This is a genomic window from Streptomyces sp. MBT65 (assembly GCF_016612545.1).
Classification (GTDB): domain Bacteria; phylum Actinomycetota; class Actinomycetes; order Streptomycetales; family Streptomycetaceae; genus Streptomyces.
This window is the reverse complement of the sequence record NZ_JAENRY010000023.1, coordinates 1-47,161: the sequence shown is the minus strand read 5'-3', so window position 1 is coordinate 47,161 and position 47,161 is coordinate 1. Positions and strand designations below refer to the sequence as shown.

General features: G+C 70.6%; 35 protein-coding genes. 21 read left to right on the top strand and 14 right to left on the bottom strand.

Annotated elements, in window-relative coordinates; all coding sequences use genetic code 11:
• Window positions 1–54: 54 nt before the first annotated feature.
• Window positions 55–1,371 carry a histidine kinase gene (locus JHN63_RS08035; RefSeq protein WP_307781845.1) on the top strand — a complete coding sequence of 439 codons (1,317 nt, stop codon included), beginning with the start codon at window positions 55–57 and terminating at the stop codon, window positions 1,369–1,371.
• Window positions 1,368–2,024, top strand: a complete 657-nt coding sequence (locus JHN63_RS08030; protein WP_200678333.1) for a response regulator transcription factor — start codon at window positions 1,368–1,370, stop codon at window positions 2,022–2,024. Before JHN63_RS08035 ends, JHN63_RS08030 begins: the two co-directional genes overlap by 4 nt.
• 10 nt (window positions 2,025–2,034) lie before the next feature.
• Here JHN63_RS08030 and JHN63_RS08025 read toward each other — a convergent pair whose 3' ends face one another.
• Both JHN63_RS08025 and JHN63_RS08020 read right to left on the bottom strand, forming a co-directional pair.
• Window positions 2,035–2,817, bottom strand: a complete 783-nt coding sequence (locus JHN63_RS08025) for an alpha/beta fold hydrolase (RefSeq protein ID WP_200678331.1) — start codon at window positions 2,815–2,817, stop codon at window positions 2,035–2,037.
• Between the two features lie 201 nt (window positions 2,818–3,018).
• Complete coding sequence (locus tag JHN63_RS08020; RefSeq protein WP_200678330.1) at window positions 3,019–4,308, bottom strand: multidrug effflux MFS transporter; 1,290 nt, start codon at window positions 4,306–4,308, stop codon at window positions 3,019–3,021.
• Window positions 4,309–4,432: 124 nt separating this feature from the next.
• Between JHN63_RS08020 and JHN63_RS08015 the strand changes: the two genes are divergently transcribed.
• The gene (locus tag JHN63_RS08015; protein ID WP_200678329.1) at window positions 4,433–4,927 is read left to right on the top strand and encodes a MarR family winged helix-turn-helix transcriptional regulator; all 495 of its coding nucleotides are present in this window, start codon (window positions 4,433–4,435) and stop codon (window positions 4,925–4,927) included.
• Window positions 4,928–4,963: 36 nt separating this feature from the next.
• On the opposite strand, the gene JHN63_RS08010 is transcribed toward JHN63_RS08015, so the two are convergent.
• A complete protein-coding gene (locus JHN63_RS08010; protein ID WP_200678328.1) occupies window positions 4,964–6,148 on the bottom strand; it encodes a cytochrome P450 in 1,185 nt (394 codons plus the stop codon).
• 418 nt (window positions 6,149–6,566) lie between these two features.
• Here JHN63_RS08010 and JHN63_RS08005 point away from each other — a divergent pair, with 418 nt between their 5' ends.
• The 3 genes from JHN63_RS08005 (at window position 6,567) to JHN63_RS07995 (ending at window position 12,382) form a co-directional block, all read left to right on the top strand.
• Window positions 6,567–6,749: a hypothetical protein gene (locus JHN63_RS08005; RefSeq protein ID WP_200678327.1), complete on the top strand. Its 183-nt coding sequence runs from the start codon at window positions 6,567–6,569 to the stop codon at window positions 6,747–6,749.
• A 292-nt stretch (window positions 6,750–7,041) separates the two neighbouring features.
• Window positions 7,042–9,585, top strand: a complete 2,544-nt coding sequence (locus JHN63_RS08000) for a SpoIIE family protein phosphatase (RefSeq protein WP_200678326.1) — start codon at window positions 7,042–7,044, stop codon at window positions 9,583–9,585.
• 76 nt (window positions 9,586–9,661) lie between these two features.
• Window positions 9,662–12,382: a SpoIIE family protein phosphatase/ATP-binding protein gene (locus JHN63_RS07995; RefSeq protein WP_200678325.1), complete on the top strand. Its 2,721-nt coding sequence runs from the start codon at window positions 9,662–9,664 to the stop codon at window positions 12,380–12,382.
• Between the two features lie 47 nt (window positions 12,383–12,429).
• Here the strand turns inward: JHN63_RS07995 and JHN63_RS07990 are convergent, their stop codons facing one another.
• Both JHN63_RS07990 and JHN63_RS07985 read right to left on the bottom strand, forming a co-directional pair.
• Window positions 12,430–13,917: an FG-GAP-like repeat-containing protein gene (locus JHN63_RS07990; protein WP_200678324.1), complete on the bottom strand. Its 1,488-nt coding sequence runs from the start codon at window positions 13,915–13,917 to the stop codon at window positions 12,430–12,432.
• Window positions 13,918–14,042: 125 nt separating this feature from the next.
• Entirely contained in the window at window positions 14,043–15,878 is a 1,836-nt protein-coding gene (locus tag JHN63_RS07985) for a glycoside hydrolase family 15 protein (RefSeq protein ID WP_200678323.1), read from the bottom strand.
• A gap of 153 nt (window positions 15,879–16,031) precedes the next feature.
• On the opposite strand from JHN63_RS07985, the gene JHN63_RS07980 reads away from it, so the two are divergent.
• The 4 genes from JHN63_RS07980 to JHN63_RS07965 all read left to right on the top strand — a co-directional run bounded on the left by JHN63_RS07980 (window position 16,032) and on the right by JHN63_RS07965 (window position 20,391).
• Window positions 16,032–16,220, top strand: coding sequence for a hypothetical protein (locus tag JHN63_RS07980; protein WP_200678320.1), 189 nt, complete (start codon window positions 16,032–16,034; stop codon window positions 16,218–16,220).
• A 99-nt stretch (window positions 16,221–16,319) separates the two neighbouring features.
• On the top strand, window positions 16,320–17,723 hold the full coding sequence (sthA, locus tag JHN63_RS07975) for a Si-specific NAD(P)(+) transhydrogenase (RefSeq protein ID WP_200678318.1): 1,404 nt from the start codon (window positions 16,320–16,322) through the stop codon (window positions 17,721–17,723).
• 224 nt (window positions 17,724–17,947) lie between these two features.
• Complete coding sequence (locus tag JHN63_RS07970) at window positions 17,948–19,420, top strand: APC family permease (RefSeq protein ID WP_200678316.1); 1,473 nt, start codon at window positions 17,948–17,950, stop codon at window positions 19,418–19,420.
• 11 nt (window positions 19,421–19,431) lie between these two features.
• Window positions 19,432–20,391 carry a hypothetical protein gene (locus JHN63_RS07965; RefSeq protein WP_200678314.1) on the top strand — a complete coding sequence of 320 codons (960 nt, stop codon included), beginning with the start codon at window positions 19,432–19,434 and terminating at the stop codon, window positions 20,389–20,391.
• Window positions 20,392–20,396: 5 nt separating this feature from the next.
• Here JHN63_RS07965 and JHN63_RS07960 read toward each other — a convergent pair whose 3' ends face one another.
• From JHN63_RS07960 to efeU, 3 genes are all read right to left on the bottom strand, one after another.
• Window positions 20,397–21,545, bottom strand: a complete 1,149-nt coding sequence (locus JHN63_RS07960; RefSeq protein WP_374222903.1) for a HoxN/HupN/NixA family nickel/cobalt transporter — start codon at window positions 21,543–21,545, stop codon at window positions 20,397–20,399.
• Between the two features lie 135 nt (window positions 21,546–21,680).
• Window positions 21,681–22,952: an iron uptake transporter deferrochelatase/peroxidase subunit gene (gene efeB / locus JHN63_RS07955; protein ID WP_200678312.1), complete on the bottom strand. Its 1,272-nt coding sequence runs from the start codon at window positions 22,950–22,952 to the stop codon at window positions 21,681–21,683.
• Window positions 22,953–23,002: 50 nt separating this feature from the next.
• Window positions 23,003–25,036, bottom strand: a complete 2,034-nt coding sequence (efeU, locus tag JHN63_RS07950; RefSeq protein WP_200678310.1) for an iron uptake transporter permease EfeU — start codon at window positions 25,034–25,036, stop codon at window positions 23,003–23,005.
• 223 nt (window positions 25,037–25,259) lie between these two features.
• Here efeU and JHN63_RS07945 point away from each other — a divergent pair, with 223 nt between their 5' ends.
• The 3 genes from JHN63_RS07945 to JHN63_RS07935 are packed head-to-tail and all read left to right on the top strand — an operon-like array spanning window position 25,260 to window position 27,231.
• Complete coding sequence (locus JHN63_RS07945) at window positions 25,260–25,937, top strand: DedA family protein (RefSeq protein WP_200678309.1); 678 nt, start codon at window positions 25,260–25,262, stop codon at window positions 25,935–25,937.
• Entirely contained in the window at window positions 25,934–26,539 is a 606-nt protein-coding gene (locus JHN63_RS07940; RefSeq protein WP_200678308.1) for a phosphatase PAP2 family protein, read from the top strand. Before JHN63_RS07945 ends, JHN63_RS07940 begins: the two co-directional genes overlap by 4 nt.
• A complete protein-coding gene (locus JHN63_RS07935; RefSeq protein WP_200678306.1) occupies window positions 26,536–27,231 on the top strand; it encodes a phosphatase PAP2 family protein in 696 nt (231 codons plus the stop codon). The genes JHN63_RS07940 and JHN63_RS07935 overlap by 4 nt, the downstream gene beginning before the upstream one ends.
• A gap of 6 nt (window positions 27,232–27,237) precedes the next feature.
• Here JHN63_RS07935 and JHN63_RS07930 read toward each other — a convergent pair whose 3' ends face one another.
• The 4 genes from JHN63_RS07930 to JHN63_RS07915 form a co-directional block, all read right to left on the bottom strand.
• On the bottom strand, window positions 27,238–27,918 hold the full coding sequence (locus JHN63_RS07930) for an ATP-binding protein (RefSeq protein ID WP_200678304.1): 681 nt from the start codon (window positions 27,916–27,918) through the stop codon (window positions 27,238–27,240).
• A 152-nt stretch (window positions 27,919–28,070) separates the two neighbouring features.
• A complete protein-coding gene (locus tag JHN63_RS07925) occupies window positions 28,071–29,057 on the bottom strand; it encodes an MEDS domain-containing protein (protein ID WP_200678302.1) in 987 nt (328 codons plus the stop codon).
• A 45-nt stretch (window positions 29,058–29,102) separates the two neighbouring features.
• Window positions 29,103–31,418 (bottom strand): LuxR C-terminal-related transcriptional regulator, encoded by a 2,316-nt coding sequence (locus tag JHN63_RS07920; protein ID WP_307781844.1) that lies wholly within the window; start codon window positions 31,416–31,418, stop codon window positions 29,103–29,105.
• A 185-nt stretch (window positions 31,419–31,603) separates the two neighbouring features.
• Window positions 31,604–33,706 (bottom strand): glycoside hydrolase family 36 protein, encoded by a 2,103-nt coding sequence (locus tag JHN63_RS07915; protein WP_200678298.1) that lies wholly within the window; start codon window positions 33,704–33,706, stop codon window positions 31,604–31,606.
• A gap of 169 nt (window positions 33,707–33,875) precedes the next feature.
• Between JHN63_RS07915 and JHN63_RS07910 the strand changes: the two genes are divergently transcribed.
• The 8 genes from JHN63_RS07910 (at window position 33,876) to araD (ending at window position 45,078) form a co-directional block, all read left to right on the top strand.
• On the top strand, window positions 33,876–34,946 hold the full coding sequence (locus tag JHN63_RS07910) for a LacI family DNA-binding transcriptional regulator (protein WP_234476281.1): 1,071 nt from the start codon (window positions 33,876–33,878) through the stop codon (window positions 34,944–34,946).
• Window positions 34,947–35,088: 142 nt separating this feature from the next.
• Window positions 35,089–36,399: an ABC transporter substrate-binding protein gene (locus JHN63_RS07905; RefSeq protein WP_200678294.1), complete on the top strand. Its 1,311-nt coding sequence runs from the start codon at window positions 35,089–35,091 to the stop codon at window positions 36,397–36,399.
• Window positions 36,400–36,473: 74 nt separating this feature from the next.
• Complete coding sequence (locus tag JHN63_RS07900; protein WP_200678292.1) at window positions 36,474–37,439, top strand: carbohydrate ABC transporter permease; 966 nt, start codon at window positions 36,474–36,476, stop codon at window positions 37,437–37,439.
• Window positions 37,436–38,290 (top strand): carbohydrate ABC transporter permease, encoded by an 855-nt coding sequence (locus JHN63_RS07895; protein WP_200678290.1) that lies wholly within the window; start codon window positions 37,436–37,438, stop codon window positions 38,288–38,290. Before JHN63_RS07900 ends, JHN63_RS07895 begins: the two co-directional genes overlap by 4 nt.
• Before the next feature lie 89 nt (window positions 38,291–38,379).
• Window positions 38,380–40,944: a CBM35 domain-containing protein gene (locus tag JHN63_RS07890; protein WP_234476280.1), complete on the top strand. Its 2,565-nt coding sequence runs from the start codon at window positions 38,380–38,382 to the stop codon at window positions 40,942–40,944.
• 133 nt (window positions 40,945–41,077) lie between these two features.
• On the top strand, window positions 41,078–42,757 hold the full coding sequence (gene araB / locus JHN63_RS07885) for a ribulokinase (RefSeq protein WP_200678288.1): 1,680 nt from the start codon (window positions 41,078–41,080) through the stop codon (window positions 42,755–42,757).
• A gap of 46 nt (window positions 42,758–42,803) precedes the next feature.
• The gene (araA, locus tag JHN63_RS07880) at window positions 42,804–44,321 is read left to right on the top strand and encodes an L-arabinose isomerase (RefSeq protein ID WP_200678286.1); all 1,518 of its coding nucleotides are present in this window, start codon (window positions 42,804–42,806) and stop codon (window positions 44,319–44,321) included.
• Window positions 44,322–44,358: 37 nt separating this feature from the next.
• Window positions 44,359–45,078 (top strand): L-ribulose-5-phosphate 4-epimerase AraD, encoded by a 720-nt coding sequence (araD, locus tag JHN63_RS07875; protein WP_200678284.1) that lies wholly within the window; start codon window positions 44,359–44,361, stop codon window positions 45,076–45,078.
• 33 nt (window positions 45,079–45,111) lie between these two features.
• Here araD and prcB read toward each other — a convergent pair whose 3' ends face one another.
• Together prcB and JHN63_RS07865 are read right to left on the bottom strand one after the other, a co-directional pair.
• Window positions 45,112–45,966, bottom strand: a complete 855-nt coding sequence (gene prcB / locus JHN63_RS07870) for a proteasome subunit beta (RefSeq protein WP_200678281.1) — start codon at window positions 45,964–45,966, stop codon at window positions 45,112–45,114.
• A 72-nt stretch (window positions 45,967–46,038) separates the two neighbouring features.
• Entirely contained in the window at window positions 46,039–46,992 is a 954-nt protein-coding gene (locus JHN63_RS07865; RefSeq protein ID WP_200678280.1) for a YbhN family protein, read from the bottom strand.
• Window positions 46,993–47,161 lie beyond the last annotated feature (169 nt).

The window sequence follows — 47,161 nt, the reverse complement described above, 5'->3', positions numbered from 1 at the left end:
ACACCCTCCATGGTGCAGGCGGGCCGCCCGCCTGCACCATGGAGGGTGTATCCCGTGACCGCAGCACCGACGACGTCCCGGTCGTTCATGCCCGAGAGCCTGATGGGAGGGGACCGGCTGGGCGACTCCGAGTACCGCGCGGTCGTCGGGCTGCTCACATGGCTGGGGCGGGTGCGGTCGGCCGACACGGCTCATCCGCGGGTCAGGCTGTGGGGGGTGCCCGCCTGTTATGCCCTGGCCGGGATTCCTGGCCTGGTCCGCGCGGCCCACGACTCCGTGCCGCGCTTCGTGCTGATGCTGGCGATCACGGCCGGGTACACCGTGCCGTTGCTGTGGCGCAGACAGCGGCCCGTGCTGGTCTTCACCGTCCTGGTCATCCTCTCCGAGGTGTGCCTGGCCCTGCGGGTGGACTCGGGTTCGAGTGCCACCCAGTTGGTGGCGCTGCTCAATCTGGGACGCTTCGGGGCCCCGAGTCAGTTGGCCGTCGGCGTGGTGTACACCCTCACCCAGACTTTCGTGTCGATCGTCTTCTTCAACGGCGCCAGCGGGTCCCGCGACGAGGCCAGCACCCCAGTGCTGGCGTTCCTGGCCGTGGTCGCCGTGCTGTCCATGGCCGCGCTGGGGCTGGCCGGGAAACTCGTGAACGCCTATATCGAGGCCCTCAAGGAGCACGCCGTACGTCTTGAGGTGGAGCGCGACCAGCGCGCCCGGCTGGCCGCGGCCGGCGAACGCGCCCGGGTGGCACGGGAGATGCACGACATCCTCGGCCACACCCTCGCCGTGATCGTCGGCCTCGCGGGCGGTGCCGCCGGGCTCGCCGAGACCAAGCCGAAGCGGGGCGCGGACACGCTGCGGATCATCGCCGAGAGCGGGCGCGGCGCGCTGGCGGAACTGCGCAGGCTGCTCGCCGTCATCCACGAGGACGAGCCCGACGACACTCCGCTCGCGCCCCAGCCGGGCCTGGCCGATCTCGGCGCCCTGATGGAGCGGGTCCGGTCCGCGGGCCCCGCCGCCACCCTGCGGTTGGAGGGCCGACTGACCGGTCTGCCCCAGGGACTTCAGCTCGCCGTCTACCGCATCGTGCAGGAAGCCCTCACCAACACGCTCAAGCACGCGGCACCGGACACGACCGTCGAGGTCACGGTCACGGCCGATGCGGAGGCCGTGACGGTGACCGCGGAGGACACCGGCCCGCATCAGGCGGCCGGCACCGACGAGTCGGGCAAGGGCCTGGTCGGCATGCGCGAGCGGGCCGCGCTCTACGGCGGGCAGGTCGCGGCGGGCCCCAACTCCCGTGATGGCTGGACCGTCCGCGCCCTCCTCCACCTCACCTCGACCGCCCCCGACCTCATGGAGAAGCACCCGGCATGACCACCGTCCTCATCGTCGACGACCAGGCCCTGCAACGCCTCGGCTTCAGCATGCTCATCGAGCAGTACCCGGACCTGAGCACCGTCGGCGAGGCCACGCACGGCGTCGAGGCGGTCCGGCTGGCGGCCGAACTGCGCCCGGATGTCGTCCTGATGGACGTCCGCATGCCCGGCATGGACGGCATCGAGGCCACCCGCCGGATCGTGCAGTCGGGCGGGCGCTCCCGCGTCCTGGTCCTGACCACCTTCGACCTCGACGAGTACGCGTACGCCGCGCTGCGCGCCGGGGCCAGCGGCTTCCTCCTCAAGGACGCGCTCCCCGAGGAACTCGTCGCGGGCATCCGCGCGGTGGCGGCGGGGGACGCCGTCATCTCCCCCGGCCTGACCCGCAAACTGATCGACGCCTTCGCCGACCGGATGCCCGGCCGCACTCCCGAACAGGACCGCCGCCTCGACGCCCTGACCGACCGCGAGCGCGAGGTGCTCACCGTCATGGCGGCCGGCTGGAGCAACACCGAGATCGCCGACCGCCTGTGCCTCGCCGAGTCCACCGTGAAGTCCCACGTCAGCCGCATCCTCGCCAAGGTCGGCGCGCGGGACCGGGTCCAGGCGGTGATCTTCGCGTACGACGCGGGGCTGGTGCGGCCGGCCTGAGTTCCGCTTCCTAGGCCGTCGGCGCGGTCACGAACCCGTCGATCAGCGCGGTGAGTTCGGCCGGTTTCTCCACGGGCAGTTCATGTCCGGCGTCGACGATCCGCACGACAGCATCCGGGTAGGCGTTGGCCGTCCGCAGCATCTGCGAGAGCGGCAACTGGATGTCGTGGTAACCGTGCGCGATGAGCGTCGGCGCGGTGATCTCGTGCACGCGGTCGAGGACGTCGAAGGCGCGCATCGCGCCGTAGCAGGTCATGACGACCTCGCGCGGTGTGGCGGCGGAGGCGTCGATGTACGCACGGATCTTCTCCTTGGGACAGCCGGGGGCGAAGGCGCGCTGGATGTTGATGGCGACGAACAGCTTGAACGGCAGCAGAGTGGACACCGCCAGCAGCAGACCGCGCGCCCGGCTGTACGTCATGCGGCTGATCGAGTCGACCAGCACCAGGCGTTCGACGCGCTCGGGGTGGGTGAGGGCGAGGGTCTGGGCGATCATCCCGCCCATGGAGTGCCCGACCGGCACGAACCGTTCGACCTCGAGATGGTCGAGCAACGCGACGACATCCGCTGCGAGTTCGTCGACGGTCCGCGCCCCCGCCCCGGTGCTCTCCCCGTGCCCGCGCAGATCGAGCCGTATCACCCGCCGCCCGACCGCGAAGTGCGCGAACTGGTCGTCCCAGCGATGCCGGTTCGCCGTCCAGCCATGGACGAACACGAGCGGCACGCCGTCCCCGTCGCGGGGGCCCTCGTCGTCGTACACGAGCAGTGCGCCGTTGACTTCGAGCTTCGGCATGGGTGACTCCTGTGGTGCGGCGTTGCGTTGACCGATGTCATGCCGATCTTGGCCTGGACCGCGCGGAGTTGGCCTTGCGTGCCGGTATCCGCAACGAGATCGAGATCGCCGATCGGCCTTAACGGGGCGCCGTGCAGGCGTAGTTGGGCGTTGCGGATCTCGTCGGTCGAGGCGACCGTGCGGCCGAGAACGGCTTCGTCGCTATGCCGACGCTGTCGGCTCTCCTCGCCCCTCCCAAGGCCTGGCCAGTCCCACCAGCGCAACTCCCGCCGCCGCCACGGCGATCAGCATGATCACGGCCATCGGGAGGGAGCTGTTCTCCCCGAACACCCCGACCAGCGGCGCCGCGAGCGCGCCGAACAGGAACTGGAGGCCGCCGAGGAGGGCGGAGGCCGCGCCCGGTGCGTTGCGGCCGAGGGCCTGGCCAATGCTCAGGGTCGACGGGAAGGCCATGCCGATGCCACCGGCCGTGACGAACAGCGTGATCCAGGTGCCGGCCAGGGTCTCCCCCACCGTCAGTACCAGCAGCACCTGGGCCAGCGCGCCGACCGCGGCGACGGCGACGGCCGCCACGAGGAGGCTGCTCAGCCGTACCCGTCCGGCGAGTTGGGAGAAGGCCGCGCCGGCGATCAGCATCGCGACGGCATTGCTCGCGAAGATGAGGGAGTACGTCGTGGCCGACACCCCGTGCAGGTTCTCGAAGACGAAACTGGAGCCGCTGATGTAGGCGAACAGCGCCGCCGAGATGAACGCGAGGACGAGGACGTACCCCATGAACGTACGGCGGCCGAGCAGCGCGCCCATCGCGCGGAAGGTGTTCGTGATCCCGCCGGCATGTCGGCGCTCCGGCGGCAGCGTCTCCGGGACCTTGCGGACCACGCCGAGCAGCAACAGGCCGCCCATCACGGTCAGTACGACGAACACCGCGCGCCAGGTGGACACGGCGAGGATCGCCCCGCCGAGCACCGGTGCAGCGACCGGCGCGACGCCCATGATCTGGGAGAGGACCGCGAAGTAGCGGGGCAGTTCGGCCCCTTGGAAGCGATCGGTCAGCACGGCGCGGGCCAGCACCATGCCGGCCGCACCCGCCAGGCCCTGGAGAAAGCGGGCGCCGGTGAGCAGGCCGACGGTGGGGGCGAACGCGCAGGCGACGGAGAAGGCCGTGAACGCGGCCGTTCCGGACATCAGCAGTCCGCGGCGGCCGAGGCTGTCACTGAGCGGGCCGATCACCAACTGGCCGACGACGAGTCCGGCCAGGAACGCGGTCATCGTCAGCTGTACGGCCGAGCTGCTCGCCCCGAGCGTGTCTCCCATCGCCGGGAACCCTGGGACATACATGTCGGTCGCGAGCGGGGCAACGGCGGTCAGCGCGGCGAGGACGGCGACCAGGGTTACGGCCGTACGCCGCGACGGGTCGGTGGAGTCGGTCGGTGCGGTGGTCTGCGTGGGGGCCTGTGCGTCGGCGGAACTGGAGGGGGACGGCGATACCATGACCATAACGGTAACTGATGGTTCACCGGTTAACAATGACGGATCCGGATCCACGGAATCCACGGATTCACGGGATTCACGGATCCGCCCAGGTCCGCTCCAGGAAAGCGAGAAGACGAGCCGCATGTCGCCCTCCCCCGCCGACGTCCGCGCACAGTGGACCCAGCACAACCCCGGCCTCGACACCTCCCCCATGGAGCTGATCGGCCTGCTCAAGCACGCCACCGGGCTCCTGAACCGGGCGGTCGAGCCCCTCTACGCGGGCGCCGCGCTCACCGCCCCCGAGGTCGACATGCTGATCCCCCTGCGGCATGCCACCGAGCCGGTGATCGCCCGCCGGCTCGCCGAATGGCTCGGGCTGTCCCGCGCGGGTGTCAGCAAGGCGCTGGGCAAGCTGGAGAAGCGCGGCTTCATCGCCCGCACCCCGAACCCGGCGGACCGACGTGCCGCCCTGGTGACCATCACGCCGGCCGGGGCCAAGGCCGTCGACGATCTGTTCCCCCGCCAACTCTCCGCCGAGGTAAAGCTGTTGGCGGGGCTGGGCGAGGACCGGGATCAGGTGCTGAGTGCGCTGGGGCGACTGGTGGAGGTCATGGAGCGCCAAGTGGGCCGTGACTGAAGGGGTCCTGACGGACCGTCATCACGACCCGTCGCGTCAGGTCGTCCCGGCGTCCCACAGCACGTGCAGCGTCGGCGGCTTGCGGAAGACCAGGCCCTGCGGGGCGGTCGGGTGATCCGGGTCCAGGCGAAGGGCCGGTAGACGGTCGAGGAGCTGCTGGAAGGCGATACGGGTCTCCAGGCGGGCGAGGTGTGCGGCGAGGCAGTAGTGCGGGCCGTGGGCGAAGGCGAGTTGGAGGCGGGCGTTCTCGCGGCGGACGTCGAAGCGGTCGGGGTCCGGGAAGACGGCCGGGTCGCGGTTGGCGCCGGTGAGGGAGACGGAGACCAGGTCGCCCTCGCGGATCGTGGCCGGGCCGAGGACGGTGTCCCTCGTGGCGTAGCGGTCCACGACGGCGGCACCGGGTTCGAGGCGCAGCGATTCCTCGATCGCACCGTCCACCAGGCCCATGTCGGCCTGCACCAGGGCGAGTTGGTCGGGGTGCCGGAGCAGGTGCAGCAGTGCGTTGGTGATCATCGCCTCGGTGGTCTCGATGCCGCCGAACATCAACACGGCGGCGTTGGAGGCCACTTCGGGCACGGTGAGTTGTCCGGCGGCGGAAACGAGGAGTGAGGCTCCGCCCCGGTCGGCGACGGTGGCCTCGACGGAGGCGCGGAGTTCCGCGTAGGCCCTGGTGCCGGCGGCTCCCGCCTCGTGGCCGGCCGTGATGTCCGAGACCGACCGTACGATCGCGTCGTACCAGGTGAGGACCGTGTCCGGGGTGGTGCCGGTCAGGCCGAGGGCCTCGGTCACGACGGCGACCGCGAGCGGGCCCGCGAAGGCGCGGCGCAGTTCGCCGGCGCCCGCCGGTCGGAGCGCGGTGACGAGCCGGTCGGTCTCGCGCTCGATGAACGAGGCGAAGCCGTCCCGTACTTCGCGCGGCCGGAAGGGTGCGGTGAAGGGCTCGCGGTGGCGGGCGTGCTGCTCCCCGTCGAGGGACAGCATGCTCGGGCCGACGACCTGGGCGGTGGAGAAGCGCGGGTCGTCCACGGTGAAGGTCGCCGCGTCCCGCATCACGCTCAGCGCGAGGTCCCGCCGGGTGACCAGCCAGCCGTCCAACTCCGGCAGCCAGGACACGGGTTCGCTCTCACGGAGCCGCGCCAGTCGTGCGTGCGGGTCGTGCGCGAGCTCGGCGAGCGTGGTCCCGGCACCGAGCGGGAAGGAGGCGGCGGCGACCGTACTCATCGCGCCTCGTGACGGAGCAGAGGGAAACTGGCCATGAGCGAGGCTAACAATCGCGCCGGGGGTGGTCCCGCCGAGGGGTCGATGGAGTCACCGCGGCTCCCGTGGTGGAGATGCCGCCGGGCGAGGCGAACCACCCTCGACCACAGGGTGGGCCGACGGCCGGTCCGACCATGCTGTTCGGTGCACCCGTGGTGACCGCGCTGCACCTGTGGGCGCTGGTCCGCGGTGTGCGGCCGGCGAATCGGCGGCCGGCCGGTCACTACCCGCGCGGGCAACAGATCGAATTCGCCCCGCGCGAGGCATAGTTTGCGCCATCCTGAACGTCATGGGTCGAGGACCGATCGCTGACGCGGGTCGGGCCTCAACTCCCTTGTCCTGTCCGCCTGCTGATCGCGTCGCTCCGAAAGGGCTCAGCCCCATGGCCACACCCCAGTCCGCCGGGACGACGCACGACCGCGCCCCGGCGACGACCGGCCATGGGCGCCCCGACCGCGTGGGGACCGCCGACCTCGACGTACCGCGCGCATCGCACGCTCTCCACGCGAACAGGACCCTCCCGCACCACATCGGCAGACTCGGCCTCCGCGCCCTCGTCGTCTGACCCACGACAAGCCCCTCGGCACCCGCCCCGCACCGAGGGGCCTTCGTCATAACCCGCCGACACAGCCGACGACAACCCCCGATGACACCGCACCGCACCCAGCGTCCGACTCCCGATACCGGACACCGACACCGACACTTGAGCCACTCTTGATCACTTCATCAGACACCGACGGACCGGCGATACCCGTGCCTCTCCAGCCCATCCCGTCCGCCCAGGTGACCCGGGCCGCGTCCTGGCGCATTCTTGCTGTGTCACCCACCCGGCGCCACAGGGACGAGGTAGAGCCCCAATGACTGGGAGTGCCGAGCGCGAGAAGGGGACGCCCGGACGGCTCGCCGAGCTGCTCATCGACGCCTCGACGGAGGCGATCGACGCGACCGGCGGCCACTCCGGGGGCGTCTACCTGCGGTCGAGCACGCCCGGACTGCTGCGGCTCGCCGTCCTCGCCGGGCTGCCCGGGCCGCTGTTCCGCCCCTGGGGCCGCCTCCACGCCGACAGCAAGTTCCCGGTCGCCGACGCCTACCGGCTCGGCGTCCACGTGGTCCTGCCCAACGCCACCGAGACCATGCGCCGCTACCCCCAGTTCGCGGCCAGCCTCCCCTTCCAGTTCGGGTCGATGTACGTCCCCGTCACCGGCGGAACGACGACGTACGGCGTGCTGACCGTGCTGCGGCCCTCCGCCGCGGACACCACCGAGGTGCTGTCCGGCCTGGACCGGATGACCCGGCTGGCCGAGGAGCTGGGCAGGGCGCTGGCGGAGCTGGAGGACGAGCACAAGGACGAGGACGGACCCTACGTCGCCTGGGACGGCGAGGCCGTGTGCGTCCAGGCGGCGGCCACGCACCGCCCCGAGCGCCGTATGGCACGGTTCTCCTGGGATCCGGGGACCGCCCTCCTGACCGGGGACACTGCGCTGCACGCCCTGCTGGGGGTGGCGCCCGCGGAGTTCGCCGGCAGCGCGCAGGCGCTCGCGGACGTCGTGGCGCCGGGCGACGCGTACCAGGTCATGGCGGCGCTGCGGGCCACGGCCGCCGGGAAACCGCCGCCGCTTCCCCTGCGGATGCGGGCGGCGGACGGCACGGTCCGGCTGCTGGACCTGTGGACGCCCGCCACCGGACCGCTCCCGCCGAACGGCGGGTACCGGGTCAGTGGTGTCGTCGTCGACCCGGGTCCCGCGTCGAACGGCGACAGCGCGGCCGATCTGCTCCCGGACGGTGTCTTCTGCCTCGACCGGCTGGGGCTCGTCACCTACGCCAATCCACGCGCCGCCCAGCTCCTGGGCCGGCCGCGCGAGGAGCTGCTGGGCCGCCCTCTGTGGGAGGGCGTGCCCTGGCTGAACCAGATCGGCTGCGAGGACCAGTTGCGCGGCGCCCTGCTGTCGCTGGGGCCGGTGCAGTTCCACGTCCGGCGGCCCGAGGGGCAGGAGCAGCCGCGGGAACCGTACGAGAACGAGTGGCTCGCGATGGCCGTGCATCCCGGTCAGGACGGCCTGACCTGCACGGTCGCCCCGTCGACCCGGGTGTCCGGTCCGCCGCTGCCGCTGGTGCCGGTGCATCCCGAAGGGGGGGGCGCCGCGAGCAACGGCGTCACCTCATTGGCCCCGCTGTACCGGCCGATCGTGCTCGCCATCGCGCTGACGGAGGCGGTCACCGCGCGGCAGGTGTCCGCGGTCGTCATGAAGGAGCTGCTGCCCGCGTTCGGCGGCCGTCGGCTCGCGATCTATCTGCTCCAGGACCGGCATCTGTACCTGGCCTGGGAGACCGGCTTCCCGCAGGGTTTCCTCGCCCCGTTCGACGGGGTCGGGCTCGACGCCCGGCTGCCCGGGGTGGAGACCCTCACCAGCGGACGCCCGCTCTTCTTCGACTCCATGCAGCAACTGGCGGACGCCTACCCGGGCATACCCCTGGACGCGGAGGTGGGCGCCCGCGCGTTCCTGCCGCTGATCGCGTCCGGCCGTCCGGTCGGCTCGGCCATCCTGGGCTTCGACCGGTCCCGCAGCTTCGGCTCCGAGGAGCGCGCGGTGCTCACCGCCCTCGCCGGACTGATCGCCCACGCGATGGAGAAGGCCCAGCGCTACGACTCCGAGGCCGCCCTCGCCCGCGGCCTCCAGCAGGCCCTCCTCCCGCGCCGGCTCTCCGCCCACCCGCAGGTGGAGACGGCCGGGCGCTATCTGCCGGGCACCCAGGGCATGGAGGTCGGCGGCGACTGGTACGACGTGGTGGAGGCCGGTGACGGTCTCGCGCTGGTCATCGGCGACGTCCAGGGGCACGGTGTCCAGGCCGCCGCCACCATGGGTCAACTCCGCAGCGCGGTAAGGGCGTTCGCGCTCGGGGACCGGCCGCCCGACGAGGTGATGAGCGGCACCAACCATCTCCTCATCGACCTCGACCCCGGCCAGTTCGCGAGCTGCTGCTACCTCCGGCTCGACCCGGCGAGCGGGCTGGTCCGGGTCGCCCGGGCCGGGCATCCACCGCCGCTGATCCGTACCCCGGACGGCCGCACCCGTGTCTGGGACATACCGGGAGGCGTCGTCCTCGGGGTGGACCCGCACGCCCAGTACCCGGTCGCGGAGCTCCACCTGGAGCCCGACTCGATCCTCGCCCTCTACACGGACGGTCTGGTGGAGCGGCCCGGTGTCGACATCGACGACGGCATCGCCGCCCTGCGCGTCGCCCTCGCCAAAGCGGGCGGGCCCGCCGCACGACCGGGCGGGCGTTCGCTCGCCGGTGTCGCCGACCGCCTCACCGCGACGGCCCGGCACGCGGCGGACCGTCCCGACGACATCGCGCTGCTGCTCGCGGCCCGGCGCGCCAAGCCCGGCAGGCACCCTTGATCCCGGTTCGGCCCCGGCCTGTCACCGGGCGTGACGCCCCTCGCCTCCTGAGGTCGGGCAGTGTAGACATGGGCCTATGGTCCGCCTGACGGGTCGGCCCGAAGCCCGGTCGACCCACCGCCACGACGGTCTGCGCGCGAAGCGCCCGTACGACCGTGCCCGTCGGGCGCGCGAACACCGGCGGGTTCCGCTGGGCGGCCGTAGCGTCGCCGGGCAGGTGTTCATGCTGCAGGTGGTGATCGTGCTGCTGCTGGTCGTGTCGGCCGTGGTGGCGCAGGTCCTCCAGGTGCGGCACGACAGCACTCAGGAGGCCCGGAACCGGTCGGTGGCCGTCGCCGAGACCTTCGCGAACGCGCCGGGCACGGTCGCGGCCCTGAACAGCGCGGACCCCACGGCGATCCTCCAGCCGAGCGCCGAGGCCGCCCGCAAGACGTCCAAGGTCGACTTCATCGTCGTCATGAACACCGAAGGGATCCGCTACACCCACCCCAAGCCGGACCGCATCGGCAAGAAGTTCGTCGGTGACATCGCTCCCGCGCTGGCCGGGCGCGTCGTCACCGAGGAGATCACCGGCACCATCGGACCGCTGGTGCAGGCGGTGGTCCCGATCAAGGGCCCCGGCGGCAAGGTCGTGGGCCTGGTGTCGGCGGGGGTGACGAAGGCGAACGTCGGCGGCACCGCCGACCAGCAGCTGCCGCTCCTCCTCATCGCCGCCGGAGTGGCCCTGATCCTCGCCACCGGCGGCACCGCCCTGGTCAGCAGACGGCTCCAGCACCAGACCCATGGCCTGGGCCCGCACGAGATGACCCGGATGTACGAGCACCACGACGCGGTGCTGCACGCCGTACGCGAAGGCGTGATCATCGTCGGCGGCGAGGGCCGGCTGCTGCTCGCCAACGACGAGGCCCGCCATCTGCTCGACCTGCCCGAGAACGCCGAGGGGCGCCTGGTCCTCGACCTCGGGCTGGACGCCGAGATGACGGCCCTGCTGGCCTCCGCGCGGGTCGCGACGGACGAGGTGCACCGCGTCGGCGGCCGACTGCTCGCCGTCAACCAGCGCCCCACCGACCTGGAGGGCGGCCCGCCCGGCAGCGTCACCACGCTCCGCGACTCCACCGAACTGCGCGCCCTCTCCGGCCGCGCCGAGGTGGCCCGCGAGCGCCTGAACATGCTCTACGACGCCGGAGTGGGCATCGGCACCAGCCTGGACGTCACCCGCACCGCCGAGGAACTCGCCGAACTGGCCGTCCCCCGCTTCGCGGACTTCGTCACGGTCGACCTCTACGACGCCGTCCTGAGCGGCGAGGAACCGCAGGCCGGGACCGAGTTGCGGCGTACGGCGTCCAGCGGGGTCCGGGACGACGCGCCGCTCTATCCGGTCGGCAAGCAGATCCAGTTCGTGGCGTCCTCCCCGCAGGCGCGCAGTCTCGACAGCGGCGAGGCCGTCGTCGAACCCTGGCTGAGCGACGCCCCCGGCTGGCTCACCCAGGATCCCGAGCGCACCGCGCAGGTCGTCGAGTACGGCATCCACTCGCTGATCACCGTGCCGCTGCGGGCCGGGGCCCTCATCCTCGGCGTGGTCAACTTCTGGCGCTCCGACAAGCCGGACCCCTTCGACGTGGAGGAGCTGGCCCTCGCCGAGGAACTGGTCGCCCGCGCGGCCGTGTCCATCGACAACTCCCGCCGCTACACCCGCGAGCACGGCATGGCGGTGACCCTCCAGCGCAGTTTGCTGCCCCGCCGGCTGCCCGCGCAGACCGCCCTCGACGTCGCCTACCGCTATCTCCCCGCGAAGTCCGGGGTCGGCGGCGACTGGTTCGACGTGCTGCCGTTGTCCGGTGCCCGGGTCGCGCTGGTCGTGGGCGATGTCGTGGGACACGGTCTGCACGCGGCGGCCACGATGGGGCGGCTGCGCACGGCGGTCCACAACTTCTCCGCGCTAGATCTGCCGCCGGACGAACTCCTCGGTCTGCTGGACGAGTTGGTCGGGCGGATCGACCAGGACGAGACGACCGAGGACAGCGTGGCCCCGGTGACCGGCGCGACCTGTCTCTACGCGATCTACGACCCGGTGACCCTGCGCTGCACCGTCGCCCGCGCCGGTCATCCGCCACCGGCGCTGATCCGCCCGGACGGCACCGTCGAGTTCCCCGAAGTGCCCGCAGGACCCCCACTCGGCCTCGGCGGACTCCCTTTCGAGACGGCCGAGTTGGAGCTGGAAGAGGGCAGCCGACTGGTCCTGTACACGGACGGGCTGGTCGAGGACAGGGAACGCGACATCGACGTCGGCCTGGAACTGCTGCGCACCGCGCTCACCGACTCCGGCGAGTCTCCCGAGGACACCTGCCGGGCCGTCCTCGACTCGGAGTTGTCGGTCCGGCCCAGCGACGACATCGCCCTGATCGTCGCCCGCACCCGCGCACTCGGCGCCGACCGCATCGCCGAGTGGCAGGTCCCGTCCGACCCGGCGGCCGTCTCCGACATGCGCGCCTCGGTCACCCGCCAACTCACCCACTGGGGCCTGGACGAGCTGACGTTCACCACCGAGCTCATCCTCAGCGAACTGGTCACCAACGCGATCCGCTACGGCAACGACCCGGTCCGCGTCCGCCTGTTGCGCGACCGCACCCTGATCTGCGAGGTCTACGACGGCAGCACCACCTCGCCGCATCTGCGGTACGCGGCGATGACGGACGAGGGCGGCCGGGGCCTGTTCCTGGTCGCTCAGCTCTCCGAGCGCTGGGGCACCCGGTACACCCCGGCCGGCAAGGTGATCTGGGCCGAACAGGCGTTGTGAGTCCGGGCCCGGGGTGAACATCCGCCCCGGGCACGGTACTTCGCCTCTTACTCGTCGATCGCCGCCCCGAAGGCCGCGCCCTTCGCGGCACCCCCGAGGTCCGCCGCGCTGTACAGCGAAGAGCCTTCGGCGAGCAGGCCGTTCGGGCCCGCGGGGAGCAACCACACATAGCCGTCACCGGAGTTCTCGCCCGGTGCGGAGGCGACCAGTTCGGAGCGGCCGTCCGCGTCCGTGTCCGTGAGCCGGACCTGGGTGCCCCAGTAGTCGTCGGCCTCGGCGGTGCCGGGGATGTTCGCGGTGTTCTGGTCGAAGGACTGGGCGCCGGTCGCGGTCACTCCGGTGCGCGAGCCGCGCAACAGCCATACGGCGCCCGCGTCCTGGACGGTGCCGATGTCCTCGCCGGGCGCGCCGACGGCCACGTCCGCGTAGCCGTCGCCGTTCACGTCGCCGACGGACAGCTCGTTGCCCCAGCCGTCGCCGTGCTCCGAAGTGCCGGGCACGCCCGGGGAGTTCTGCGACCACCAGTCGGCGAGCGCGGCCGGCCCGTCCGAACTGCCGTAGTAGACACCGATCTTGCCGCCGGCGTCGCCCTCCGCCTCGTCGTCGGCGCTGCTGAGCTGGCCGAGGACGAGGTCGTCGTAGCCGTCGCCGTTGATGTCGCCCGACGCGGTGCCGAGGCCGCCGTTGAGGTCCTGACGGTACGTCAGCGCGGTCTCGCCGCCCGCGTAGAGGGCCGACCAGCCCTGCCGGTAGTCGTCGTCGGGGCTGTAGCCGGAGACGACCAGGTCGGCGAAGCCGTTGCGGTCGTAGTTGCCGGTGGTGAGGTAGGCGGGCTGGATGCGGTGGCCGCCGGGGGCCGTGGTCGTGTTCAGGGTGCCCATGAGGTGCAGGATGTCGGTGTGGTAAGCGAAGATCTGGGCTCCGTCGTCGTCGAGGACGGCCATCTCGTCGGCGTCGGTGGCCCCGGTGAAGCGGGCCGCCGCCACGGACTGGCCGAACCGGGCACCCGCGGCGGGCTTGGTGGAGGTGAAGGAGTCGTTCGCCTCGGCTCCGAGGCCCGCCTTGGAGCCGTAGAGGACGGTGACGCGGCCCGCGTCCTCGACGCTGCCCTCGTCCTCGCCGGGCGCCCCGATAATCGCGTCGTCGTAGCCGTCACCGTCGAGGTCGCCGGTGGCGACGGCCTGGCCGAAGGAGTCGTAGGTCTCCGAGGTGCCGGGGACGCCGGGCGTGGACTGGCTGATGACGGCCGTACGGCCCTTGGGGACGGTGTTGTTGGTGGCGATGCCGTTCGGGGCGCCGTACTGGACGGTGACGTAACCGGCGCCCTTCTTGCCGTCGACGGTGCCCGACGGGGCGCCGATCAGGACATCGTCGTAGCCGTCCCCGTTGAAGTCGCTGTTGCGGTCGACGGCGCTGGTGCCGCCCGGGACGCCCGCGTAGCTGGCCGGGGCGGCGACGATGCCGGCGCCGGCCAGGAGCAGGAAGGTCGCGGACGCGACGGCGGCGGAGACCTTCTTGCGTGACACGTTCGTCATGATGTGTTCCCCCGTGAGTCAAATCTGTTGCGGTCAACGGGTTCGACACGAGACATGACGCGAGAGTTGTGGTGCCTCCGTGTGCTGTGACACCTCGGTGACACTTGTTGCGCGACACAGACTGATCAGCCCAGTGCGCGGTCCAGGTTGAACGCCGCGCTGATCAGGGCGAGATGGGTGAACGCCTGGGGGAAGTTGCCCTGTTGCTCGCCGGTGCGGCCGATCTCCTCGGCGTACAGGCCGAGATGGTTGGCGTAGGTGAGCATCTTCTCGAAGGCGAGGCGCGCCTCGTCGACGCGGCTGGCGCGGACCATGGCCTCGACGTACCAGAAGGAGCAGATCGAGAACGTGCCCTCGTCGCCGCGCAGTCCGTCGGGGCTGGCCTGCGGGTTGTAGCGGTAGACGAGCGAGTCGGAGACGAGTTCCTCGGTCAACGCGTCCAGGGTGGACAGCCACTTGGGGTCGGTGGGCGCGATGAACTTCGTCAGCGGCATCATCAGCAACGCTGCGTCGAGGACGTCGCTGCCCTCGTACTGGACGAAGGCCTTGCGCTTGGCCGACCAGCCGCGGTCCATGATGCGGCGGTAGATGGTGTCCCGGCACCCGCCCCAGTACGGCAGGTTGGCGGGCAGTCCGCGGCGGTTGGCGAGGCGGATCGCGCGCTCGATCGCGACCCAGCACATGAGGCGTGAGTAGAGGAAGTTCTTGCGCCCGCCGCGGGTCTCCCAGACTCCCTCGTCGGGCTGGTCCCAGTTCTCGCAGACCCAGTCGACCAGGGCGCACACGTCGTCCCACTGGGCGCTGGAGATGGGCTCGGCCCACTTGTCGTAGAGGTAGATGGAGTCGATCAGCGCGCCGTAGATGTCGAGTTGGAGCTGATCGGCGGCCGCGTTGCCCACGCGCACCGGGGCGGAGCCCAAGTGTCCTTCCAGGTGCGGGAGTTCGTGTTCGGTGAGTTGGGTACGGCCGTCGATGCCGTACATGATCTGGAGCGGGCCGGAGGGGTTGCCGTCGCCGGGGCTGATGTAGCGGGTGACGAACTGCATGAACGCCTTCGCCTCGCCGGTGAAGCCGAGGCGGAGCAGGGCGTAGACGCAGAAGGCGGCGTCGCGGATCCAGACGTAGCGGTAGTCCCAGTTGCGCTCGCCGCCGATCTGTTCGGGGAGGCTGGTGGTGGGGGCGGCGACGATCGCGCCGGTGGGGGCGTAGGTGAGCAGCTTGAGGGTGAGGGCGGAGCGGTGGACCATCTCGCGCCAGCGGCCCCGGTAGCGGGACTGGGAGAGCCAGCGCCGCCAGTAGGCGACCGTCGAGGCGAACTCGTCCTCGGCCTCCTGGCGGGCGCAGGGGCGGGAGGTCACCTCGCCGTCGACCTGGTCGAGGGCGAACACCTCGGACTCGCCCTCGTCGAGCTTGAAGTCGGCCCACACGTCGGTGCCGTCGCTCTCCAGGGGGACGGTGGCGGTCAGGGCGAGGGACCTCTCGGCGGACTCGAAGAGGGCCACGTCGCCGACCATCCGCGCGGTGTGCGCGGTGGCGCCGTAGTCGAACCTCGGGGCGACCCTGGTCCGGAACGGCACCGAGCCGCGCACGCACAGGACGCGGCGGATCAGGCGGTGCCGGGCGGACTCGTCCGTCTCGCTGCTCACCGGCATGAAGTCCTGGACCTCGCCGACGCCGTCCTCGGTGAAGAACCGGGTGATCAGGACGTTGGTGTCGGGGAAGTAGAACTGCTTGGTGCGGGCGGGCACGGCGGCGGCCAGTTCGAAGGAGCCGCCGCGCTCCGCGTCCAGGATCGCGGCGAAGACGCTGGGGGCGTCGAAGGACGGGCAGCAGTACCAGTCGATCGTGCCGTTGGTCCCCACCAGGGCCACGCTGCGCAGATCGCCGATCAGTCCGTGCTCGGCGATGGGCAGGTATCCGGGTCCGGTGGGGGTGTCCTGCGGGGGCGGGGTCTCGACCATCGCGGCAGCCTTCCTGGTTCGGGCCCGCGCGGGCCGGTTCCAGCTTAGGTTCACGTTCTCGTTCGGCCACTCTTCCGGATGCACACTGGGGACGGGCACGGAATCGTGGGAGTGGGACCCACGGCACGTGCCCGGTCTCAGGGAGGAAGCACCATGTCGACAGCACAACCCGACGACCACGCCACCCCGGACGCCCTGCTGCACGCCCGCACCGGTACCGAGGTGGATCCGGAGGACGTGGTCCTGGCGGCCGGCCGGGACGTGACCCCGGAGAACCTGGAGTGGGCCCGGCGGAAGATCGAGGCGGAGGGGGCGGCGGCGCTGGACAAGCTGCTTCCCTAGCCGTCGTACGGGGATCCGGCCGCCGATCGGCCCTCTCGTCGCCACCTGGTTACCCGTTCACCCTTTCGGAGAAGGCGCTCCGGCTGACAGACTCCGGAGGTGCCCGACTTCGACATGCTTGTCATCGGTTCAGGACCGGGTGGCCAGAAGGCCGCCATCGCCGCGGCCAAGCTCGGCCGCCGGGTCGCCGTCGTCGACCGCCCCGACATGGTCGGCGGGGTCTCCATCCACACCGGGACCATCCCCTCCAAGACCTTGCGCGAGGCGGTGCTGTATCTCACCGGCCTCACCCAGCGCGATCTGTACGGGCAGAGCTACCGCCTCAAGGACGACATCACCGTCGGCGACCTCACCGCGCGCACCCAGCACGTGGTCAGCCGTGAAGTGGACGTCATCCGCAACCAGTTGTCCCGCAACCAGGTCTCCCTGTTCGCCGGCACGGGCCGCTTCGTCGACCCGCACACCGTCGCGCTGACCGAAATCACCGGCCACGAGCGGCTGTTGACCGCCGAGAACATCGTCATCGCCACCGGGACCCGTCCCGCGCGGCCGGACACCGTCGAGTTCGACGGGCGGACCATCATGGACTCGGACAACGTCCTGGACCTGCCCAAGGTCCCCCGGTCCATGGTCATCGTGGGTGCGGGGGTCATCGGCATGGAGTACGCCTCCATGTTCGCCGCGCTCGGCAGCAAGATCACCGTGGTGGAGAAGCGCGCCGGCATGCTCGACTTCTGTGACCTGGAGGTCATCGAGTCGCTCAAGTACCACCTGCGGGACCTCGCCGTGACCTTCCGCTTCGGCGAGACGGTGGCCGCCGTCGAGCGGCACACCAACGGCACGCTGACGGTCCTGGAGAGCGGCAAGAAGATCCCGGCCGACGCCGTGATGTACTCCGCCGGACGGCAGGGGCTGACCGACGAACTCGACCTGGACAAGGCCGGGTTGTCCGCCGACAGGCGCGGCCGGATCGACGTCGACGAGAACTTCCGCACCACGGTCCCGCACATCTACGCCGTCGGCGACGTCATCGGCTTCCCGGCGCTCGCGGCGACCTCGATGGAGCAGGGCCGTACGGCCGCGTACCACGCCTGCGGTGAGCCGGTGCACCGGATCGACGACCGGCAGCCGATCGGGATCTACACCATTCCGGAGATCAGTTTCATCGGGAAGACCGAGGACCAACTCACCGAGGAGTGCGTGCCGTTCGAGGTCGGGATCTCCCGCTACCGCGAACTCGCGCGCGGCCAGATCATCGGCGACTCGCACGGCATGCTCAAGCTGCTGGTCTCCCCCACCGACCGCACCCTGCTCGGCGTGCACTGTTTCGGTACCGGCGCGACGGAACTCATTCACATCGGCCAGTCGGTGATGGGCTGCGGCGGAACGGTCGACTATCTCGTGGACGCGGTCTTCAACTACCCGACGCTGGCCGAGTCCTACAAGGTCGCCGCCCTCGACGCGACGAACAAGCTGCGCCAGATCGACCGACTCGGCGACTGACCGTTCACAGGAGATTACTCGCTGGTCAATCTTGAAAGGTCAAGAGGTACGGCTATCATCACACCCACACACGGTGTGACCGTCCGCCGACGCAGCGGTTAAGCGGTATCCGCCATTCCCTATTGTTGTTCCGACCGGCCACTCGACCCGAGGCCACCCCTCTCCGGGTCCGGGGCCGGTCCGCTCAACTCCGCACGTCGTGCAAGACGGAAAGCAGCGCATCCATGAGCAACAACAGGGGCAGAGGGCTGCAGGCCAACGCCCTCGGTACGTTCGACACCGTGGTGATGGCCGTGGCGGGCAGCGCCCCGGCGTACTCGATCGCGGCGACCACCGCGGTCCTGGTCGGCGCGGTGGGGCTGGCCAGTCCGGCGGCCCTCCTCTACTGCGCGATACCGATGCTGGGCATCGCGCTGGCGTTCAGCTATCTCGGCCGGATCGATGTGAACGCGGGGGCGAGCTACTCCTGGGTGGGGCGCACCCTGCATCCCTTTCTGGGCTTCATCAGCGGCTGGGCCCTGGTGGTCTCCGCGACCATCTTCATGGTCGCCGGGTCACTGCCCGCCGGTTCGATGACGCTGTCCCTCTTCGATCAGGGCCTCGCGGACAACACGGCGTTGTCGACGGTGGTCGGCGCCGCGTGGTTCGTGCTCATGCTGCTCGTGGTGCTGGGCGGGGCCCGGCTCACGGTCCGGGCGCAACTCCTCATGTCCGGCATCGAGCTGGGGATCCTGGCGCTGTTCGCGGTGTTCGCGATCGTCCACACCGACAACGCCCGCGCCTTCGACTGGTCCTGGCTGGGCTTCAGCCACTTCGACGGGGTGTCCGGCTTCGCCTCGGGCGCGCTCATCGCCGCGTTCTACTACTGGGGCTGGGACGTCACCAGCAACCTCAGCGAGGAGACCCGCAACAGCCGTCGTACGACCGGACTCGCGGGCCTGATCGGCGTCGGCATCGTCTTCCTGCTGTTCGAGGTGTTCACCATCGCGGTGAACATCATCCTGACCTCGCGGCAGATCGAGAGCAACGACGCCAACGTGCTGGCGGTGCTCGGCGACGAGCTGTGGCCGGGCTGGGGCGGCAAGTTGCTGATCGTGTCGGTGATGCTGTCGACCATCGCCACCCTGGAGACGACCCTCATCCAGGTCACGCGTTCGCTGTTCGCGATGGGCCGCGACCGTACGATGCCTACCGCGCTGGGCCGGGTGCACCGCACCTGGAACACGCCCTGGGTGGCTATCACCGTGGTCGGCGGGGTGGCGCTGGTGATGTTCATCGCCTCGAACGCGCTCGGTTCGGTGGGCGAGATCCTCTCCGACGCGATCTCGGCGATCGGTCTGCAGATCGCCGTGTACTACGGCCTGGCGGGCCTCGCGGTGGTCGTCGCGTACCGCAAGATGCTGTTCAGGTCCGCGGCGAACTTCTTCTTCGGCGGACTGTGGCCGCTGTTCGGCGCCCTGTTCATGTTCTGGATCTTCGTCGAGTCGCTGGGCAGCCTGAGCGACGCCGCCATCGGTATCGGCATCGGCGGACTGGCCGCGGGGCTGATCCCGATGCTCTGGTACTGGAGGCAGGGCAGCGAGTACTACCGGCCCGCACGTCTCGACGCCACGCACACCGTCGAGACGGACTACGTCCCGGACGACTTCGTGCCCGAACAGTCGCGGGTCCATCAGGGTCTCCCGACCGACTTCTGAGGGGCACCCCGATGGCGCGAGACCGCTACACCCCGGACTTCGACCCCGACTGCGGGGACGCGCCCCTCAGTTCGGCCCGCCAGGACATCGTCATCGGTCGCTGGCAGGGGCTGCGGGACCTGCTGCGGAACACCGGCGCGCACTGGCTCGGCCGGGGCCACCGGATCCGGACGCTGGCGCAGGCCTGCGCGAGCAGTTCGACGGTCGAGTCATGGCTGGCCGCCGAGCCGCACAGCGGCGACGCGCTCACCCTGCGGGCGGCGACGGAGACGGCCCGTGCCTTCAATCTGGCGATCTCGGCGGGCCGGGGCGTGCCGATCGACCGGAACCGTATCGACGGGGCCGTCATGGCCTGCCTCCAGGCCTCGGAGGCGTACCCGGACGACCCCACCCCCTGGATCTCCCTGATCTCCGTGGCCCGCCTCTATCCGGCGGGGGTACGGCGTCAGGAACTCGCCCGCTGGTGGGACGAGTTGCACCGCCGCGACCCGTACAGCGTGGAGGGTCACCTCCAGGTGCTCCACTACTACTCCTCCCGCTGGCACGGCAGCCACGGCCTGATGTACGACTTCGCGCGCGACGCGGCGGGGGTGGCGCCGCCCGGCTGCGGACTGCCGGTGCTGGTGCAGTACGCGCGGGTGGAGGAGTACCGCTTCGCCCTCCACGCCGCGACGGGCCGGCAGGCGGCGGTGGGGCTGGGCCGGCACTGGAACCACGACGGCGCCGTCAGCGACGTGCGCCGCACCTGGCAGCGCTGGATCGCCGCCCGCGAGGAGGGCCCCTTCCCGCCCGGCGAACTCCGCGACCTCAACTATCTTGCCCACGCGGCCTGTTACGCGGGTACGAAGGACATCTCCACGGAGGTGCTGGCCATGATGGGCCGCCGGGCGACGACGACTCCGTGGTCGTACACCGGGGATCCGGAGAAGCAGATCGTGAAGTGGCGCAAGGACGTGGGGGTGCGGGCCTGACGGGCCTATTCGGCGGGCTGTTCCACCGGCTTGGCCAGGCTCGCCGTCCACTTGTCCTCGATCCGGCCGAACTTCCACACCAGCAGGGCCACGACCCAGGTCGCGAAGAACAGGCCGACGATGAGGAAGCCGATGACGTTCAGGTCGAGGCCCGCGACCCAGTCCCAGAAGAAGCCGTGCAGATCGAGCTTCTCGGCGAACAGGCCCAGGAGTTCGACCGTGCCGATGATCAGGGCCACGGCGACGGACAGACCGGTGATCGTGAGGTTGTAGTAGACCTTGCGGACCGGCTTGGAGAAGGCCCAGCCGTAGGCGAAGTTCATGAACGTGCCGTCGATCGTGTCGAGCAGCGACATCCCGGCGGCGAACAGGACCGGCAGGCACAGGATCGCGTACCAGGGCAGGCCCGACGCGGCGCCCGAACCGGCCAGCACCAGCAGCGCGATCTCGGTCGCGGTGTCGAAGCCGAGGCCGAACAGCAGGCCCAGCGGGTACATCTGCCAGGACTTGGTGATCGACTTCATGAAACGGCCCAGGATGCGGTTCATGAAGCCGCGGTTGTTGAGCTGTTCCTCCAGCGCGGCCTCGTCGTAGTGGCCCGAGCGCATCTGCCGGAACACCTTCCAGATGCCCACCAGGATCACGAGGTTGATGCCGGCGATGACGTAGAGGAAGGTGCCCGAGACTGTGGTGCCGATCAGGCCGGTGACGTCGTGGAGTTGGGAGTTGTCGTCGCGGACCGGGTTGGCCAGCGCCTTGACGCCCAGGGAGAGCAGGAGGGTCAGGCCGAAGACGATGCTGGAGTGGCCGAGCGAGAACCAGAAGCCCACCGACAGCGGCCGCTGCCCCTCGCTCATCAGCTTGCGGGTCGTGTTGTCGATCGCCGCGATGTGGTCGGCGTCGAACGCGTGCCGCATGCCGAGCGTGTACGCGGTCACGCCCATGCCGATGCCGAAGGACTTCTCGCCGACGCTGTAGTGCCCCGGCGCCACGATCCACACGAGGGTGAACCAGCCGATCACGTGCAGCCCGAGGATGAAGGCGGCCATGCCGCCGACCCTGGTCCACTCCTGCCGCGTCATGGACGTCCGGACGCGGTACCAGACCGATGCCGTGGCGGCGCGGGGCGAAGTGGTGTCAGGGACGGCCGTCATCGAGGAGGGTCTTTCTTTCGGGTACGCGGTTGCGGCCTGCAACCTCGTGCCATCCTCCCGTACCTGCAACCCATTCGCAGTAGCGGTCGGCAAAGACCATGGCAGGTCTTGCTCAAAGGAGAGAAAAATACCTGGTCAGGTGGCCAGCAAACCTCGCCCGAGCCAGTCTTTGGCGTCCTTCGCGCCGGGCAGCGCGTAGAAGTAGCCGCCGCCCGTCGGGGAGATGTAGTCGACGAGGGGTTCGTCGATCAGCCGGGTCTGGGTCGCCTCGAACTGCCGCTTCACGTCCTGCTGGTAGCAGCAGAAGACCAGGCCCATGTCCAGGTTGCCCACGGCGTCGATGCCCCGGTCGTAGTTGTAGCCGCGGCGCAGGATGCGTGAGGTGTCGGTGGCCGCGGTGCGCGGGTTGGCGAGGCGGATATGGGCGTCGAGCGGGATCGCCGTGCCCTTGGGGTCCTTGGCGTAGTGCGGGATGTCCGTCTCCTTGGCGCCGTCCAGCGGGGCGCCGGTGTCCTTGCGGCGGCCGAACATCAACTCCTGCTCGCTGAGCGAGACCCGGTCCCAGAACTCGACCAGCATGCGGATGATCCGGATCACCTGGTAGCTGCCGCCGCTCGCCCAGGCGGGCTCGCCCTGTCCGTCGCCGACCCAGATCAGCCGGTCGGTCTCGCGGGTGGACGTCACGTCCGGGTTGGCGATGCCGTCCTTGAAGCCGAGCAGATTGCGCTGGGCGCCGGTGGGGCGCGGGGTGTTCTGGAAGCCGTCGATACGCCACTTGATCTGCATGCCGCCGCGGGTGTGCCGGGCGATGTCGCGCAGCGCGTGCAGCACCGTGTCCTGGCGGGCGCCGCACACCTGGAGCGAGAGGTCGCCGTGACACTCGGCGGCGCGCAGGTTGTCGTTCGGGAACGTCTTCATCGGGGTCAGCCGACGCGGCTTGGCATGCGCCAGGCCGTAGCGGTCGTCGAAGAGGGACGCGCCCACGCCGACGGTCACCGTGAGGGCGTCGGCGGGGACCTCCGGTCCGAGGATGCCGTTGTCTGCGGGCGGCGCGCCGACGCCGAGGTCGGCCGGGATGCCGCCGGTGGTGAGGAAGCGGGCCCGTTCGGTGATCGTGCGCAGCAGGTCGGCCAGTTCGGCGCGGTTGTCGGCGATCACGTCGAGGGAGACGAAGGTCGCGGCGGCCGGGGCGGGGGTGAGAATGCCCGCCTGATGGGTGCCGTGGAAGGGCACCTCGGCGGCGTTCGTGGTGTCCGCGGCCTGCGCCTGCGCAGTGCCACCGGTCTCGGCGAGCGCGAACGCCCCGCCGGCCAGCACCGCTCCGGCGGCCCCGGCACCGAGCGCCGTCCGCACGAAGGAACGGCGACCGGCTCCCGCCGGGCAGCCCGGGGTTTCGGCAGTGGACATCGGACGGTTCCCTTCACTACGGCCGGTGCTGTTCGTGTTCTCGGCGCTCATCAGGCGGACTTCCTGATCTCCAGCAGGTCCGGCACCGGGGCCAGGTCCTCCAGCAACTGCCCGGTGGCGCCGTCGAGTCGGGCCTTCTCCGGCCTGCTCAACTGCTCGACGGGGGTCCAACTGCCGCCGTGGTGCGCCGAGTCGAGCAGCTTCTGCAACCGGGCGACTGCCGCATCGACGGCCGGAAGCAGCGTCGGGGACTCCTTGGTGAGCAACGGCCGCAGTACGGTGAGCAGTTCGCGGGTACCGGCGAGATTGCTGTCGACGGTCGCGAGGTTGGTGCCGCTGCCCTCGTCCGTATCGCCGGTCAGTTCGAACTGCAGGGCGTTCTCCAGGATTTCGTGGGCCCGCAGCGGCAGGTCGCCGGGGTCGAAGTCCTGGGTGGGGAACGCCTTCCGCAGTCCTACGACAGCGGTGGCCAACTGCTGGGCGGGCGCCTTGAGTTCACTCGCCGACTGCCCGTGCCACAGCCCGTACTCGATGCGGTGGAAGCCCGCGAAGTCCTTGTTCGCCACTCCCCCGGCCAGCCCGTCGGCCCGGCCGTTGATCTCCTGGTCGAAGTCCTCGAAGGTTCCGTAGGCGGCGCCGAGGGAGGAGTACGTGCGGTGCGCGGTCAGCCAGTCGGTGCGCGCCTTGGCGAGGTGGTTGCCGGCGATGTCGGCGCTGAGCTGCCGGGTCCGGGTCTCGAGCGTGGCCAAGCCCTGGTCGACGTACGCCTTGTAGGTCGTGAGGGGGACGGCGAGGTCGCTCTCGGAGACGGGGACGACCGCCTTCACCGCGCCGCCCGTGCCGCTGACGTGGACCGTGGCCGAGGTGACGGCCTTCGCGCCGGTGGGCACGCAGCGCCAGGCGTACGAGCCGCCCGCGACGGTGGCGACCAGGTCCCGGGTGGTGCCGGGGGCGAGGCCCTCGACCTCGCCGTAGACCGCGCCGGTGGCCGGGTCGATCAGGTACACCTCGGCGGTCTTGTCACCGGTGTTGTGCATCTGGAAGGTCTGGCGTCCGGTGTCGGGCGCGGTGAAGCCCTTGCCGCACTCCGTCTCGGAGACGGCCACCGTCTGGGAGCTCGCGGGCTTGGGACGGGCAAGGGCGACGACGCACCCGGCCACGACCGCGGGCACGGCGACCACCGCGACGGGCACCACCCAGACGGGTCGGCGGCGCGGGGACGACACGATCTCCGGCGCGGGCGCGGACTCCGGCTCCGGTGTCCTGACCCGCTCACCGCGCACCCCGCGTACGAACAGGGGCAGGACCACGACCAGATAGCCGACGTAGCCCACCACTTGGAGCCAGGTCATCGTGGGCATCAGGTTGAACACGCCCTGGACGAGGGTGCTGTACCAGGAGCCCGCGTCGACGCTGCCGCTGAGGTCGAAGGCGTATGTGGTCAGGCCGGGGAGGACGCCGCCCTCCTGGAGGTCGCGCAGACCGTAGCCGAGGACGCCGGCCGCGATGACGACGAGGACGACGCCGGTGGCGGTGAAGAACTTGGCGAGGTTGATCCGGAGGACCCGGCGGTACAGGCCCCAGCACAGGACCGCCGCGAGGACGAGCCCGATGCCCGCGCCGGTCAGGGGACCGGCGGACTCGCCGGCCGCGCGGGCCGTGGTCCACAGGAACAGGGCCGTCTCCAGGCCCTCGCGGCCCACCGCGAGGAAGGAGGTGAGCATCAGCACGCCCGCGCCCATGCCGAGCGCGCCGGTCACCTTCTCCCTGATCTCGCCGGAGAAGGTGCGGGCCGAGCGGCGCATCCAGAACACCATCGCGGTGACGAACGCGACGGCGATCACGCTGAGGACACCGCCGAAGGCCTCTTGGGCCGTGGCGGAGAGGTTCGCGGCGGTGAAGGTGAGGACCGCGCCGAAGCTCATCGCGAGGGCGATCGCGGCCAGCACGCCCGTCCACACCTGCGGGAGCCGGGACTTGGCGTCGGCTCGGACGAGGGTGGCGACCAGGATCGAGACGATGAGTCCCGCTTCCAGCCCCTCCCGCAGCCCGATCAGAAAACTCGGAAACGCGTCGTCCCACATAGGGCGCGACCCCTCCTGACTTAGTGAAGGCATGCCTTACTTCGCGGACCATCATGACTACATGCATGTAGTCGGTCAGTCATGAATCGGCAACGACCGGGCAAAAGTGCGGAACTTCTCCTGCGCGACGATCGTCTACAGTTGAGTAGACCGTCTACAGATTTGTAGTCAGAGATGGATGTCGTACGAGACATCCGACCGACCGGCGAAGGGGCTCGCGACGATGACCACACCCTTGGACCTGGCGTCCCAGCTCGCCGTCAACGTGCTGGACGCCAAGTCGCTGCTCGCCGCCTTCGGTGTGCTGGGCGTCGGCGTGGTGATGTTCGCCGAGACGGGGCTGCTGATCGGCTTCTTCCTGCCCGGCGACTCCCTGCTGTTCACGGCGGGCCTGCTGTGCACCGGCGGCGCCGACAGAGCGGTCAAGCTGTCGTTGCCGCCCCTGCTGGTGGCCGCGACGGCGGGCGCGCTCGCCGGAGCGCAGTGCGGCTATCTGCTCGGCCGGAAGGCGGGCGGCGCGCTGCTCGCCCGCAGCCGCTCGGCCCGGCTGCACGAAGGAGCCCGGCGCGCCGAGGAGTTGCTGGAGCGGTACGGCTACGCGAAGGCGATCGTGCTGGCCCGCTTCGTGCCCGTGGTGCGGACGGTCCTGAACCCGATGGCGGGCGCTCTCGGGGTGCCCGTGCGGACGTTCACCGTGTGGCAGGTGGCCGGCGGTCTGGTGTGGAGCCTGGGACTGACGCTCGCCGGGTACGCCCTGGGTTCGTCGATCCCGAACGTCGACAAGTACCTGCTGCCCATGGTCGCCCTGATCGTCGTCGTGTCGTTGCTCCCCCTCGCCGCCGAGGTGCGCCGCTCCCGCAGGTCCGCCCGGGCGGCGAAGGCCGGGGAGGCGCACGGATGATCCTCGTCGGGTTCCAGGCGTCGTCCATCGACGGCGAGGAATACACGGATGTGGTCGACTCCGCCCAGCACGCCCCGGGTTGGCTGGACGCCACGGTCTCGGCATGGTCGACGTACGGGCTCGCGGTGTTCGCCGTGCTGATGGTCGTGGGCTGGTGGCGGGCGCGCCGGGTCGGTGCCGAGGCGGCGGTGACGGCGCTGGCCGTGCCGGTGGTCGTGGTCGCCGTGTACGGCATCGACTCGCTGCTCAAGTCGCTGGTCCGGGAGAGCCGACCCTGCCGGACCTTTCGGGTCGCCACGCTGGAGACGTGTCCGGCGCAGGGCGACTGGTCCTTCCCGAGCAACCACGCGACCATCGCCGCCGCGGCGGCCGTCGCCCTGTTCTTCGTCTCGCGCCGACTCGGTGCGGTCGCCGCGGTGGCCGCGCTCGCGATGGCGGTCTCCCGGGTCTGGGTCGGGGTCCACTATCCGCACGACGTGGTGGTGGGCGTGGCGGTCGGCGCGCTGCTGGCGTTCGGCGCGATGACGCTGCTGAAGCGGCGGCCGGACTCCCTGACCCGGCGGATCACGGCCACCCGGCTGCGACCGCTGCTGATGTCGTGAACCGCGAGGACCTCGCCGAACTGGCGGGCAGCGTCGGCCTCGGCGCCTGGACCGCGTTCGGCGTGCTGAGCATGGTGGTGATCGGGCACGAGGGCGCTCCGCTGTTCACGGACGAGGACGTGCTGTCCTGGTCCGTCGCCCACCGCCCGGACATGGCGGTGGCGGTGGCCCGGGGTCTGACCGCGACCGGCACGGGCGTGATCCCGTACGCCCTCGTCGTCCTCGCCGGGCTCCTCACCGGCCGCACCGCACACGGGCGCCTCCTCGCCGCGACCCTGGCCACGGCCTGCCTCGCCTCCGGCCAGGGCCTGCGCTACGGCGTGATGGCCCTGGTCGCGCGCCCCCGCCCGGCGCTGGGCGACTGGGCCGGACATGCCTCCGGCTGGGCCTTCCCCTCCGGCCACACCACCACGGCCGCGCTCACCGCCGGGCTGGTGATCCTCGCGATACGCGTGCGCGCCCCGCACGGGAGAGTCCCGCTCTGTCTGGCCGTCGGTTGCTGGGGCGCGGTGGTCGGGCTGACCCGGTTGTATCTGGGCGTGCACTGGTTCACGGACGTCGTCGGTGGCTGGCTGTTCGCCGTCGGCTGGTTCGGGGTGTGCGTGTGCGCGGCGGCGCGGTGGCTGCCGGCAGGGCTGGTCGCCGACTGGGCGGATCCGGCGGGCGCGGCACAGGAGCGGACCGGCCGGTAGACGTGCTCAAGCGGACAGGACACGGCGGCCGACACCGGACGCCGTGGGCCGTACCGAACGCCGTGGGCGGTACCGGCCGCGCAGGCCGAGGCCCTCGGTCCGGTCTCCGTCGGCGCTGTAGTCGTGATCCGTCCGCCCGTGGCACAACTCGGCGCGGCCGTACGTCTCTTGGAACCGGGGGCGAGCCGGTGCCGGTGCCGGTACCTGAAGGGACGCGTCCGCCGTTGCCGCGTCCCCCGTGCCGTCCGGTGTCTGGATCTCCAGCTCGAACCAGACCTCCTTGCCGTCGTCCACCAGGCGGCTGCCCCAGCGGTGGGCGAGTGCGTCGACCAGGAACAGACCGCGGCCGTTCTCGCTGTCGGGGTCGACGTCGAGGTGGGCGTCGCTCTCGGCCTGCCGGTGCGGGGGCCGGGGCAAGTGACGCCGCTCGTCGGCCACTTCGCACCGCAGGGTGCCGACATCCAGGGACAGGGTGAGCCGGTAGCGGCCGCCCGCGTGCACGACGGCGTTGGTGGCGAGTTCGCTGACCAGCAGTTCGGCGATGTCCACCAGGTCCTGGAGGCCGTACTCGGACAGCCGTTTGCGGACGAGTTCCCTCGCCCGGCGGACCGAGGACTTTCCCGGGCCCAGGATCGAGGTGCACCCCTCGCCCACGGTCGGCAGCCCGCGTGGACGGTCGTTCGGCATGGTCGATTCCCTTCGGCCCCTGGGGCGTTCGGCTCGTGCGCTGCGGTGCGGTGCGAGCCGGGTCCGCGGGCAGACCCGGCCTTGTATCCACCATGCGTCCGCCGTGCCCTTCGAGGCGCGGGGGGAACTACCCGTATCCGTGGGCGGGTTCGTCAACCTGTCGTGACGAGAGCCGTCTCCATCCGGATGGTCCAGCCCTCCCGCTCCTGGTCGCCGGACCGCATGTCCACGAACTCGCAGACCTGGCGGGTGTGCCACAGCCCGTCCTCCGGCCGCACTTCGGCACCCGGTGGCCGGAAGCCGAGGAACGGATCGGTGATCCGGCCGCGTGGGGTACGCAGTTCGCAGATGATCCGCTGCCGGGTCGACCACAGCCGCAGGTGTGCGCGGTCGCAGCCCTGGGAGGCCGCGTAGCGCGTGGCGCCGGACACGGCCTGCCCGAAGCGGGCCGCCTCGTCGGGGGCCATGCCGCGGACCCGTGCCTGGTCCGCCGCGAACCGGTGACCGGCGGTCAGGTCCCCGTCCAGGCCGACCCCGACCGCGTCCGGCGGCGGTGCGGGCAGTGGGCCGAGGCCCCGGGTCGCGTACACCGCGGGCGCCGTGAAGAGCGGGCTGGGCCGGACGCCGTGCCGGTCGAGTTCGGTCGGGTGCGTGTGCCGGGCTGCGTCGACGACGTCGGGTGGCGCGGTACGGGTGTCGTAGAGGCACATCAGGTCGGGCGGGGCGCCGGTGAAGAGTTCGGTGGCCAAGGCCTCGTACCGCTTCCACTCGGGGATCTGGCGCGGTGAGCGGTCCTCCCAGACCGGCTCGCCCGTCATATGGAGGCGGCCCTCGGGGCTCGCGTGCGTGACGTAGTAGTCGAGGGCGGTGGCCATGCTGGTGGCGGGGCTGCCGTGGTACCACCACACGGAGTCGCGGAAGTCGACCCGGTTGGCATTCGGGCCCAACGCGCCGCGCAGCAGGTCGAGTTTGCGCGCGGTGGTGATGACCACCGGGTCCGGTTCGTCCTCGGCGTCGATGCCCTCCCTGAGGAACGGCACCACCACCGCCAGGAACTCCTCGTCGGACGAGTGGATGCCGGCGTGGTGCTTGACGGCTGGAACGCGTGTGGTGGGTGGGGTGAGTTCTCCGTGCTCCATCGCTCTGCCTTCCTTTCGCTTCGCTCGGTTCACGTCCGTACGGCGTCAGGGGCGCACGGCCCTACGTGCCTCGGCCCAGACGGCGACCTGACTGCGCGAGGTGAAGCCCAACTTGCTGAGGATGCGCTCCACATGGCCCTCCGCCGTCCGCAGCGCAACGACCAGCCGGTCGGCGATCTGCTGGTTGGTGAGCCCCTCCGCGATCAGCTCGGCGACCTCCGTCTCACGACGGGTGAGCGGGCTGTCGAACACCGGCCGGGCCGCGGACTCCCGCTCGCCCAGCGCGTACGCCACCGCCTGGTCCGAGGTGAGGACGAGACCCTCGCGGTAGGCGCTCTTGAACGCGTCGCCCAGCAGCGCGCGGGCGCCTTCCTCGGCCTCGGTGCGGACCGGGCCGTGGGACGGGGTGCGGTCCAGGGCGACATGGGCGTCCTGCCAGATCCGTGCGGCGGCGCCCAGCAGTACGGCGGCGGGGCGGCCCTCGCCGTCGCGGGCGTGGACCGCGGCGAGCAGTTCCAGCGTCATGCCGATGCCGAACACGTCACCGACCGCCCGCTTGAGCCGTAGGCACTGCCGGGCGTGGATCCTGGCCGCCGTCCGGTCGCCCTTGGCCCCTTCGGCGAAGGCGAGGATGCGCAGGAGGTAGGAGTGGATCCACTGTTCGCCGTGGGCGAGACAGATCTGCCGGAAGTCCTCGCACAGGGCCATGGCGCGGTCGAACTCGCCCTGGATCGCGAGGACATGGGCCAGCTCCACGTACTTGAAGCCGACCAGGCTCATGGACTCGCCCTCGCGCGGCGGCCGGGAGAGCGCCTCCTCGTACACGGCCCGGGCGCGGTCGTAGTCGCCGCTGATCAGGCGGGCGCCGCCCCGGCCGAAGTAGGTGTGCGCCACCTCGGCCTCGGCGCCCAGTCGCAGGGCCAGTGCACGGGCCTCCTCGACGAGGGGCGCGGCCCTGACCGCGTTGCCCTGGCTCAGCAGCATCAGGGCCTGGACCCACAGGCCTCGGGCCCGTTCGACGGTCGGCTCGGGGGCGGCGGCGAGCAGGCGCTCCAGCCAGTACCGGCCCTCCACCAGCGCGCCGGTCGCGAACCAGAAGAACCACAGATGCCCGGCCAGCTTCAGCCCGGCCCGCAGCTCCCCCGGTGTGGTCAGGCAGAACTCGAACACCGAGCGGATCAGGTCCGACTCCGTGTGCAGCCGGCGGACCAACTCCGGCTGGTCGGGGCCGAACCAGCGCCGCTCGCACTCCTCGACGAAGTCCAGGCACCAGTCCCGCACCAGGCGCCGGGCCGCCTCCTCCGCGCCGGCGCCGTCCTCGCGGAGCCGGTCGAGGCCGTACTGCCGGATCGACTCCAGCATCCGGTACCGGGCATGGACGGCGTCGCCTTCGCGGACCAGCAGCGACTTGTCGACCAGACCGGCCACGGCGTCCACCATCGCGTCACGGTCGAGGCCGGGTCCGGCGCAGACCTCCTCGGCGGCGCCCAGGTCGAAGGTCCCGGCGAAGACGGAGGCGCGGGCCCACACCGTCTGTTCCTCGGGGGTGCACAGGTCGTGGCTCCAGTCGACGGCCGCGCGCAGGGTGCGGTGCCGGAGCAGGGTGTCGCCGTTGTCTGCGGTGTCCGTCAGCAACCGGTAGCGCCGGTCGAGGCGTTCGAGCAACTGCTGCACACCGAGGGCGCGCATCCGTACCGCAGCCAGTTCGATCGCGAGCGGCAGCCCGTCCAGCCGCCGGCACAGGGCGGCCACCGCGTCCTGGTTGGCCTCGGTGAGGGAGAACCCGGGCAGTACGGCGGCGGCCCGATCGGCGAACAGGGCCAGTGCCGGGTACTCCAGCGCGGGCTTGGGAGGTAGTGGCTCGCCCGGTGTGGGAGTCGCCAACGGCTGTACTTCCAGGACGTGTTGGGCGGGCACGTCCAGCGGATGTCTGCTGGTGGCCAGCACACGCACGCCGACGGTCTCCGCGAGCAGCGTCCCGACGAGCCGCGCGCACGCGTCCGCGAAGTGTTCGCAGTTGTCCAGGACCAGGAGCATTTCCCGCTCCTGGAGCTGGTCGACGAGGACCCGCTCGGGCGAACGCCCGGACACGTCACGGATGGTGAGCGCCTCGATCAGCGCGAGCGGCACCAGTGAGGCGTCCCGCACACCGGCCAGCTGGACAAGGTGCACCCCGTCGGGGAACGCCCGCGCCAGCCGGGGCACGGCGTGCAGAGCGAGCCTGGTCTTGCCGACCCCGGCCGTCCCGGTGAGACTCACCAGCCGGTGGGCGGCCAACAGACGCTTGACCTCGGCGGTCTCCTGACGCCGGCCGACGAAGCTCGACGTCCTGACGGGTTGGCCGGTGTTCTGCCCTGTCACGGATACCTGCACAATCGGTCCCGCCTCCGAAAGTGGACTTCAAGAACCCTATGGGCGGGACATGGGCGAAGCGTCCGCAGTCCGACATTGCCAGGGGACGACACGTGAAGCCACTTTCCTGACCGACTGTGCACGGAGTCCGTCGCATGACGATCACCAGTGGATCAGCCGTGCAACGGCAGCACTCAGCCGACGCTCAACCGGACGAGAACGGCGGTGTCGGCGCGCGGCAGGGTCACCGTCAACCGCCCCTCGGCCGCGTCCCATTGGACGCCCGCGTCCGCGGTCCCCGGATACAGCACCGTGGCGTGCGCGGGCACACCACGCAGATGCGGCACCGCGAGGGCGCGGCCGGTGTCGTCCGACCCCCGCCTCCAGACCGTCACGTACGTGGCCTCCGTGCCCCGCAGCCCCTGGGCGATCCACTCGTCCTCCCAGCCGGGCAGCCCCAGCGGCCAGAACGGATGCGCGGCGCCGATCTCCGTCCGGACGTCCTTGTAGACGGAGACCGCCGAGCGGACGAGGTCGAACTGCTCGTCGTTCATGAGGTTGAGGAAGCCGGAGAGGTGGACCCGGCCCAGCAGCGGGGCGGTGAGGGTGAAGGCGATCGCGTCGAGGCTCTGGTCCGGCTGGGGGTAGGCCCAGATCGCGGCCTGTTCGGGGGTCACCGCGCTGCCGGACGCGGCGGCGATGGGCGGGTAGCGCAGGGGGTCCTGCTGGTCGCTGGTGGACTGGAGCTGGGCCACGGCCAGTTGGGCGTAGTCCATGCGCAGGCCGCCCGATCCGCAGTTCTCCAGGACGAGTCCGGGATGGCGGTCGAGGAGTCCGGCCATCCAGTCGAGGTGGGCACGGTGGTGCCCGAGCAGTCCGGCGCCCGCGCTCTCGGTCCCGTTCTCGGTTCCCGGGCCGATGTTGATGTTGTAGTCGAGCTTCAGATAGCCGACGCCCCAGTCGCCGACCAGCCGGTCCACGACCTCGTCGAGGTGGGCACGGGCGGCCGGGTGGCGCAGGTCCAGATGGTGCCGTCCGTGTTCGGTGACGCGCAGACCGCCGCGCCGGAAGAACGCCTCGGGCGGCAGGGTGTGCGCCAACGGGCTGCGTACGCCCACGACTTCGGGCTCCAGCCAGAGGCCCGGGGTCATGCCGTGCTTGGTGATGGCGTCCAGGACTTCCTGTATGCCGTCCGGGAAACGGTTGGGCGCGGCCTCCCACGCGCCGACGGAGTCCCACCAGCCCTGGGCGTCGTCGTCGTACCAGCCGGCGTCGATCACGAACACCTCGGCACCGGCACCCGCCGCCGCCTCGATGAGGGGCAGGAGCCGTTCGGTGGTGGGGTCGCCCATCAGGGTGTTCATGTAGTCGTTGTAGATCACCGGGAGCGCGCGACGGTCGGGGTGGTCACGGCGGATGCCACGGCGGTAGTCCGTGAGGGTCCCGAAGGCGGCGTCCAGACCGCCGGTCTCCGCGCGGACGAGAACGGCCGGGACGGTGTGGAACTCCTCGCCGGGGGCGAGGAGTTGGTGCCACTGGTGGTGGGCGTCGTCGGGGCCGAACAGGGCGACGTAGGCCGCGCCTTCGCGTTCGCCGGTCTCGAAGCGCCAGCCGGCGCTGGACTCGATCTGCCAGAGCCAGGCGTTGCCGTCCCGGTCGGTGAGCGCGCCGAGCGGGAGATGCCGGCCGGTGGACCAACTCCCCTGCGAGTAGCGCTCGAAGCAGCCGCGCCCCTCGTGCCCGTGCGCGAACCGGCTCAACGGGACGATCCGGTCGCGGAGTTCGGCCTGTCGCCAACGGCACTCGGCGAGCCAGTCGTTGTCCGCCCAGTGCAGGGTCAGCCCGTCGAGGCCGTCCTCGGTGACGGCGGAGGAGATCCCGCCGAGGGTCAGGGTCGTCACACTCTCCAACCGGACCGGCTCGACGCCCTCGTTGACCAGCCGTACTCGTGAGCGCAGGAAGGTCGCGCCGACACCCGCCTCCAGGGTGACCTCGGCGGCCAGCCCCGTCGCCGGGTCCGCCAAACGGATCGTCGTACGCTCCACGTCCCCGTCCCGCACGGTCTCGTGGTCGCGGTAGGTCATCCGCTCGCCGATGGCCGTCTCGATGAAACGCTCCCCCGACCACATGCGCCCGTGCCCGGTGGCGGTGACCTCGACGAGAGGCACCAGACGGGCCCAGTCCTGGTCGGGCGCGCCCAGCCGGACCCCTCCGGCGGCATCGACGACGGCGTGCAGCCCGAGCGCCGGATGCGACCAGATACGGGACCTCTCGACTGTTGCTACGACACTGGTCAACGCAATTTTCCCTTCTGGGGCAGTTCGGTCCTGCGGCTCTCGTACAGGCGCTGAGCTGGGCCTTCTCGCTCGACGGGAGGGAACTCGCCACTCCGGTCGGTGTGTTCGAAAGGTAAATCCCCAGTTACGGTCTCTTGACGCCCACGTTGTGACCGCTCACAATCCTCGCATGGATGTGACCGGTCACACAAGCTCCGGCGGCCACGGCGACCCCCCTCAGGGGCCGCAGAAAGCCGCCAGTATCCGCGACGTAGCGGCCGCGGCAGGCGTCTCCTACCAGACCGTCTCGCGGGTCATCAACGGCCACCCGAACGTCAAGGAGGAGACCCGAAAGCGGGTCGACGCCGCGATCCAGACCCTGGGCTTCCGGCGCAACGCCACCGCGTTCGCCCTGGCCAGCGGGGTCACCCGATCGGTCACGGTCATCACCTCGAACACCGTCCTCTACGGCTATGCGGCCACCCTGCAAGGCCTGGAGGAGGCGTCCCGCGCCGCCGGATACGCGCTCGGCGTGCGGGTCGTGACCCCCGAGGACGATCTGGACCGTACGATCGCCGCCGCCGCGGACACCGGTGGCGGCGTGGTGGTCATCGGCTTCGACGCGATCGGTGCCGCGGCCCTGGACCGCGTACCGGCGCATGTGCCGTGCGCGGCGCTGGTCGAGGCGCCACGGCCGGGCCGCACACCGAGTCGGCCCGCTGTGTGGGCCGACGACCGCGAGGCGGCCCGGGCCGCCACCGAGCACCTGTTGTCGCTCGGGCACGAGACCGTCCACTACGTGGCGATCCCCGCCTCGACCGGAACCCGGCGCCTGGCGGGCCCCCGCGCCGAGGGCTGGCGCCAGGCGCTGGAAGCCGCCGGTGTCACCCCTCCCCCGACCTCCGGCAAGGGCTGGGACGCCCAGGCCGGATACGAGGCCGGGAAGAAGCTCGCCCGCAAGCCGGACGTCACCGCGATCCTGTGCGGCAACGACGACCTGGCCCTGGGTGTGCTACGGGCCCTGCATCACTCGGGCCGGCGGGTACCGGAGGACGTCAGCGTCATCGGCTTCGACGACGCCCCGCACTCCGCTTTCGTCACCCCGTCCCTCAGCACCGTCCGCATGGACTTCCACGGGCTGGGCCGCGCCGCGTTCGGGTTGCTGCGCGCCCAACTCGACACCGATCAGCAGGAATCCGCGCCGGTACCGGCCGAACCCACCCTCATTCTCCGGGAGAGCTCGGGGTCACGGGACGCGTGAGCCGGACCGGACGTCCGCCATCGCTCCGACCGTCACGTCCGCCGCACTCGCCGTGTCCGCCGGCCGCCCTCCCCGCAGCCGTCGCACATCTTCACAGCACCGCCCTGCCTTCCTCCCATCCGCGTACGAACAAGGATCCGCCATGAGAAGAGCCGTCTCCGTCGTTGTCACCGCCTGTGTCCTCGGACTGACCGCCACCGCGTGCAGTGACAGCACCGGTGGCACCACGGCCGCCGCACCCGAGGGCTCCGTCAACCCGACCGCCTCCCTCAAGGGCGTCAAGCTCACGATGTGGGTCGCCCAGAACAGCGTCTCGGAGCCCAAGCAGGCCATCGAGGCGTTCGAGAAGGCCACCGGCGCCAAGGTCACCACCGAGGTGATACCCGACCCCTACGAGTCGAACGTCCCGACCAAGCTCGCCTCGGGCGTCAAGCCGGACCTGATGTTCTGGCAGCCCACGGGCAGCACCCTGCCGTTCGTGCAGCCCTCGAAAAACCTGCTGACGCTCGACAACGAGGACTGGGTCTCCAAGCTCGGCACCACCGAGAAGTCCCTCGGCCAGGTCGACGGCCACCGCTACGCGGCCATCGTCACCAGCCCGGCCTCCCTGGGCGTCTACTACAACAAGGACGTCTTCAAGAAGGCGGGCATCACCACGATGCCCACCAGCTACGACGATCTCCTCGCAACCGCCGCAAAGATCAAGTCCAAGACGGGTGTCGCGCCCTTCTTCGAGGTGGGCGGCGACAAGTGGCCGCTGCAGTGGCAGGTCCAGCTGCAGATGACCGACCTGCCGCAGAGCTTCTGGGACAAGCTCAACAAGAACGAGGCCAAGTGGACCGACCCGGTGATCGTGAACGCGATCAAGAAGTACAAGACCAAGGTCCTGGACGGCGGGCTGGCGCAGAAGAACTACAAGACGGCGACCTTCGTCGACCAGGGCAAGGCGATCCTGGACGGCAGCGCCGCGATGGCGGTCAACGTCACCTCACTGCAGAGCGAGATCCAGGCGACCTCCAGCACCTCGGAGATGGACCAGAAGCTGGGCTGGTTCCCCATCTCCAACAGCTCCGCCAAGGCTCTGTACTCTCCCGACCAGACCAACGGCGTCGTCGCCTTCAACACCGGTGACGCCAAGCGTCAGAACGCCGCCCGGCAGTTCCTGTCCTTCTGGCTCGGCAAGGACTACCCGGCCTACATCAAGGCCAACAACATCGTCTCGGTGGAGCCGTCCGTGCCCAACCCCGCCGGTCTCCCGCAGACCGCCATCGCCCAGGCCGAGTCCCTCGCCACCGCGACCGGCGTGTTCCAGGTCAAGGCCCTGACCGCGCCCGACATGCACCTCGCCCTCGCCGACATGATCTACGGCAAGAAGACCCCGGAGCAGGTCGCCCAGGCCGCCGAGGACCAGTTCACCCAGGTCCTCAAGGCGCGCGGCGTCTCCGGTTTCTGACCGGCGCCCTTCGCCAGCCCGTCCCCGGGCCGCCCGTCGGCGGCCCGCCCGGGACCCCAACCGGAGGTAAGAAAGTGGTGGACACCGCCACGATGGACGCCATCGACGCCACGCGCGCGAAGGACCGAGCCCAGGACGTCGGCCAGGAACGGACGTCCCGTCGCACCCGCTCGCGCAGCAAGGCCAACCAGCCGTGGTGGTTCGCCCTGCCCGCGCTCGCCGTGTTCGGCGTGTTCTTCCTGCTGCCGAACCTGCTGAACTTCGTCTACCCGTTCACCGACTGGTCGGCGTTCCACTCGCAGATCGGCTTCGTGGGACTGTCGAACTTCAGCACCATCCTGCACGACGGGTCGATGGCCCGAGACATCCGCATCACCCTTGAGTACGCCGTCCTCGTGGCCGTCTTCCAGAACGGCTTCGGACTCGCCCTGGCCCTGCTGCTGGAGCGCGACACCCGCTTCAACCGCTTCTTCCGCGCGGTCTTCTTCCTCCCGGTACTGATCTCCGCGCTCGCCGTCGGCTACATCTTCCGCGCCCTGCTCGCCCAGGACGGCGCGCTCAACAGCGTGCTGTCCTCGCTCGCGGGACACCACGTCGACACCCCCTGGCTCGGCTCGACCACCTGGACGCTGGTCGTGGTGACCCTCATCCACGGCTGGAAGTGGATGGGCCTGGCCATGCTGATCTACCTGGCGGGCCTGAAGAGCATGCCGGGTGACGTCCTGGAGGCGGCCCGGATCGACGGGGCCGGCTGGTGGCGCACCTTCTGGTCGGTCAGGTTCCCGCTGCTCGCGCCCGCCGTCACCTTCAACGTGACGACCGCGCTGATCGGCTCCATGAACACCTTCGACATCGTGCAGGCGACCACCGGCGGCGGTCCCGGCAGCGAGACCGAGGTCTTCAACATCTACATGTTCCGCATCTTCGGCCAGGGCCTGTACGCGCAGGCGTCCGCGATGAGCCTGGTGCTCTTCCTCATCGTCGTCGTCCTCGCCGTGCCCGTCATCGTCGGCCTGCGCCGCAGGGAGAACAACCAGTGACCACCGTGACCGCGTACGCCCCCGCGCGCCGGCGCCCACTGCGCTGGGTCCAGCCGCTCGTCGTCCTGATCGTCGCCGGCGTCACCATCGGCATCCCGCTCTGGCTGGTGGCGGTCACCTCCTTCAAACCGCAGGCCGAGGCGATCAAGCCCAACCTCTCCCTGCCCCACCACGTCCAGGCGGCCGCGAACTACAAGCAGAGCTTCGACGAGGGCAAGATCGTCCAGGGCCTGGTCAACAGCCTCCTGGTCGTCGCCCCGTCCGTCGTCCTCGTGCTGCTCCTCGGAGCGGGCGCCGCCTGGGTGTTCGCCCGCCGCAAGGGCCGCCTGGTCAACACCCTGTACGCGCTGAGCATCAGCGGACTGCTGCTCCCGCCGGCCGTGATCACCATCGTCATGGAACTGCGCCAACTCGGCCTGGCCGGCACCCGACCCGGCATGATCGGCGTCTACGCCGGGATGTACCTCTCCACGTCGATCTTCTTCATGACCGGGTTCATCCGCGCCCTCCCCGAGGAGTTGGAGGAGGCCGCCCGCATGGACGGCGCGGGCCCGGTCCGGGTCTTCTTCCGCATCATCCTGCCGCTCCTGCGCCCGGTCATCGCCACCGCCACGATCATGGTGATGCTCTATGCCTGGAGCGACATCTTCTACGCCTTCTTCGTCCTCGGCGGCGGCGACAAGGCCACCCTCCCGCTCAACCTCTACCAGGTCGCCAACGCCCAGCTGTACCTCAACAACTGGCACCTGATCTTCGCCTACGTCGTGATGATGAGCCTCCCCATGGTTCTCGTCTTCGTCATAGCGCAGCGGCGCATCGTCTCCGGCATCACGAGCGGCGCCGTCAAGTAGCCCCGGGGTCCGGCCTGTTGAGCCGCCCCGGTAAACCCGCGAAGTACCCCGACAGCCTCCCGCAACGCCGCGGGAGGAGGAGGACAGCCATGCCTCGAACAGCCCGCAGACCCCGCTCCGTCCGTGCCCTCATGGGTTCGACGGTGGTGACCGCCGCCCTCCTGGGCACGGCGCTCGCCGTCCCCGCCGCGCAGGCGGCCACCCCGCAGCTGACCGTCGACCTCGGCACCACCACCGGCGCGGTCATGCACGGAGCCAACGGCGCCCTGTACGGCCTCAGCGACGACGGCGTGCCGGGCGACAACATCGTCACGCCCCTGCACATGACGTCCATCGCACAGAAGGCACCCGACGGCGCCCAGCACCCCAACGGTGACGCGCTGGTCGTCCAGCCGGAGTTCGCCCGCGGTGGCGGCGGCGACAACCTCATCTACATGCAGGACATCTACGCCTCGTGGCCGTACGAGAACCTCGGCCTGAGCGACTACCTGTCCAAGGTCACCACGATGGTCACCAAGGTCGCGGCCCGCTCCGACGCGAGCACGTTCGTGTGGGTGCCGTTCAACGAGCCGGACGGCAACTGGTACACCGGGCTTGGCAGTTCGACCACGTCCACCTACCAGAGCGCGCTCGCGAGCTTCGAGAGCGACTGGACGACGGTCTACAACAAGATCCGCTCGATCATCCCGAACGCGCGCATCGCCGGCCCGAACGAGACGCACTACGACGCCCGTCTGATGGGCGACTTCTATCCGTGGGCCAAGGCCAACAACGTCCTTCCGGACATGACCACTTGGCACGAGCTGGACCCCACCTCGCTGTCCAACTTCGAGGGCAACCTCGCCGCGTACCGCACCATCGAGACCAACGCCGGCATCAGCCCGCGCCCGGTCAACATCAACGAGTACGGCGACCGCCGCGACCTCTCGGTGCCGGGCCAGATGGTCCAGTGGATGTCGATGTTCGAGCGGAACAAGGTCTACGCCGACCAGGCGTACTGGGACATCGCGGGGAACCTGGACGGCAACGTCAGCCAGACCAACATCCCCAACGGCGACTGGTGGCTGCTGCGTTGGTACGCGGGCCTGACCGGCCAGACCGCCAAGGTCACCCCGCCGCAGGCCAACGTCATCGACACGCTCCAGGGCATCGCGTCCCTCGACACCGGCCGCAAGCAGGCCCAGGTCCTCCTCGGCGGCGGCACCTCCGGCTCGGCGAACACGGTGGTCCAGCACATACCGTCGTCGTTCGGCAGCACGGTCAACGTCTCGGTGGAGCGCACCGCTTGGAGCGGCTACGAGGGCGCAGGCCCCGCGCCGACCGTGCTGGCCCGCAGCACCTACACGGTCGCCTCGGACGGCAGCATCACCGTCCCGCTGACCAACCTCGACCCGATGTCGGCCTACCGCATCGTCGTCAACCCGGCCGGCACCGGCACGCCCACCGCCGCGAGCACCCCGTGGTCGGCGTCGTACGAGGCCGAGAACGCGACCATCACCGACGGCACCGTCTACACCCAGGGCAGCGTCACCAACGCCTACGGGTACGCCACTTCGGGCACCAAGGACGTCGGCAGCCTGAACCAGTCGGACAGCAAGGTCGCCTTCACCGTCACCGCCCCGACCACGGGCACGTACAAGCTGAACGTCTTCTACGGCAACCAGTCCGGCGGCCCGGCGACCCAGACCCTGACGGTCGACGGCGGTTCGGCGCAGACGATCTCCTACTCGCCGACGCTGAACTGGACCTACCGCTCCACGGCCAGTGCCTCCGTGTCCCTGACGGCGGGCACGCACACGATCGCCCTGGCCAAGGGCACCAACGAGGTCACGCTCGACAAGATCGACCTCACCGCGGCCTCCAACGCCGACACTTCGTACCCGGCCACCTACGCGGACATCACCGGCTCGCCTACCTACACCTACACGGCCTCCGGTACGACGGGAGCGGGCGCCCTGGCGCTGACCTCGGGCACCTCGGCCGCCTTCGACGTGTACGCGCCAACCGACGGCTACTACACCGTGCACACCGACTACTCCTCCAACGGGTCCGGCACCCTCACCCTGGACGGCGCCACCGCCGTCACACTGGCCTCCACGAGTGGCACGCTCACCGACAAGAGCTCGCGGCTGTACCTGTCGGCGGGCAACAACCGCATCAAGGCGGCGACTTCGGGCTCGACCACGCTGACCGTGCGCGACCTGCGCGTGTCCGCGAGCGCCGACACCACGGGCGTCTCCGCGTACGAGGCCGAGAGCGCGACCCTCGCGGGAACCGCCGTCGCCACCTCGGACACCTGGGCGTCCGGCGGCAAGTACGTCGGCTACATCGGCAACGGCTCGGCCAACACCCTCACCTTCCAGGTGAGCGCCGCCAGTGCCGGGCGGTACGTCATGAACGTCCGCTACGCCAACAACCAGGTCTCCGGCTCCGGGAACTACAACACCAACGTCGTCTCCCGGGCGGCCCAGATCTCCGTCAACGGCGGCACCGCGCAGACCGTCATGTTCCGCAACAACTACAGCTGGTCCACCTACTGGGACCTCCCCGTCCCGGTCACCCTGAGCGCCGGCACCAACACGATCAGCTTCGCCAACGCGAGCGCCTACGCGCCGAACATCGACCGGATCACCGTCGCGCCGGTCTCCGGCTGACCTCAACTTCCTTCGGGGTCCGGCCAATTCAGCCGGACCCCGAAGGAAGTCCCCGTTTCGTCGATTTTTTCACTACACTCCCATTCATCATTTCGAACATTGGTCGAAATCTCGAACAAAGGAGGGTCCGGCGGTGACCACCGAGCACCTCGATCACACCCATCCCGACACCTACGTCATCGGAGTCGACTACGGCACGCTGTCCGGACGGGCCGTGGTGGTCCGCGTCCGCGACGGCGAGGAACTGGCCACCGCCGAGCACCCGTACACCCACGCCGTTCTCGACCGGGCCCTCCCCGACGGCACCCCGCTGCCGCCCGACTGGGCGCTCCAGGTCCCCTCCGACTACATCGACGTGCTGCGCGTCGCCGTACCCGAGGCACTGGCCCGCTCCGGTGTGCGACCGGACCAAGTCGTGGGCATCGGCACGGACTTCACCGCCTGTACGGTCCTGCCGGTCCTCGCCGACGGCACGCCCCTGTGCGAACTGCCCGACTTCACCGGCCGCCCGCACGCCTACGTCAAACTGTGGCGCCACCACGCCGCGCAGGCCCAGGCCGACCGCATCACCGAACTGGCCGACGCCCGCAAGGAGCCCTGGCTCAAGCGCTACGGCGGGAAGATCTCCTCGGAGTGGGAGTTCGCCAAGGCCCTCCAACTGCTCGAGGAGGACCCGGAACTCTACGAGGTGACCGAGCGCTGGATCGAGGCCGCCGACTGGATCGTCTGGCGGCTGTCCGGCAGCTACGTCCGCAACGCGTGCACCGCCGGGTACAAGGGCCAGCTCCAGGACGGCAATTACCCCTCCGCCGAATATCTGGCCGCGCTCAACCCCGCGTTCGCCGGTTTCGTGATCGACAAGCTGGACCAGCCGATCGGCCAACTCGGCGACCGTGCCGGTGGGTTGACCGCCGAGGCGGCGGCCTGGACGGGCCTGCCCGAGGGCATCGCGGTGTGCGTCGGGAACGTCGACGCCCATGTGACCGCCCCCGCGGCCACCGCCGTCGAACCCGGCCGGATGGTCGCCATCATGGGCACCTCCACCTGCCATGTCATGAGCAGCGACCAGTGGGCCGAAGTGCCGGGCATGTGCGGGGTCGTCGACGGCGGCATCCTGCCGGGACTGTGGGGCTACGAGGCCGGACAGAGCGGCGTCGGCGACATCTTCGGCTGGTTCGTGCGCACCGCCTTCCCGGCGTCGTACGCCGAGGAGGCCGCCGCGCTCGGCCGTGACCCGCACGAGCACCTCACCGCGCTGGCGGCCGAACAGCGGGTGGGCGAGCACGGGTTGATCGCGCTGGACTGGCAGAGCGGCAACCGCAGCGTGCTCGTCGACCACGACCTCAGCGGTGTCGTGGTGGGCCTGACCCTCTCGACCCGCCCCGAGGACGTCTACCGCGCGCTGCTGGAGGCCACCGCCTTCGGCACCCGCACCATCATCGAGGCGTTCGAGAACTCGGGCGTGCCGGTCCGTGAACTCATCATCGCGGGCGGCCTGATGAAGAACCCGCTGCTGATGCAGATCTACGCCGACGTCACCCGCCTCCCCCTCGGTGTCATCGACTCGGCGCAGGGTCCCGCGCTCGGTGCGGCGATGCACGCGGCGGTCGCGGCCGGTGCCCACCCCGACATCCGGGCCGCCGCCGACGCCATGGCCAAGGCCCGCCCCGCCGTCTACCGGCCGGACCCCGAGCGGGCCGCCGCCTACGACCGGCTCTACGCCGAATACCGCCTCCTGCACGACTACTTCGGCCGCGGCGCCAACGAGGTCATGCACCGGCTGCGCCACCTCCGCGCCGAGGCCTCCGCCTGACCGACACCCCCTGCTCGGTGCTCAACTCCCTTTGGAAGGAACCCTCATGGACGCCAACGCCACGCCCTACCCCGACCAGGAGATCTGGTTTCTCACCGGCAGCCAGGGCCTGTACGGCGACGACATCCTGCACCAGGTCGCCGAACAGTCCCGGAGCATCGCCGAGATCCTCGGCGACCCCGGGAAGATCCCGGTCAAGATCGTGTGGAAGCCGGTGCTCACCGACGCCGACGCGATCCGCCGGCTGTGCCAGGAGGCCAGCGCCTCCGACACCTGCGTGGGCGTGATCGTGTGGATGCACACCTTCTCGCCGGCCAAGATGTGGATCGCCGGACTCAGCGCCCTGGACCGGCCGTTGCTGCACCTGCACACCCAGTACAACCTGTCGCTGCCCTGGCCCAGCATCGACATGGACTTCATGAACCTCAACCAAGCCGCCCACGGCGACCGGGAGTTCGGGCACATCGAGTCCCGGCTCGGCATCGACCGCAAGATAGTCGCCGGTCACGCCACCGACCCCCGGGTCGTCAAGCGCGTCGCCGCCTGGGCACGGGCGGCCGTCGGCCGACACGCCTCCCGCACACTGAGGCTGGCCCGCTTCGGCGACAACATGCGCGACGTCGCCGTCACCGAGGGCGACAAGGTCGAGGCCCAACTCCGGTTCGGCTACTCGGTGAACACCTACGCCGTCAACGACCTGGTGACCGTCGTCGACCAGGTCGAGGACAAGGACGCCGCGCAACTGGCCCTCGAATACGTCGAGTTGTACGACGTCGTCCCGGCCCTGCGCCCCGGCGGCATCCGCCACGACTCCCTCGTCTACGCGGCCCGCCAGGAGATCGGCCTGCGCGCCTTCCTCACCGAGGGCGGCTTCACCGCGTTCACCACCAACTTCGAAGACCTGGGCGGGCTGCGCCAGTTGCCCGGTCTCGCCGTCCAGCGCCTGATGGCCGACGGCTACGGCTTCGGCGGCGAGGGCGACTGGAAGACCTCCGCGCTGCTGCGCACGATGAAGGTCATGGGCACCGGCAAGCCGGGCGGCACCTCCTTCATGGAGGACTACACCTACCACCTCGGCCCCGGCACCCCGCGCATCCTCGGCGCCCACATGCTGGAGGTCTGCCCCTCCATCGCCGGCGACCGCCCCAGCTGCGAGATCCACCCCCTGTCCATCGGCGGCCGTGAGGACCCGGTCCGCCTCGTCTTCAACGCGGCCCCCGGCCCCGCCGTCGTCGTCGGCCTCTCCGACCTCGGCGACCGTTTCCGGCTGACCGCCAACACCGTCGACGTGGTCACCCCCAGCGAGCCGCTGCGCCGGCTGCCGGTGGCCCGCGCCGTGTGGAAGCCGCGCCCCTCGCTCGCCGAGTCCGCCGAGAGCTGGCTGCTCGCGGGCGCCCCGCACCACACCGTGCTCAGCTCGGCCGTCGACACCGAGACCCTCACGGACTACGCCTCGATGACGGGCGTGGAGCTGCTGACCATCGACGAGACCACCAGCACCGCGCAGTTCACCAAGGAGATCCGCTGGAACGCCGCCTACCACCGGCTCGCCCAGGCCCTGTGACCCCCGTGATCCCGATCGATCCGCAAGGAGAGCACCGATGACCGCGCGAGTCCGTGACGGCCTGCGGCAAGAGGTACTGGACGCCAACCTGACCATCCCCCAGGTCGGCCTGGCGACGCTGACCTGGGGCAATGTGAGCGGCGTCGACCGTGAGGCCGGCGTGTTCGTCATCAAGCCCTCGGGCGTCCCCTACGAGGATCTCGCCCTCGACCACCTGGTCACCGTCCGCCTGTCCGACGGCAAGGTGGTCGACGGCGACCTGCGCCCCTCCACCGACACCGAGACCCACCGCTGCCTCTACCTGGCGTTCCCGTCCATAGGCGGCGTCACCCACACCCACTCCACCCACGCCGTCGCCTTCGCCCAGGCCCGCCGCGACATACCGGTCCTGGGCACCACCCACGCCGACACCTTCAACGGACCCGTCCCGTGCACCCCGGACCTCACCGCCGACCAGTGCGCGAGGGACTACGAGTACAACACCGGCAAGGTCATCGTCGACCTGCTGGAGAGCGACGACCGCAGGGCCACCGAGGTCCCGGCCGCGCTCGTCGCCAACCACGGCCCCTTCACCTGGGGGGCCACCGCCCGCAAGTCCCTGGAACACGCCATCATCTGCGAGGCCGTGGCGGACATGGCCATCAACACCCTGGCCCTGTCCCCGACAGGGCCGCCGCCCCCGCACCTGCTGGCCCGCCACTACACCCGCAAACACGGCCCCGACGCCTACTACGGCAACCCCGCCCCGGCCGTGTGACCGGCACCGCGATCACCCGGACCACGTCGTCGGCTACGGCGCGACGGTCGGCCCGTCCGGGTGGTCGCGGCGTTGTGCGACCATCTCGCGGCTGAGGGCCTCGGTCTCCGACTCCGGGAGCCGTTCGAAGCCGTCCTCGGTGATGACCGAAACTATGGGGAAGATACGGCGGTTGAGGTCCGGGCCGCCGGTGGCCGAGTCGTCGTCGGCCGCGTCGTACAGGGCCTGGAGCGCGGCCAGGGCCGCGTCGCGCCTGGACATGCCCTGCTGGAACAGCTTCTTGAGGGCACTCCTGGCGTATGGGGAGCCGGAGCCCTCGGCGTGGAAGTCCGACTTCTCGTAGGTGCCGCCCACGACGTCGAAGGTGAAGATACGGCCCCGGGCGCCCTCGGGGGCCGCGGGGTCGTAGCCGACAAGCAGCGGTACGACGGCGAGGCCCTGCATGGCCTGGTCGAGGTTCTGCCGGATCAGGCCGGCGAGGCGGGTGGCCTTCGCGTTGAGGGTCATCGGGATGCCCTCGATCTTCTCGAAGTGCGTCAGCTCGACCTGGTACAGCTTCACCATGTCCACGGCGAGCCCGACCGTGCCGGCGAAGGCGACGGCGGTGTAGTCGTCCGCGGGGTGCACCTTCTCCAGGTCGCGCTGTGCGATGACGTTGCCCATCGTGGCCCTGCGGTCACCGGCGATCAGCACGCCGTCGCGGTAGGAGAGGGCCAACACCGTGGTGCCGTGCGGGAATTGGTCGGCTCCGGCGCGGACGCCCGCCGGGAAGGGACGGCGGGTGGGCAGCAGCGCGGGCCGGTGTGCCGTCAGGAACTCGGTGAAGGACGAACTCCCGGGAGTGAAGAACTCGTCATCCAGTCGGCCACCCGTCTCGTGCTCCGCCATGCCACTCCCCTTGGTCCGCGTACCGATGTCGGACTCCTACCTGAACCGCCCGCGGGAGAAACACAGTTGAGGTCAGAGCGCCTTGCGCCGCACCAGTACCCCGAGCACCAACAGGCCGGGGATCAGCGGCAACCACATCGTGAGCAGCCGGTAGCCGAGGACGACCGAGGCGGCGGCCGACGCCGTGGTTCCCGACTCGGTGAGTGCGAAGACCAGGGCCGCGTCGAGGGAACCGATACCGCCCGGCGTGGGCAGCAGGGCGGCGGCGCTGCTGGCGGCGAGGTACAGCAGCGCCACCCGGACCGGGGACAAGGGCAGTTCGACGGCCTGGGTGACACAGATCAGCACGAGGGAGTTCAGCGCGGCGAAGGCGAGCGAACCGCCCCACAGGGCAACTGCCCGGTGCGGCAAGGTGTGTACGGCCCTGATGTCGGTCAGCACCGTGCCGAGGCCCCGCCGACACCGGGGCCACAGCGGGCAGTTGAGCAGCACGGTGACCAGCACGACGACCGCGAGGACGGCAGCCACCACGCCCGGGGAGACGTGCGGGACGCGCAGCACCCCCGGGCAGACGGCGGCGAGAACGCCGATCAGCACGATCCGGACGACCACACCGGCGGTGGCCTTGACGGCGAGAGCGCTGGCCGAGCGGCCGACCGGCAGCCCGCAGCGCATCAGGAAGCGCAGGTTGACGGCGCCGGCGCCGAGCCCGGCGGGCAGCACATGGTTGGCGGCCGACGCGGCGAGCTGCGCGGCCACCAGCCGTCCACCGGGCAGCCGTTGAGCCACCGCGCCCTGCTGGGCGAGCGCCGAGCACACCCACGTACCGAGCGCGGCCGTCCCCGCCACCAGCAACCACCCCTGATCGGCGACGGCGAGCCGGCCGGCCCCACTGGCGAGCACGGGCCAGTGCCGCCGGACCAGACACACCACGGCCACCAGGACGACGACGGTCAGCGCGGTCTGCCAGTAGGCACGTCGGCGGGCAGTGGTGGTCGTCGGGGTGGCGACGGGCGGTGCCGTCATGCGCCGCCGTCCCTCTCCGCCCTCGGGGAGACCCGCAGCTCCAGCGTGCCGTAGCGGTGGGCGGGCCAGTCGTGGGCGTAGGCGGGTGGGGGGCTGCCGGTCGGGGTGAGGTCGGCGACGGGCATGCGGTGGGCCGTGCGGTCGAGGGTCGTGCGGGTGGTGTTGGCGT

Bases quoted from the DNA above. Each gene is read 5' to 3' on its own strand.
- prcB (WP_200678281.1), bottom strand. From the start codon at position 45,966: ATGGCGGAGCACGAGACGGGTGGCCGACTGGATGACGAGTTCTTCACT.
- JHN63_RS07865 (WP_200678280.1), bottom strand. From the start codon at position 46,992: ATGACGGCACCGCCCGTCGCCACCCCGACGACCACCACTGCCCGCCGA.
- JHN63_RS08005 (WP_200678327.1), top strand. From the start codon at position 6,567: ATGGCCACACCCCAGTCCGCCGGGACGACGCACGACCGCGCCCCGGCG.
- araD (WP_200678284.1), top strand. From the start codon at position 44,359: ATGACCGCGCGAGTCCGTGACGGCCTGCGGCAAGAGGTACTGGACGCC.
- JHN63_RS07930 (WP_200678304.1), bottom strand. From the start codon at position 27,918: ATGCCGAACGACCGTCCACGCGGGCTGCCGACCGTGGGCGAGGGGTGC.
- JHN63_RS07985 (WP_200678323.1), bottom strand. From the start codon at position 15,878: ATGGTCGAGACCCCGCCCCCGCAGGACACCCCCACCGGACCCGGATAC.
- JHN63_RS07960 (WP_374222903.1), bottom strand. From the start codon at position 21,545: ATGACGGCCGTCCCTGACACCACTTCGCCCCGCGCCGCCACGGCATCG.
- efeU (WP_200678310.1), bottom strand. From the start codon at position 25,036: ATGTGGGACGACGCGTTTCCGAGTTTTCTGATCGGGCTGCGGGAGGGG.
- efeB (WP_200678312.1), bottom strand. From the start codon at position 22,952: ATGTCCACTGCCGAAACCCCGGGCTGCCCGGCGGGAGCCGGTCGCCGT.
- JHN63_RS07970 (WP_200678316.1), top strand. From the start codon at position 17,948: ATGAGCAACAACAGGGGCAGAGGGCTGCAGGCCAACGCCCTCGGTACG.
- JHN63_RS08010 (WP_200678328.1), bottom strand. From the start codon at position 6,148: ATGAGTACGGTCGCCGCCGCCTCCTTCCCGCTCGGTGCCGGGACCACG.
- JHN63_RS07995 (WP_200678325.1), top strand. From the start codon at position 9,662: ATGGTCCGCCTGACGGGTCGGCCCGAAGCCCGGTCGACCCACCGCCAC.
- JHN63_RS08000 (WP_200678326.1), top strand. From the start codon at position 7,042: ATGACTGGGAGTGCCGAGCGCGAGAAGGGGACGCCCGGACGGCTCGCC.
- JHN63_RS08030 (WP_200678333.1), top strand. From the start codon at position 1,368: ATGACCACCGTCCTCATCGTCGACGACCAGGCCCTGCAACGCCTCGGC.
- JHN63_RS08020 (WP_200678330.1), bottom strand. From the start codon at position 4,308: ATGGTATCGCCGTCCCCCTCCAGTTCCGCCGACGCACAGGCCCCCACG.
- JHN63_RS07925 (WP_200678302.1), bottom strand. From the start codon at position 29,057: ATGGAGCACGGAGAACTCACCCCACCCACCACACGCGTTCCAGCCGTC.
- JHN63_RS07965 (WP_200678314.1), top strand. From the start codon at position 19,432: ATGGCGCGAGACCGCTACACCCCGGACTTCGACCCCGACTGCGGGGAC.
- JHN63_RS08015 (WP_200678329.1), top strand. From the start codon at position 4,433: ATGTCGCCCTCCCCCGCCGACGTCCGCGCACAGTGGACCCAGCACAAC.
- JHN63_RS07905 (WP_200678294.1), top strand. From the start codon at position 35,089: ATGAGAAGAGCCGTCTCCGTCGTTGTCACCGCCTGTGTCCTCGGACTG.
- JHN63_RS07890 (WP_234476280.1), top strand. From the start codon at position 38,380: ATGCCTCGAACAGCCCGCAGACCCCGCTCCGTCCGTGCCCTCATGGGT.
- araA (WP_200678286.1), top strand. From the start codon at position 42,804: ATGGACGCCAACGCCACGCCCTACCCCGACCAGGAGATCTGGTTTCTC.
- JHN63_RS07945 (WP_200678309.1), top strand. From the start codon at position 25,260: ATGACCACACCCTTGGACCTGGCGTCCCAGCTCGCCGTCAACGTGCTG.
- JHN63_RS07940 (WP_200678308.1), top strand. From the start codon at position 25,934: ATGATCCTCGTCGGGTTCCAGGCGTCGTCCATCGACGGCGAGGAATAC.
- JHN63_RS07980 (WP_200678320.1), top strand. From the start codon at position 16,032: ATGTCGACAGCACAACCCGACGACCACGCCACCCCGGACGCCCTGCTG.
- JHN63_RS08025 (WP_200678331.1), bottom strand. From the start codon at position 2,817: ATGCCGAAGCTCGAAGTCAACGGCGCACTGCTCGTGTACGACGACGAG.
- JHN63_RS07910 (WP_234476281.1), top strand. From the start codon at position 33,876: ATGGATGTGACCGGTCACACAAGCTCCGGCGGCCACGGCGACCCCCCT.
- JHN63_RS07990 (WP_200678324.1), bottom strand. From the start codon at position 13,917: ATGACGAACGTGTCACGCAAGAAGGTCTCCGCCGCCGTCGCGTCCGCG.